The sequence below is a fragment of the Streptomyces sp. GbtcB7 genome, assembly GCF_019091445.1.
GTDB lineage: Bacteria > Actinomycetota > Actinomycetes > Streptomycetales > Streptomycetaceae > Streptomyces > Streptomyces mirabilis.
Genome location: NZ_JAGXJM010000054.1, coordinates 1 through 57671, shown reverse-complemented (window position 1 = coordinate 57671; position 57671 = coordinate 1). Strand labels below are relative to the sequence as shown.

The window sequence follows — 57671 nt, the reverse complement described above, 5'->3', positions numbered from 1 at the left end:
TTCTGGAACGACCCCGAGGGGAAGCGCTATCACGAGGCGTACTTCGATGTGTTCCCCGGTGTCTGGCGCCACGGTGACTGGATCCTGATCACCGACCGGGGAACCGCCGTCATCCAGGGCCGGTCCGACTCGACCATCAACCGCCACGGCGTCCGTATGGGCAGTGCCGAGATCCACGCGGCCGTCGAAGCGCTCGACGAGGTCGCGGAATGCTTGGTCATCGGCGCGGAACTGCCCGACGGGCGCTACTACATGCCGCTGTTCGTCGTCGTCGCCGGTGGTGCGTCACTCGACGATGAGTTGCGAGAAGCCATCACCGAGCGCATCAGATCGGACTGCTCGCCACGCCATGTGCCCGACGAGATCATCCAGATACCGGCCGTGCCGCACACGCTCACCGGAAAGCGTCTGGAAGTCCCGGTCAAGCGGCTCATCCAAGGCGTTCCGATGGAGCGCGCAGTCAATCGAGGAGTGGTCGATCGGCCGGAGGTCCTTGACTTCTTCGCCGAGTTCGGTCGCAGCCTCAGGGGCTCTCCGTCAAGTCATGAAGAAACACGCAACGCCGGAGCTGCGTCATGACTGCACAACCGACATCGGCCCACGTCGTCCTGAAGACCGGCAAACTTGCCAAAGACACCGTTGCTCGACAGTCGTCGGCGTGCGCTATATGACATGTACCTTCGCCGGTCCGGCCGACCGGATTCCGGCACCATCGGCAACGCTGGAGAGCGCCTGGGCCGGCGCGCACCCGGGAAATGATATGACACCCAGTGTCATGGATTGAAGGTACTGAGTACCCTGATTGCTCGTGGTCTTAATCCCTGTCGAGTGTCGTCTCGATCTCGCGCACCAGACGCCACATCGGTACTCTGCGCTTCGCGATCACCACCATCACGTCGTCCAGTTCCTGCGGTGGGGCGTCCGTCGGCACGCGGCCCTGGCCCCAGGAGGTCGTGACGAACTCAAGGGCCTCGTCGACGGAGGTGATCACATCGCCCTGCCCGCCGGACCTGAGCCAGGAGCGCAGCGCATGATTGTGGGCCGCCACCACGGCTGCCGCGATGACATCGGCCCGCAACGTGCCGTCGGGGCGATCGGTGAAGCGCTCACGGAGATGTCCGGCGAGCACACGCTCGTACCGCCAGACCACGGAGAGTTCGTGGGTGCGAAGGCCCGGGACCTGCTTCGTCAGGCGGTATCGGTGCACAGAGAAGGTGGGGCTGTCGGCATACATGCGCAGGACCAGGCGGGCGGCGTCACAGACCTGACCCACCGGATCGTCGTCGTGGCTACCGGTGCTGAGGAAGTCCGTCATCTCGGCCAGGCACCGCTCGTGGTCGGGGAAAAGCACGTCTTCCTTGGACGGGAAGTAACGGAAGAAGCTGCGTCTGCCGACGCCGGCCAGCGTGACGATGTCGTCAACGGTGGTCTGCTCGAAGCCGCGCTCCAGGAAGAGCTGCAAGGCCGCAGTGATCAGGGCTTCCCGCATGGGAAGCGCGGCCGTCCCTGGTGCCGCCCCCTGTCCGTGACTGCGTTCCTCGCTCATGGGGCGAACATAGCACCGCCCTTTGCGACGGGGCCCTGGAGCGAGTTGGTTGGGAATTTGTTTTCAGAGCTTTGAAATGGTGGCACTGAGTGTGCATAATTGAGGGTACTGAGTGCCATCAATAAGTTGATTGGCTTCCGTGGATGGACTGGAGTGCGCCGTGAGCAAGGACTTTGACCTTTACCGGCCTTCGGAGGAGCACGACTTTCTCCGCGAAACGGTGCGTTCGCTGGCCGAGGCGAAGATCGCTCCGTTCGCCGCCGAGGTGGACGAGACGAGCCGCTTCCCGCAGGAGGCGCTCGATGCCCTCGTCTCTTCCGACCTGCATGCGGTTCATGTGCCTGAGCAGTACGGGGGTGCAGGCGCGGACGCTCTCGCAACCGTGATCGTCATTGAGGAAGTCGCGCGGGTCTGTGCCTCCTCGTCGCTGCTTCCGGCGGTGAACAAGCTGGGGTCACTCCCTGTGCAGCTGTCCGGTTCCGAGGAGCTGAAGAAGAAGTACCTCGGGTCGTTGGCCCGAGCGCAGGGAATGTTCTCATACTGCCTGAGTGAGCCGGATGCCGGTTCGGACGCCGTCGGCATGAAGACCAAAGCCGTCCGCGACGGTGACTTCTGGGTCCTCGACGGCGTGAAGCGCTGGATCACCAACGCAGGCTTCTCGGAGTACTACACCGTCCTCGCGGTGACCGATCCGACCAAGCGCTCCAAGGGCATCTCCGCGTTCGTGGTCGAGAAGTCGGACGAGGGCGTCTCCTTCGGAGCTCCGGAGAAGAAGCTGGGAGTCAAGGGTTCGCCGACTCGCGAGGTCTACTTCGACCATGTCCGTGTCCCCGCTGATCGCATGATCGGCGGAGAGGGTACGGGCTTCGCCACGGCGATGAAGACCCTGGACCACACCCGCATCACGATCGCGGCCCAGGCCCTCGGCATCGCACAGGGTGCGCTGGACTACGCCAAGGGCTATGTCCGGGAGCGCAAGCAGTTCAGCAAGCCGATCGGCGACTTCCAGGGTGTGCAGTTCATGCTCGCTGACATGGCCATGAAGCTGGAAGCAGCCCGGCAGCTCACGTACTCGGCGGCCGCCAAGTCCGAGCGTGTCTCCGCCGGAGGAGAAGGGGAGAACCTGACCTTCTTCGGTGCCGCGGCCAAGTGTTTCGCTTCCGATGCCGCGATGGAGATCACCACGGACGCCGTTCAGCTGCTCGGTGGCTACGGATACACCCGCGACTACCCGGTCGAGCGCATGATGCGCGATGCCAAAATCACGCAAATATATGAAGGCACGAACCAAGTGCAGCGGATCGTCATGGCCAGGAACCTGCCGTAAGCGGCTGACGGGCGATGCGCGATCGCCGGGCTGACTGTTGGGCCTTCGGGTGGCCGATGAAGGCGCCTATGGGGCGGGCACCCCGTCGACCCGTTGTCCGAGATCCGATCGCCGGCATCCGGATCGAGGCCGCATGCGGGTGACGGAAGCGCTGCCACATCGCGTTCTCGAAACCGTTTCGTTCGAAGGGGAGGTCAGGGATGGCAGCCGCGACCAGGCGTATGGCCTCGGCCGCTCCGGTGGAGCCGGGTCGTGCGTCAGGAGTGCGTCGCCGGCTCACGCCCGAGCGCAAGGCCGAGTTGTACGAAGCGGCGCTCGACCTGCTGCGTGAGGTCGGCTACGACGCCTTGACCATGGACGCCGTCGCCGAGCGTACCCATTGCAGCAAGGCCACCCTCTACCGCCTGTGGAAGGGCAAGGCAGAACTGGTCACCGAAGCCCTGCGCCACGACAAGGCCGTCAACCTCGCGGGCATCGACACCGGCTCCCTGCGTGGTGACTTGGACCAGATGGTGACTCGGATGGGCAACGGTTTGATGGAGAGGAACTCCGCGCTGATGCGGGGACTGATCCATGCCGTGCATGACGAGCCCGATCTTCTTCGGGCATTGCGGGAACTGCTCGTCGACCCCGAGCCGACCGGGCTCGACACGCTGCTGCGGCGGGCGGTGGCGCGGGGCGAATTCCCCGCGGACACCGCGGCGGTGAAGTACATCCCGCACATTCTGATCGGTGCTCTCGTTGCCCATCCGTTGATCGAGGACCAGCCGGTAGATCAGGCTTTCCTCCGCCGCTTCATCGATGCCGTAGTCCTCCCTGCCCTCGGCGTCTGACCCTGCGCACACCGTCGTACGGGCACCAATTCCGAACTGCACATCCAACCTCCGCGTTTTGGGCTGGGGTCGGCTGAGTTGGGCTGACGTTATCGGAGTCGATACTCGGTCCTCGTGTGTGCGGCAGAGCATGTGGCCCGCCCTCAGCCGGTCGGGCCCCGCACCACGTGGCTCAGGCGGTGCGTAGAGTGCCGAGTGTGGCGGGGTCCCGGAGGGCCTGAACTCACCTACAGCGCACACGAGTTCAACCGGCGCTTCCCAGCACCGCTTCTCCTAGAGAGGACGACGGCGCGGACGACGCGCGGCGGCCTCGGCACTCTCGACCCAGTGGAGGTACCAGCGCGCGAATCCGACCGGAGTCTGCGGCTCCCCGAGGGGCGTGAACTCGCCGTCCCCCGGGCGGTCGTCCGCCCACATACCGCCACGCTCCGGGCCTGTCAGAACGAGCCAGTGGCAGTAGCCGCAGCCCTCGTGACTGAGCTTCAACGCACCGCAGGTGACCCAGTCGAAGAGTTCGTTACCCGCTGTCATCCAGGCGCTGTACGCCGCGTAGTACGCCTCTTCGTCGTCGAAGCCGGACAGCAGTGGCTGCCTGTCCTCGTGCTCGGCCAGAACGCGCCGTCGTTCCTCCCCCTTCAGAAACGGAAGCCCCAGGTAGTCGTGGCGCATGCCGTGATCCACATTGCTCCACAGCCATCCCGTGTCCGTCCGGCGCAGGATGCTGAGCCCGTAGCCCGGCCCCGCACCGCCGGCACCGACTTCGAGAAGGAAGCCCCGGTATTCCGCCGGCAGCGAGACACCCCACTGGGCCTCCGCCTCGGCGACCTCCGGCTCCGACAGCGGGTCCGCGAACCGGAAGTGATGACCCGATCCTCCGGCCAGGTCCCAGGCCCCGAAGACCTGCTGTGCCTCGTCCACCCGGACCAGCGCCTCCACCCGCTCGCGGACCTCACTCCAGATCGTTGCCCCCATGAACGGAACTGTAGTAGCACATCACCCGTTGAAGGCGTTCCAATTGCGCTGCCGTTCCTCGGCGTCCTTGTTCTGTTGGCGTTCGTCGGTGCCTTCGTCGACCGCGGCGGAGAAACCGGACGTGTGTGCGGCGAAGTGGTTGTATGCCTCCGGACCGAAGACGGCGTAGGCAGCCGCCGCCTCACCCGGAGCGTACGGGTCGGTCCGCTTCGCCGGGTCCAGATGCGCGTGACGCGCCCGCGCCTGACGGACCGCCTGATCGCCCCGCTCCGTCAGCACGGGCAACCGCAGCGCCTCGGGCCTCCCGTCGTCCGCCATGGTGAGTGCCCAGGCGACCACGGCCATCGCGATCGCCGTCCACATCGCCACCTGTGCGTACCGCCAGTGCAGGAAGAGGAACAGCATCAGCGCGGCGAGCGGCAAGGTCAGTGCGGCAACCGTCCAGGACCACACGGGGCGAGGCGCCTTGAAGTCGATGAACACCTCTCTGCCCCGTAAGTACCCCTCTGCGTGAAGGTTTTGAGCGATCGGGTGCGTGACGCTGTGCGGGGCCACGGAAGCGGGGTTCCGGTAGGACGCGAGGGACCAGAGCTTCCGCTCGGTGTCCGACGCGTCGCGCGCGGGTTTTCTCCGGTGGCCGGCCGAGCACTGCAGGGTCGGCTTCCCGTCGTACGTCGTGCCGGGCTCCAGGACTCCGCGTGCCACCATGTCGATGATCACTGTCCAGAACGCGCGTTGGGTTCCGCCGTCCCCCTGTACGAGGACGGCGACGGCGGCGATCCCCAGCCGGAGGTCGTCGTCCGGTACGGCGCCGGCGGGATCCGGTTTCGCGGCCTCATGGCGGGCCAGCGCCTCCGCGACGGCCTTCGCCTGGACCCTGTCGTCGAGCGCCGCAGCTCCCACCACGAGGGCCGCGTAGCCCAGGACGTAACCGGCCCACGCAAACCAAGCGATCATCCCGGCAGTCTCAAGGACATGACCCTTCAGCAGCAAGAGTCAAGTGCCCCGGGCCGTTGCGGCTCGGGCGGAAGGCGACGCGGTCAAGGGCGGTCGGCCAGCCCGGTGCCCGACTGCTGCTCTACACCGACGGCATCGTGGAGGCCCGTGACAGGAAAGGCGAGGAATTCGGCCGCGAACCGTTTCGACGGGGTCTGTCCAGCCAACTCCTGACCACGTGACGACGGGCCGCCTCCGGTGCACCGGGGCGTTCTACCGGGCACAGGGGCAGAAGTCGGCGGTCGCGTACATGGCCTGCTTCGCTGCGGCCTCGGGCGTGGCGTACGGAGCGAACAAGTACCGCAAGTACGCCGAGGACAAGAAGATGGATCGCAGGATCTCCGAGTTGGAGACCGAGGGAGCCTCGGCCGAGATCGAGCAGGGGCGGGATGAAAATCCGACCGTGTAGGCGGAAAGGGAGTTCCTGAACCCCCAACAGAAGCCAAGGCCCTGACGACACGCTGAGTTATTTGTTACTTCGTGGCAGCTTCGGGAGAAGAGGGCCGTACATCGCACCCACTCGCGCCTGACAACTGAACAACGAGACGGGGCCGAAGCCATAAGAGGTGGCTTCGGCCTCATGGTGTCGACTCTACCGACATGCTCACCTGGCGATTTCAAGCACCGGCCTCGCACGCGCCCCGAACGGTGTCACGGATGTCGAGGACCATCACGCCGTCGACTTTCTCGGTGTCGCCCTTGCCGAAGCGGACCCACCAGGACCCGGGTGACTTCAGCGGTGGCGGGCGGCCCGTGCCCTTTCTCGCGGTCGGCGGCGACGGTCTCGGCGGCCCGCCGTGACCAGTCGGCGAGGATCTCGCCCAGGAGCCAGGCCATGTTGTCCAGGGTGTCCTTGTCCACCCTGCGGGCCGCGCGCCTGGTGAGCTGGTGGAGCCATCCCTCGGCCCAGTGCGCCTGGTCCAGGAGCCGCAGCACCCCGCCGTTGGCCGCCGCACGCCCGACCGCCTCCTTCGTCGGCAGCAGCCGGGCGGCCACCTCGGTGACCTGGGCCAGAACCTCGTCCGTGCGGCCTTCCCTGCCCATCTGCTCCTCGGCCGCGATAGCGCCCTGGAGGTGCTTGGCCGCCCGCCGGGCTGCCCTGGTGACGGTGGCGTGCGGCCGCTTGTCCGCGATAGCCCGGACCTCGGCGACCTGCCGGGCCAGCATGCTCACCCCCGGCAAGAGCACCCGGTTCCGGCACAGCCAGCCCACCGTGTGATCGAATAACGCCTTCGGCCCCTCCAAGTGCGCCGTCCACGCCTGCCCATGCAGGAACGCCCGGAACTTCCGGCCCATCTCATGGTCCTCGTACGCGTGGTAGTCGTACGCGTCACGTATCTCCCACGCGTGGTCGTACACCGTCTGCCGCCGCTCCGTGTACCGCTTCACGCACACCGCGTCCTTGATGCCCAGCTGTTCGGCCAGATGCTCGACCACCGACCACGGCACATCCAAGGGGTCCTCGCCCAGAAAAAGCCCCACATACCGCACCGTGCACATCTGGAGTGCGAACCCGAGCTGGTGATGCTTCGTACGCCGCAGCACGATCAGGTCCCGGTCCATGTCGTCCAGGAAGAAGAACCGCTCCAGCTCGGGCCTCGTCGGCTCCTCGGCGAACTTCCCGTACGTCTCGGCCTGCTCATCGGTCAGAAATTCGACTGGCATGCAGGGGACGTAACCACCCGCCACCAACCATCGCGGATCTTTCACCGAAGACCCGTCGCAAGCGGGCGGCCTGTGCTAAACGATCAGCCCTCGCCGTTCATGATCAATCTCACCGATACTGGCTGTTCCAGTGGTCCCCATGGCCGGGTATCGGGTGACGGGTTTCGGCGGCCTGCAGTTGGGCGACCCTTCCGGACTGTGACCCGGGGCACCTCACACCTGACTCGTGCCCCCGGGAAGTACGCCGAGCTGCTTCATGATCGACGCGAAATTCCAGTAGTCCGTGTTCCGGGTAATTTTTCCGTCGGTGACCTCGGTGATGGACACCCCCCGGAGGGAGATTCGCTGCCCGGTCGCGGGCATCCCGTTGTGGCCCATCTGCTCGTAGTTTCCGTCCATCTTCCACTCCCATGCGATGGCGCCTTCGGCTCCGAACACGCTCGTGACGGTGAATTCGACATTCGGATATGAGTGAAAGAATGCCTCCAGAAACCTTCGCAAATCATCATGCCCGCGATTTGTGACACCGAGCGCGGCGTCCTCGTAGGCGCAATCCTCGACGAAGTGATCGAGGATCTTGGTCACATCGTGGGAGTTCCAGTCGGTGATGTAGCTGTTGATGGTTGCCTTGGCTTGCGTGTTCATCCCGGCCTTCCTCTGGTGTCTTCCGGACGCCGCTGGCCTGCCGCTAACCCACGAGCAGGAGTTTCGTACGGTGTCGCTGAGCCAGCTCGGCGTATGCTCCGGGGTTGCCGTCGACCCACTCCTCCAGCTGAGTGCCGGCGATCGGACGCTTGGCGACCACGGGCGCCCCTGCGAGGAACATGCCCGGTGCGAACTCTCTGCCCGCCGGAACCAGCGAGTGCGCCGCGACAAGGCAACGCGCGCCGATCCGTGCCCCGTCGAGGACCGTGCAGCCGTTTCCCACCAGCGCTTTTTCTCCGATCACCGCACCGTGCACCACGCACTGGTGGGCGATCGTGGCCCCGACACCGACCTCGGTGACCAGATGAGGCGGGCCGTGCAGTACCGACCCGTCCTGAACATTGGCACCCTCGCGGACGGTGATACGTGAATAGTCCGCCCGGATAACCGCGTTGTACCAAACCGAAGCACCGGCCTCGACCACGACATCGCCGACAAGTGTGGCGGTGGGCGCGACGAAGGCGTCGGGATGAATGTACGGAGCTTTTCCTTCGAGCGAGAACAGTGGCATGCGCGGAATTGTATGCGCCGACCATCGTTGCGAATAATCTCTGTTCCGAAGGCTGGAACTCATGCCTCGCCATTGGCTCGTGGCCGACCTGAAGACGCGGCAAGGGGGCATGAGCCTTCCGGTGGCCGCTGACCGAGCCCCATGTATGGTCCGTGAGCCATTTCCAACCTGGGGCGTCCCGTCCGGTTGTAGGCGTAAGTCGTCACTTTCCGCCGTCGTCTTTGCGGACCACCTGTCCGAGCTGGTCGCGCTCGAAGGAGACGGTCCCGCCGAGCGCGTCGACGCGGGCGGCGAGCTGCCCGGCGGCGTCGTAGCCGGTAGGTGAGGGTGCGGCCGTCGAAGTCGGTCTCGCAGACGACGTTGTCGGCGGCACCGTACTCGTAGACCCAGTTCATCCCGTGCGGATCGGTGACGCGCCGCAGGCGCAGCTCGGTGTCGTGCTCGAACTCGTAGTGGGCCCCGTTGGGTCCTGTGCGGGCGAGCGGCAGGTCGAAGTGGGTGTATTCGAAGCGGGAGTCCCCGCCGGCCGTGTCGGTGCAGGTGAGGCAGTTGCCCTCGCTGTCGTAGGTCCACGACTCGGTGGCGCCGTAGGGGCCCGTGCGGCGGGCGAGCTGCCCGTCGGCGTGCCACTGAAGGCGGGTGACGCCGCCCACCGGGTCGGTGATGCGGACCGGTTTGCTGAGGGCGTCGTGCTCCTTGCGGGTGGTGGCACCGGCCGGGCCGGTCACCTCTACGGGCAGCCCCGCCGCATCGCAGGTTCAGATACGCGATGACGGCGGCGGAGCCGGTCACGACAGCCCGGTCCGCCGCTCTCGGTGCGCCGTCCGCCCGGCTGTATGGGTGTCTCTCGTGCCTGGCGAGACTGACATGCGACGACTTCTGATCGACATGCGGCCGGAGATGAATCCGGGGCGCTACGTGTTCACCACCGTGGCCGGTGACATCCCGCCCGGGGTGACCCAGGTCGTCACGATGGCCGAACGCGAGGGCCTCACCCTGGTGCTGCGCCCCGGCGGGCGGCCGGTGATCGCCGACACCGTCGAGCGCCCACCGGTGGATCCCGGGGGTCGCGCGGTTCTCGACGAGATCTGCGCCTCATACCATGTGAGCGCCTACGCCACCGCCGACGAGTACAGCGGACTGCCCGCCGCGAACGGGTTCGTCGACATCGACCTCCGTGACATCAGCGACAAGGTGGTCCGGACCGGGGTGATCATGGCCGATGTCGTCGAGGCCCGGCGCGACGAACTGGCCCGGATCGACGGGCCGGAACCGATCGACCAGTACATCGACCTCATGCGTCGCGCGACGGCCAGCCCGGGTATCAGGTACCTGGTGATCGCCGCGACGCTGGACCCGCGTTTGGCTTCTGATCCCGTCCGGCGCGCGCCCGCTGCCCGGCCCCCCTCTGTCACAAGGGGTACTGGACACTCGGGCTGCCGACCGCGCCATCCCGGACCTGGGGGCGGCGGCCACTCGCGGATGCCCCACGGGCCCGGGAGCCCGCTCCCGGGCCCGTGTGTCCGCTCCGCGGCGCTGGCGTGTGTCTCGTCCGGGCGGACCACCGACCGCCGTCAGTGCCCCGGCCCGGGAAGGGCGCTCGTCACCGGTAGCCGGACGCGTCGGCGGGCTTGCCCGCCTCCTCCACCTCGACCAGATAGCGCCAGCAGTCGGGGCGCGAGCCGTCGAGGTCGGTGAAGCCGTACTCCTGCGCGAGCTGCCCGCTGGACACCGACTGGCCATTCCAGCGCGTGACATCCACGTCGCCCGCCAGCGCCGCGACAGCGCGTCCCACATACGAAGGGCTCTCCGAGATGCAGAAGTGCGGCACCTCGGTCAGCGCGTCGCGCCAGGTCTCCTCCGTGACGCCGAGCGATTCGAGCATCATCTCCGAACGCATCCAGCCCGGCGTGAGCGTCACCGCTGTCCCGCCATACGACTTGAGCTCGTGCGCGAGCACGAACCCCATGCGCAACACACTGTTCTTGACCAGGTCGTAGAAGTACGAGTTGCGGTAGCGGCTGCCGTTGTACGCGGAGGTCCCGTCGGTCATCTCCACGACGAGCCCGCCGGGCTGACGCACCAGCAGCGGCAGCAGGAAGTGGCTGGAGATCGCGTGGGTGTCCACACCGAGCCGCATCAGCCGCAGCCCTGCGTCGAGATCGTGCTCCCACACCTTCTTGTCGAACTCGAACAGCCGCTCACCGCCCCAGACATCGTTGACCAGCACGTCGAGTCGCCCCTGCTCGGCGTCGACGCGCTCGGCCAGCGCCCGGACCTGCTCGGGCACCAGGTGGTCGGTCGGCACCGCGATCCCGGTCCCGCCCGCCCCGGTGACCAGCTCCGCGGTCTCCTCGATCGTCTCGGACCGGTCGTACTCCGAGCGGCGCTCCCGAGTCGTACGGCCCGTGACATAGACCGTCGCACCCGCCGCGCCCAACTGGACGGCGATGGCTCGTCCGGCTGCCCGCGTCGCACCCGCGACCAGCGCGGTCTTCCCATGGAGGTCCGGAGCCGGTGTGTCGGGCATGAGTCCCATGGAGTTTCCTTATCTGTCTGCGCGTTCCTGGACCGCGTCCGTCATCGACGCGGGCTGGTCGCACCATGATCGTCCCCTAACCCGACAACCTCTGTCGTCTTTCCCGCCGTTCTCCGTGAGCGGGGGCGGAAGAGACGGGCCACGCGCCGATGACGGGGAGAACGAAGTGGCCATTGATACCCACCCGACGCGACAGCCGGGCCCACATCCTGACAACGAGCCGAAACAGCCCCCGTGGGCCCCGCCGGACGGAGGTGACAGGTCTAGCGGTTCGGCGAACGCGCGGTTGACCGTGGTGGTGCGCCGCAGCACCGACAAGATGCCTTCGACCCGGTTGAGATCCGGTGCGCAGGGCGGGAGTTGGTAGACGGTGAGCCAGTCCCGTTCGGCGGTGTAGCGGCGCATCCCGGCCGTCAGGCGGGTGTTCAAGATGCCCTTATGTTGCGTCAAGCGGCATCGGACGAGAGACCAAGGACTGGCGTCCGCTGGATCTGACCGTATAACTCGCGAGCGACGAGCGTTTGAGGCAACGGATGATCTCGCGCTTCGACATGCCCTGTTTGGTGCGTCGTTCGAGGTAGAGACGTGTGCGCACATCATGGCGCAGGCGAGTAACCACCCCTGGCCGCCGGTGGCCGTAGCCGTCAGATCCTGCTCTGGGACCCGCGTTCCGGCCGGCTGCTTGCGGAGCTGCCCGACCAGCCCGAGGTCCACCGGCTCGGTCTGGCCAGGGACGGCTCATGGATCGCGATCGGCGACGTGAACGGCCTCCGGGTCCTGGAACTGCCCAGCAGTCGCGAGCGCTTCACGCTGAAGCAGACAGGTACACGTTTCACCACCACCGAGGACTGGCTGGCCGTGCCTGTCGCCGGACGCGTGCAGATTCGGTCGACTCGCACCGGTGAACTCCTGGACACCCTCGAGGCCCACACGGACCTCGTTCTCGACTGCCGCATGTCACCCGACCGACAACACTTGATGACCATGGACCGCGGCGGCACACCCATCGTGTGGGACGCGGCCGCCATCGTCTCTTGACACTGTGCCTGTCGCACTCCTTGCCGCTATCCCACTTCCAGGACCGCCTTGCCGACGATCTTCCCCTCCTCCAGGTCGAGGAGTGCCCGGCGCCCCTCGGATAGGGGATACCGAGCGGCCACCAGGGGGCGTACCGCACCCGATTCGACCAGGCCGGCGATGACGGCAGAGGCTTCGCCCAGTGCGCCGGGCAGACGCTGCATGTGTTCGCCCCACGCGACACCGACCACGCTGACATTGCGCAGCACGAGGCGGTTCACCTTCACCCGTGGGATATCGCCGCCGGCGAATCCGAGGACGAGGAGGTTCCCGCCCGGAGCGAGGATCCGGACGGCGTTGTCGAACGCGGTCCCACCCACGGGATCGACCACGGCGTCCACGCCCGCGCCCCCGGTGAGTTCCCTGACGCGGGCCGCCCACCCGTCGGCCAGGGCCACCACCTCGTCGGCGCCGAGCCCGCGCAGGAAATCCGCGGTCCCCGTGCGGCGCGCCACGGCGATCACGCGGGCACCGAGTGCCTTGCCGACCTGCACGGCGGCCGAACCGATGCCACCCGCCGCACCGAGCACCAGCAGGGTCTGGCCCGCTTCCAGCCGGATCCTGTTCCGCAGGGCGAACAGCACCGTGTAGTGGTTGACGACCAGTGCGGCGCCCTCCGCGAAGTCCAGATCACCGGGCAGCGGAGCGACCATGGCCGGCTCGATCGCGACCCGCTCCGCGAAACAGCCGCCCTCCATACGCACCGCCACCACCTTCTGTCCTCGGTGAAAGCCGCTGCCGTCCGGTGCCGACGCAACCACCCCGGCGAGCTCCGCACCCGGCGTGAACGGCGGCTTTGGCCGCAGCTGGTAACGGCCGTAGGTCATGAGCAGGTCCGGGTAGCACACACCCGCGGCGTGTACGTCGATCAGAACCCGTCCGCCACCGGTCGGTTCCGGCACCTCGACGAGATCCATCCCTTTCGGACCGATCAGCTCGGAGACCACGAGTGCCTTCATCACGTCCTGTCCTCCTCCGTGTCCGGACGAGCATGTTCGCGTGCCGGTCACCGGTGCGTCATGTCGAGGTTCCGGCCAACGGCACTCGATCGTCACCACCCCTCTCCCGGTTTCAGGACCGTGGGTCCGACCTGTCTGGATCACCGATGCTCTCGTGCGGCGGTGCGCACGGCGCAGGCTCGTGCAGCGTCACGGGTTCGGCGGGACCGGCATGGTCCTGGACGCGGAACCCCGGCCAACGCACGCCAAGCCACCGCCGATCAGGGAAGTACGCGCCGGGACGGCGGCGTCGGCGAGTCGTCCCGGCTGCTCTCGCAGGCGGAGACCGAATCACTGGACTCGTCGTCCTTCGGCCGGGGTCCGCGTGTTCGCCCTCGGCCTGGCTGGCGGAGCGTGACGCCGGACGGGGTGAGCGGTCTGCTCTCAGGCCGTGAGGCCGTGAGGCCGTCGGGTCATCAGGTCAGCGCGCCGGGGCCGCCGGAATGTCGAAGCCATCGGCGCCCCCGGACCTCATCGTCCGGGGCTGTCGCGCGGTTCCATCCGCCGGAACCGGAGCTGGCTGTCGGCACCCGGTGGCGACATGGTGCTGAGCACCGCTGACAGGAAGGTGGGACATGCTCCGTGACGCCACCATGATCGAGGCGGGGAGTCGCGTCTCCACCACGTACCGCAGCGCGTTGCCGACCGATTCCGGCGTTCCGGTGGTCGAACCGGAACCGCCGGGCGGCAACCCGCTGCCGGATACCGGTCCGGCGTACGCGGGCCGTCCGTATCCGGACAAGCCCCCTTCCCCTGGCGATCCGGCGATCGGCTTGTTCGCGAGAGAACAGGTGTACCGCCCGGAACCGGAACCGAGGAGACGATGATGTCCCGTGCTCACCGCGACTACGTCGAGGCTCTTCTCGCCGAGCGGGCCATGCCCCCCGCGGAGGTGTGGAAGGCCGCTGAGGCACGCCTCGACAGGCCGATCCACGAAGGTCTGAACAGCGCGCAGGAGGCCGCCGACCGATGGGCCCGGGACCGCGCCCGGCTCGCGATGATCGTCCGTCATCCGGACGGCACGAGCGACCGGTGGACGTTCGCCGAACTCAGCCGCGCCTCCAGCAGGCTGGCCACGGCGTGGCGGGCCGCCGGGCTGCGCCGAGGGGATCGCGTCGCAGCGTACGTCTCCCAGCAGATCGAGGCGTACATCACGGCACTGGCGGCCTGGCGGGCCGGCATGGTGTACATGCCCCTGTTCGCCGGGTTCGGGCCGGACGCGCTCGCGCAGCGCATCAACGGCGGCGAGCCGGCGGCGGTCGTGGTGGACCACACCCTGCGGGCCCGGCTGGAGCGGGCCCTCGGGACGGTGCGCGGCGATCTCCGGATCTACACCGTGGCCGGTCCGGCCGGCCGGGGTCTGGTCTGCGGCGACCACAGCCTGTGGGCGGAGATCGAGGGCCATGCCGCCGGAACCGCGGTGGAGAACACCGCGGCCTCGGACCCGGCGACCCTGATCTACACCAGCGGCACCACCGGAGCACCGAAGGGCTGCGTACAGCCGCACTCCCTGCTGGTGTCGATCCAGCCCTTCATCCGGCACACGTTCGCGCTGCGGCCGGGCGACATGCTGTTCAGCGGTGCGAATCCGGGCTGGGCCTACGGTCTCTACACGACCGGGTTCGGACCCATGTCGCTCGGTCACCCGCGGGTCGTGCTGAGCGGCGACTTCGATCCCCACGCCTGGCTGAAGGTCTTCGAGGAGGAGCAGGTCACCTATGTCGCCGCGGCGCCCAGCGCCTATCGCAGGCTCCTGCAAGCCGCGCGGAGGTCCGGTCTCTCGGCATCGGTGCGTGGCGCCACGAGCGCGGGGGAGCCGCTGGACGCGCCGCTGGCGGAGGCGTGGCGCGACCTGACGGGAGCCGGCATCCAGGACGGATACGGCCAGAGCGAGGCCGGAATGGTCCTGGCGAATCTGGCGTATGACGAGAAGCCCGCCGTGCCCGGGGCGCTGTCCTCGATCGTGCCGGGCTGTGAGGTCGTGCTGGTCGACGACGACGGGGTCCCGCAGGCCGAGCAGGGAATCATCGCGCTGCACCGCCCCAAGTACCTGGCCGCCACCGGTTACTGGAACCGCGACGACCTGTGGGCGGCACGCTGGCGCGGCGAGTACTTCCTGACCGGAGACGTCGGGCGGCGCGACGAAGACGGCAGGTTCCGGTTCGTGGGCCGGGCCGACGACTTGATCGTGACGTCCGGCTACAACGTGGGCCCGAGCGAGGTCGAGGAACTCGTCCTCGCGCATCCGGGTGTCCTGGAGGCCGCCGTCGTGGGGGTGCCGGACCCCGAGCGGGGCACCGTCGTGCGTGCGGTGATCGTCGCCAACGGTCAGGTGCCGCAGGACAAGGTGGCGGCGGAGGTGCGCCGCACCGTCCAGGACAAGCTCGGACGGCACGCGTATCCGCGGATCATCGACTTCGTGGACGCGCTGCCCCGCACCGAAACGGGCAAGATCCAGCGCAACCTGCTCAGGTCGGAGTACGAGCGCTCCTGAGCGCGCACACTCTGATCAGCGACGACGACCGGTGTGACCCGCTGTATCGGGTCACCCCGGTCGTCGTACGTCAGGTGTCCGTCAGAGCAGTGACGGGCTTTCCAGATCCTTGCCCAGCATGAAGAACTCACGCCGGAGTCCGGGGTCAGAGGCCACCTTGCGGTAGTGCTCGACCTCCGCGTCGAACCGGGCTCCGCTCCCGGCACGGAAGACGAGCCGCATGCTCTCCGACGACAGGGGAGAGGCGCGGTCGACGAAGACCCGCCGGCGTTCCTTCGCGTACCGGTCTAGCACACCGGGGTCCGCCTCACCGTGGGCCACCGCAGCCAGCGCCTCGGTGAGTACGAAAGTGTCGAACAGGCCGCAGGCCAGGCCGAAGGCGCTGCTGGGGTTCGTCACATGGGCCGCGTCGCCGGCGAGCACCACGCGTCCCACCCGGAAGCGGTCGGCCGTGCGCTCGTGCACTCGGTAGGAGGACCAGCCCCGCAGCCCCGGATCGGCCCCCTCGGGCAGCACCGTCTTGAAGACGGCCGGCATCCGGTCCGGCACCGTCTCCTCCGGCAGGAGTCGGCTCTCGGCGTAGATGTAGCGCCACAGACCGCTCCGGTCCGCCTGGCCGAGCAGAGCGCCGTGGTCGGGGTCGATCTGGTACGACGCCCGGGTGAAGCCCAGCCCGGTGAAGTCGAACCGCACGTCGGCCGCCACGAACCGAACGGGCCAGGTCATCCCCGCGAAACCGATGCCGAGGGAGCGCCGGACACGGCTGTGCGCACCGTCGGCGCCCACCACCCAGCCGACCCGGAAGGTTCGTGTGCTCCCGGGTCCTTCGGCGGTCACCGTCACCCCGTGGTCGTCCTGCTCCAGACCGACCACCCGCGTGTTCCACACGACCTCCGCATGAGGCATCCCGCTCAGCCGCGCGAGAACGATGTCGGCGAGCAGATGCTGTGGCAGGTGAAGGCTGTACGTGTGCTCGGTCTCGTCCGAGAGGCTGCCGAGGTCGAAGAAGATCCGTTCACCGCTGCGCAGCACTCCGAAACACCACTGATGTTCCGTCAGGCCCGCGTGAAGCATGTCCGGGAGAATGCCCAGACGCTCGATCCCCGGCAGCGTCGACCAGTGGTACACCATGTCGTGCGGCGCCTCGGAGACCTGGGGCCGGGCCTCCAGCAACGTCACGCCCACACCGGACTGGGCCAGGCCGAGCGCCGTGAGCAGTCCGACCGGGCCGCCTCCGACGACCAGGACGCTCCCGTCCGGCATTACGTGCTCCTTCGGACCTTGTCGTGGGGCTTTGGGCCGGGCGGTCGCGACGCGGCCACCCCGTGGACATTGTGAGCCATGGACATTTTGGTCTTCCGTCGCGGCGACGGGAGACCGGATTGCGGCGGCGGACGGAACCCGGTCACGTGTGACCGAGGACCTCCTCGACGCCCGCGCCGGGCGGCCCGGACGTGCTGTCCAGGCATCGCCGACCGCAGGTCCTGGCACTGCGGAAGGCGTCGATCTTCGTGGCGGACAATGACCGCGGGACGCTCGGGTCTTGATCCCGCTCACCGCGTCTCGGCCGGCGGTCAGGTCCGCGGCGAAGCGACACTCACCCGTGGTATCGGGCAGGTACCTCGCCACGACCCCGATTCTCGGACTCACGTCCGTACTCCTCATCATCTGGATCGGCACATACCGAAGTCTGGGTACCGCCGCGGGCGGACGGGAGTCGCAGTTCCGGTCACTGGTACTCGTCGTTGTGGCCTCCGTCGCCCGGCTCCAACACTGTCCGGGTGTCCACACTGATTGTTGGTGCCTCCGTCGCAGGCGTGCGAACCGCTCAGGCCCTCCGGCGCGAGGGCTACGACGGCGCGATCACCGTGGTGGGGGAGGAATCGCACCACCCCTACGACAAGCCACCGCTGTCCAAGGAGATGCTCGCGCCCGGCGCCGCTGCCGCTCCGGTCCCGCTGCTGTCCGGGGACGAACTCAAGGCGCTCGATGTCGGCCTCCGGCTGGGAACGCGGGCTGTCGCCCTCGATCCGTCCCGGCGCACGGTGCTCACGGACGCCGGTGACGAGGTGGCGTACGCCCAGCTGGTGATCGCGACCGGGGTCAAGCCCGTGACCCTGCCCGGGGCCGATTCGCTCGTGGGCGTCCACACGGTCCGCACGGCCGACGACGCCCTGGCGCTGCGCGCGGAGCTGGAGCGGGCGTCACGCGCGGTGGTGATCGGCGCCGGGTTCATCGGTGCCGAGTTCGCCTCGGCGGCGCGGGCGCGTGGTGTCGAGGTGTCCGTCGTCGAGGCTCAGGACACGCCGATGGCACACATTCTGGGGCGCGAAGTGGGGGGCGCCCTGGCGAGGCTGCACGAACTGAACGGCGTCGCTGTTCACAGTGGCGTGCGTTTCTCCGCCTTCGAGGGTCACGAGGGCCGCGTGACGGGGGTCGCGCTGTCCGACGGCCGTCTGCTGCCCGCCGATCTGGTGGTCGTGGGCATCGGGGCGCGCCCCGCCACGCAGTGGCTGGAGTCCTCAGGGCTTCCCGTGCGGGACGGGGTCGAATGCGATGCGAATCTGAGAGTACTGGGCCGGCCGGGTATCTACGCGGCCGGGGACGTGGCGCGATGGCAGCACGCCCTCTACCGGACGGGCGTCCGCATAGAGCACTGGACGAATGCGAATGAGCACGCCGCGATCGTCGCAGCCGGAATTCTGGGGAAGCCCGCCCCGCCTGTTCAGGTTCCTTATGTGTGGTCCGACCAGTACGGGCGGCGGATCCAGATCGCCGGGAGGCCGGCGATGGGTGAGGTGAAGGCGGTCCGAGGCGGAATCGACCAGGCGTCCCTTGCCGCGGTGTACGCCGATCGTGACGGAATGGTCGTGGGAGCGGTCGTCGTCGATGATCCGCGCACGCTGATGAAGTGCCGCAAGGCGATCGCCAAACGGCTCGGCGTCACTGAACTCGATATCGGTCTCGCGGCGACTTCCTAGGCTGCCGAATCTTTCGACGAGTACAGGAGTTTGCAGGATGGCGCTCACAGAAGAAGGACTTGTCGACGTACCGGGTATGGCGAGCCAGTGGGTCCGGCTGGCCGGCGGTGCGAAGGCCCACTACATGACGTCGGGCGCTGCCGGTCCCGCGGTCGTACTGCTGCACGGTGGGCTGCCCGGGTCGTCGGGCACTGTGGGCTGGCGTTTCCTGGCGCCTTTCCTGGGTGAGAACGGCTTCCGGGTGTACTGCCCGGACATGCCCGGCTTCGGCCTGTCCGACACGGCCGAGGAGCACCGGCCGGCCGGGGTGCACAGCCACGTCGACTTCATCCACGAGTTCGTCACGGCGCTGGGCCTGGACAAGTTCCATATCGCGGGCAATTCGATGGGGTGCATGAACACCACCAACTATGTGGTCGCCCACCCTGAACGGGTGCTCAGCTTCGGGCTGATCGCGGGTGACATTGGGGACATCGTCCCGGCGGGGAAGAAGCCCCCGGCCAAGGTGGAGCTCACGCAGTACGACGGTACGCGGGACGGCATGCGCCGGATGATGAACGCGATCATCTACCGCGGCCAGGCCGTGACTGACGATGTCATCGAGATGCGGTACCAGGCCGCTCAGCGCCACCTGGAAGCGCACAAGGCGTTCTTCCCGAGCATTCTTCAGTACGCCCGGGTGATTCCCTGGAAGGACCCGAACATCGCCGCCCGGCTGTCCACCAAGGGCAGGCTGGACAAGCTCATCATTCCCGGCATCTACCTCTACGGCATGGATGACGTGCTCACCCCGGTCGAGTGGGGATACGAGCAGGAGAAGGCGCTGCCGAACGTCCAGTTCTTCTACCCGGAGGAATGCGGTCACCTGGGCCAGACGGACCGACCGGACATCTTCAACCCGGTGTTCCTGGAGTTCTTCCGGGACGGGATCGTGTCCCGGCGGACGGCCGACGCCGCCGGAGTTTCCAAGCGTCGGCCGGAGAATCCTGACCTCGTCAGTCAGGACTAGCAGCCGCACGGGGGAACACCAACGGGGCCGGAAATCAGGAGACGCGAACATGCTCGGAGACATCACCGTAGTCGAACTCGGTCAACGTGTTTCGACCGCCTACTGCGGCAAGTTGCTGGTCGACGCAGGGGCGACCGTCGTGAAGATCGAGGAACAGGGCGGGGATCCGCTGCGCGGCAGCGAACCGGCGTACGCCGCGTATCTGCTCGCGGGAAAGCGGTCGGTGACGGCCGACTCACTCGCTTCGGCCGCGGCGCTCGGCGACCGTGTCGACGTCGTCATCCGCGACAGCGACGAGGCGGACGCCGGGCGGCAGGTGGCCGCATGGCGGGACCGCAATCCCGACCTGGTCGTCGTCACACTGTCGGACTACGGTCTGGACGGTCCCGCCGCGTCCACGCCAGCGACGGAGTTCACGCTCCAGGCCGAGGCCGGGATCACGGTGCTGCGTCCCACCGGGGACCGGCCGCCCGTCGCCACCAGTGTGCAACTGGCCGAACTCACCAGCGGAGTCAGCGCGGCCATGGGAACGGTGATGGCCCTGTTGGGCTGCCGGGCCGGTGCGCCGGGAATCGACGTCGACGTGTCCAGGTTCGAGGCGCTGGTCTCGCTGCTCCAGTACCCCTGGCTCTTCGCCCAGTCGGAGAACCACTATCCCTACCTGATTCCGCAGAACGCCGTTCCGGGAATCGAGCGGGCCAAGGACGGCTGGGTCTGCGTGGTCAGCGTCACCGAACCGCAGTGGAACGGCTTCAAGGAGATGGCCGGCGTTCCCGGACTCGCCGACGAGCGCTTCAACGCGTTCAGCGACCGGGTGAAGCTCGGCAAGGAGGTCACCGCGCTGGTTCGGAGCTTCACCGAGCGGCACACGATCGACGAACTCGTCGAGCTGGGCGCCGCGCACCGGGTGCCGATCGTGCCCGTGGGAACGCCGCGGACCCTGGCCGAACTGGTCCCGTACGCCAGCCGGAACACCTATGTGCGCAACGAGGCCGGAGCCGACTCGACCGGGGGCTTCCTCCAGCCGCGCCCACCGTTCCGTGTCGACAACGAGGGCGACTGGGTTCCGAAGCCGCCCCCGCGGGTCGGCGAGGACAACGGCGCCGCGTGGGGGCCCCGCCCCGTACGGCAGAATTCCACAGCTGACGGGACGGACCCGCGACGGCCCCTCGAGGGGCTGCGGGTGGTTGAGTTCGGGACGTTCCAGGCGGGGCCACTGGTGGGTTCGGCGCTGGCGTCGCTCGGCGCCGACGTGATCAAGGTGGAGGCCGTCAGCCGCCCCGACCTGATCCGGTTCACCGGGTGCCCGCCCACTGTCGACCGGTTCTGGGAACGTTCGGGGCAGTTTCTCGGTCCGAACACCGGCAAACGCGCGGTCACCGTGGACCTGGCCGACCCCCGCGGCGTGGAGATCGCCAGGAAACTGATCGCCGGCAGCGATGTCATGATCGAGAACTTCGTACCGCGCGTGCTGGACAGCCGGGGGCTCGGACAGGAGGGAGTCCGCGCACTGCGGCCCGACATCGTCATGGTGCGGATGCCTGCCTGGGGCCTGACCGGCCCGTGGCGTGACCGTCCGGGATTCACGTACACCGCCGACGCTGCCGCGGGACTGAGCGAGATGTCGGGTTACCCGGACGGGGAGCCCCTGCTCACCGGAACCATCGTTGACCCGCTCGCGGCGCTGGTCACGACCTTCGTCACCGTCGCCGCGATCCTGCGCCGCCGGCGCACCGGGGAGGGCGCCTTCATCGAGGTGCCGCTCTGCGACGTCGCCCCGCAGCTCACCGCCAGGCCGGTGATCGAGGCCTCCCGCACCGGACGCGTCGGCACCCGGACCGGCAACCGCAGCCCGTACCTGGCGCCCCAGGGAATGTACCGGTGCGCCGACGGGGCATGGGCGGCTGTCTCGGTGGCGACGGACAGGCAGTGGAAGGCGCTGGCCACCCTGCCCGCCGTCAAGGCCTGGGCCGCTGACGAACGGTTTGCCGACCATTCCGGTCGCCGCGGGCACGAGGACGAACTGGACCAACGGCTGGGCGAGTTCTGCGCGACGACGGCCTCGGCCGAACTGGTGGCGACGCTCAGGGACCTCGGCGTACCGGCAGCTGTGCTGAGGGTTGGCGACGACTTCGCCGAGCACCCGCAACTCCTCGCCCGGCACCGGGTGTACGAGCTGGACCACCCGGTGACCGGATCGGCGAAGCACATCGGGCCGGCGATGACGTTCTCGCACGCCCCGGTGGCCTCCGCGCCCAGGAACACGCCGCTATTCGGGCAGGACAACCACGACGTGCTCCGCGAACTGGGCTACAGCGAGCCGGAAATCCAGTCCCTGACCGAGGACGGGGTGCTGGGGGACGCCCCGTTCGGGCTTCCCTTCGACCGCAGGAGCTGAGCGTGTCAGCGATCACCGCGTCGCTGGAAAGGACCCCGCGAAGGCGCAACCGCAACCGGTGAGGTGCGCCGACGCCGAGGACGACTGCGTGTCCGTTCACCTCGACCACCGAGGCCACAGAATCCGGTCGGCCTTGGAAATTCCACCTCGGTGAAATTCGTTGACGCGTGGTCGGCCACAGTGGAATGGAGGTTCTGTGGAAGTGGAAGTGGGAGTTCTCAGGATCGAGCCGGAGCTGTCAGAGATCGAATCCTCTCGCGGCGCCGCCCTGCGCGTGGCCGAGATCAAACTGGGCGGGGTGCCCCGTGGCGCGGTCGTCGTGCTCTGCGAGGCGGGCGGGCTGGAACATGATGCCCCCGAGGTGCTGAACCGCCTGGCCGAGCACGGCTACGAATCGCTCGCCGCCGACCTGTCGTCCGCCGGGCCCGCCGTCACCGCACGCGACGACGAGCTGCTGCGTGATGTCGCCATCCTGTTGGGCCGGCTGGCCGGGCGGGGATGGTCGCCCGAGCAGATCGGTCTGGTCGGATACGGGTTGGGCGGGCGTGTCGCCCTGCTCGTGGCGGCGGAGTTCGAACTCGGCGCCGCGGTCAGTGTCGCACCGGCAGGCCTGCGGACCCCGGCCGGCCCGCTGGGTACGCCGTGGCTTGGTCTGTTCGGCGACCTCGACGAGAACCTGCCGGCCCAGGCCGTACGGCGACTGGGCGAAAAGTTGGATTCCGGCTCGCCGGTGCACACCGAGGTGGTCGGCTATCCAGGGGTCGGCGAGGGATTCCACCGTGCCTCACCGGAGGTGCTCGCGCATGCCGCGGAATTCGAATCCTGGCAGCGAACCGTCGAATGGCTGAACCTCCGAGTAGCGCCCAGGCCGTCCCCGTCGACCGAGACCTGGCGGGTGTGAAAAGAGGTTCCGATCGCCGGAACCGGGAGATGACGGGGGCTGCGCCAGCAGGCAACGTAACCGGGAACGCGCGTGTGCGTCAGGCCACTTCGGCTCCCGGTTCGGAGAAAAGGGATGAGTACTGGTGTCTGAGTACATTGACGATGACCGGGAAATGCCGCGTTTCCGGGTCAACCGGAATGCAATGACCGACGGTGATGTGTTCGCGAAGGAACGCGAGCTGATCTTCAACCACAGCTGGCTCTACGTCGGACACGAGACGGAGCTGCGCAAGCCGAACGACTTCAAGACCCGTACCGTGGCGGGCCGTCCGCTGATCTTCGCCAGGGACGCCAAGGGCAAGCTGCAGGTGTGGGTCAACTCGTGCCCGCACCGCGGCGCGATGATCTGCCGTGAGACGGCCGGCAACGCCCGGTTCATGACCTGCTTTTACCACGGGTGGAGCTTCAGCAACTCCGGGAATCTCGTTTCGGTTCCGGGTGACGACGCGTACGGCCCGGACTTCGAGCGGCCGGCCCTCGCCGCCCCTGCGAAGGTGGACTCCTACCGGGGCTTCGTGTTCGTCAGCTTCGACCCGGACATCGTCGACCTGCCGGACTATCTGGCGGGTGCGACCGACTTCCTCGACCTGGTGTGCGACCAGTCCGAGGTCGGCATGCAGGTGCTGGAGGGCACGCACGAGTACTCGGTGGAGGCGAACTGGAAGCTGCTGGTCGAGAACAGTGTCGACGGCTACCACGCCGTCTCCACCCATCAGCGGTACTTCGAGATGATGTTCGCGGCCCACGGCGGGTTCGCCCCGACCGCGCTCGGCCAGTCGCGAGGCATCGACCTCGGCAACGGTCACGCCGTTATGGCCGGCGACCCGAGCACGGGCGGGCTCTTCGGCCGACCGCTGTCCGAGGCCGCCACGGCGGAGAAGGCCGCGCGCTTCGAGCGGTTCCAGGAGAAGTACGGCGCCGCCTGGGTCGACCGGATGCGAGGCGCCCGGAATATGGTGATCTTCCCGAACCTGGTCGTCATCGACCTGGTGATGGGCGTCGTGGTACGCAGGATCGAGCCCCTCGCGCCGGACTACATGGAAGTCACCGCCTGGCACCTGGCCCCGCCGGAGGAGGGCGAGGAACTGCACAAGCAGCGCCTGGACAACTTCCTCACCTTCTGGGGGCCGGGCGGTCTCGCCTCCCCGGACGACGTGGAAGCGCTGGAGACCTGTCAGCGGGCCTACGCCTCCCAGCGGGAGCTGCCCTGGTCGGACGTCTCCCGGGGCATGAACAAGTCCGCCCCGCTGGGCTCGGACGAGTATCAGATGCGTTTGTGGTGGCGCCGCTGGAACGAACTCATCACCGGGGAGAAGCTGCCGCCCGAGGAGCATGCACCGCTCGACGGCGTGTACACCGGCCGCAGGCTGTCGCCCGATCACACCGCCGCGAAGTAGACGCGTCAGGCGAAGCAGAGGAGAGACCATGCTGGATCTGGAGCCCACCGACGAACATCTCGCGGTGGCCGAACTCGCCCGCAGCCTCGGGCTCGAACTGCTGTCCCCCGCGGCACGCGAGGCCGAGACGGAGCGGGCGGTTCCGTCGGGCGTGTGGCACACCCTGTTCGAGAGCGGTCTGACGGTTCCGGTGCCGGAGGAGTTCGGGGGCGGCGGGATACCGGACACCGTCACCCAGATGATCGCCGTCGAGAACCTCGCGTACGGGGACGCCGGGATCACACTGGCCGCGATGTGGAGCGGGTCGGCGGCGCTGCTGCTCGCCCGGCACGGCACCAAGGAACAGACCGCGCTCCTCCCGGAGCTGGCGGGCAACCCGGACTCGCGCGGAGCCGTCGCGCTCTACGAGGGCCACGGTCGCGCCCCCGCCGAGTTCACCACCTCCGTCACCCGGACCGCGGACGGCCGACTGCGCGTCAACGGCCGCAAGGTCGCGGTGGCCTTCGCCGACCGGGCCGACCCGCTGATCGTCGTGGGCGTCGAGGCGGAGAGCGGCAGACTGCGGGCCGTGCTCGTTCCCACGTCCGACCCGGGCGTGGTGGTCACGGCCGGCAACCGTGGACTGGCCCTCGACGCCGCGCCGACCGCGACCGTGACCTTCGACGTGACCGTCCCCGCGCAGAACCTGGTCGGCGACGCCGAGGACGATGCGGTCGCCCTGGGGAACACCGTCGGCCGGATCCGGCTCGCCGTGGCCGCCGCGCAGGTGGGAACGGCGCAGCGCGCGGTCGAGTACGCCTCGAAGTACGCCACCGAGCGGGTGGCCTTCGGCCGGCCGATCGCGGGCTTCCAGGGCGTTTCCTTCCCTCTCGCGGAGGCGCAGATACGGATCGAGGCGGTACGGCTGGAGATCGCGGAAGCGGCCACGCTGCTCGACGGTGACGACTACGGCGACCACGCGGACGCGGTGACCCGCGTCGTCAACTACGCGGGCGAGGTGGCCGCGGAGGCGACCAGGACCGCCGTCCAGACGCTCGGCGGCCACGGTTTCATCGTGGAGCACCCGGTGGAGCTGTGGTACCGCTCGGCCGCAGCGCTGTCCGCCCTCGATTTCGACCCGCTGTGCTCGTCGTTCGAGCCGGCGCTGTGAGCTGAGGAATCCATGAGTCTTGATTTCGCGCTGAGCAAGCCGCTGGCCGACTACGGCCGGGCCGTCCGTGACTGGTCCGCCACCGAGTGCCGCCCCTACGCCCGCGAGGCCGACGAGCTGCACGCCGCCCCCGCCAACTGGGCGGAGATCCTGGACACCTCACCGGTGCCGCTGGGCCGGGTCGACAAGCCGGAGGCGGGGCCCATTCCCGATTTCGACGAGGGCTACTGGGTCACCAAACTGGTGTTCACCGAGAGCATCGGCTACGGCGACATCTGGGTCTCGCCCACCCTCGGCGCCGGGATCGGCCATCTGGTCGTCGAGTCGATGGGTACCCCCGAGCAGATCGAGAAGTGGTATGAGCCGGTGGTCTCCGCCGGGTTGCCCACGGGGTTCGCCCTCACCGAACCGGGGTTCGGGACGGACACCTCGCTGGTGGCCACCACCGCGACCCGGGACGGCGACCGCTGGGTCCTCAACGGCAACAAGATCTTCTGTAGTTTCGGCGCGACCGCGGAATACGTCGTGGTGTTCGCCACGATCGACAAGTCGCTCGGCGCCAAGGGCATCAACGCGTTCGTCGTGCCGAAGGACACCCCGGGCTTTGTGGTGACCAGGCCCAATGAGCACAAGCTCGGGATCCGCAGCTGGGGTACGTCGGCGCTGGCGTTCGACGACTGCGCCGTCCCCCTGGAGAACAGGCTCGGTTGGACGGCCGACGGTTCCGTCCCGGCAAAGCGCAGCGGACAGAGCGGCGCACTGGGCGCGCTGGCGTACAACAGGCCCAACATGGCCGCGCTCGCCACGGGGCTGGCGCAGGCGTCGCTCGATGTGGCCGGCGAGATCCTCGCCGGGCAGAAGGCGGGATTTACGCCGCAGCGCTGGGCGGCCATCGAGGCCGAGCTGCAGAACATGAACCACGTGCTGGAGCGCGGCCGCAGGCTCAACTTCAAGGCCCAGTACCTCGTCGACGGCGGCAAGCCCGATCGTGCCCTGGCGGCGATGGGCAAGGGGTACGCCCCACAGAGCTGCGAACGCGTGATCCGGCGGTGCATGCAGCTGCTCGGTCCGGAGGGCGGCAGCCAGGACCTGCTCCTGGAGAAGTGGTACCGCGATGTGAAGATCATGGACATTTTCGAGGGTTCGGGACAGGCCCAGCGCATCGTGGTCGGCCGCACCCTGATGGGCCGCGTGGCCGGCTAGGGCCGGTCGGAGCCAACCGGACAGGAGCAATCACAATGATCGACGTCCAGACATCGCCGCCGGCCCGGCCGGCGGTCCCGGATTCCCTCGTACGGTCCGTCGAGCGGTTCCTCTACGAGGAGGCCGAACTCCTCGACCAGTGGCGGCTGCACGAGTGGCTGGAGCTCTTCACCCCCGAGGGCCACTACCTGGTGCCCTCCACGGACCTGCCGGACGGCGACCCCGCCAAGGATCTCTTCCTGGTCCAGGACGACCGCTTCCTGCTGGAGCAGCGGGTGAACTCGCTCCTCACCCGTGCCGCGCACGCGGAGTACCCGCACTCCCGGACCCGCCGACTGGTCGGGAACGTCAGGGTGTCGGAGCGGGCGGACGCGACTCTCGACCTCCGGGCCAACTTTGTGGTGTACAGGGTCCGTTCCGGGGCCCTGGACACCTACATCGGTCAGTACCGCCATGTCCTCGAACGGCAGCAGGGCGGGGGATTCCGCTTCGTCGAGCGCAAGGCGGTGCTCGATCTCGACGCACTGCGTCCGCACGGGAAGGTCAGCATCAACCTGTGAACCGGCTTGAGGGAAAGAGCGCGATCGTCACCGGGGCGAGCCCCAACATCGGTGGGGCCATCGCGAGGTGCTTCGACGCCGAGGGCGCGAGACCTTTCTGCACCGATGTCTTGGGAGACACGGCGCAGGCATGTGTGGAGAAGATCCGGGCCGACGGCGGCGACGCCTTCGCGGTCACCGGGGACGTGACCGATCCCGAGCACGCCCGGTCCGTGGTGGAGCAGGCCGTCGCCCGGTGGGGACAGGTGGACGTCCTGGTGAACAACGCCGTCTGGTTCAACCAGAAGGGTCTGCTCACGATGCCGGTCGAGGAGTACCGACGGCAGCTCGACGTCATCCTCGGCGGTGCGTTCCTGTTCACCCGCGCCGTCGCGGAGAGCATGATCCGTACGGGCACGGCGGGCAGCGTGATCAACGTCCTGTCCACTGCCGCCTGGCAGGGACAGCCCGGCAACATCGGCTACTCGACGGGTAAGAGCGGGCTGATCAACTTCACCCGCTCGACCGCGATGGAACTCGCCGAACACGGGATCAGGGTCAACGGGTTCACCCCCACGGCCACCCAGCCCGAGGACCCGGAGCTGGCACGCCGGATGTCCGAGGCGCTCGGCCGGCCCAGCAAGTACCCGATGGACTTCACCGCGCAGTTCCCGCTGGGCCGGCTGCCCACTCCCAGTGACTACGTTCCCGCGCTCGTCTACCTCGCCGCGGACGAGTCCCGGATGGTCACCGGCACCAACATCACGGTCGACGGTGGCGCGACCGCCAAGTACTGGCCCTGGACCCCTCACTAGTCATGGGCGTGGCGCTGGAGAGGATGCGAGACGACGATGGAACGTCACCTTGCCTGCACGGTGTACGAGATGGAGAAGGGAACTTCCCGTACGCTAGACGGTGACGTTCCCATCGCGCTGTTCCGCAGCGACGAGGGCGAGTTCTACGCGACGGCGGATTCGTGCACCCACGAGAAGTGGTCCCTCGGCGAGGACAGTGACGTTGAGGGCGGCGAGATCGTCTGCCCCCTGCACATGGCCCGCTTCGACCTCAGGACCGGTAGGCCCCTGTGTTTCCCCGCCACGATCGCCCTGCGGACGTACCCGGTCGAGATCGAGGACGGAAAGGTCTATGTGATCCGCTGAGCGGACGGCCGGCCGGAGCGACAGCGAGTGGAGCGTGAGCGGGGTTCGCTGTGGTCGGCTGCCGACGAGTCGCAGCCGCACCCTGCGGCGCTTGTGCCGGGCGCAGGGAACGAGATTTCTCCCGGATGGAACCTGTCACTTCTCTTGAAACCGACGGTTCATCCTGATGAAATGAGCGAAACGCGGCAAGGCAGCCAATGGAGCGGCCATGAGCAATGTTGTGGATCCGGCGCCGTCCATCCTGTCGAAGGCATTTGATCTGTTGCGCGCCTTCAATACGCGAGAGCGCGTCATGAGCTTCAGCGAGCTTGTCAGGGCTTCGGGGCTGCCCAAGTCCACGGTGCACCGGCTCCTCGCCCGCCTGGTGGAACTGGATGTCATCGAGCACCACCGATCCGGTTACAAGATCGGCATTCAGCTGTTCAAATTGGGTGCGATCACACCTGCGGCCAGTATGCGTGATGTCGCCATGCCTTTTCTGGCGGGTCTGCATCGGCAGTTCGGTCTCACGGTCCACCTGGCCGTTCTTCGTCAATTCAACATAGTTTACCTGGAGAGATTGTCCCGCCGTAATGCTCCGTCTTCGCTCTCCGGAGTGGGTTCCATACTTCCAGCGAACTGTACGGCTATTGGCAAGGCCCTCCTCGCGTACGAGGACTTGGATGATCTGGAGGTGTTCCTGCCGAATCCCATGCCCATGATGACACCGGAGTCCACAACGGATGTCGGCACGCTCCTGGCCCAGCTGCGGGAGATCCAGGGGGGTGTCCTGGCGCGCGAGCGAAATGAGGCCCAGCGTGGCCTGGCCTGTATGGCGAGCCCGATCGTTGTCCAGGGCTTCGCGGTGGGAGCCGTGTCTGTCAGCTACCGTGCCGATGCGCGTCTCGACCCGGAGGTCGAGACGGCACTGCGCGATACGACGGCCCGGATCTCCAGGGAAGTCCGGGCCGGTCTGGCCGAAGGACGCGAGGCCTGGCTTCCCTATGAAGCATGACCGTCTGCGGCAGACGGCCCGGACGGATGGGGGAAGGCGGACCGGGAGGGCGCGCTCGAAGGGTCCGCTCAACCGTGGCTGGACGGCGAGGGACGGCTCATGGGGCTACCTGGTGACCGCGCTGATCAGCTATTTTCCGGTCGCCCGGGACTCATGGTTCTCCGACACGGCGCGTTCCCGGTGAAGGCGACCGGTTGAGTCCCGTCCTCTTCGGCGTGATGCTTGGGGGTAGTGGCGTGGTCTCGGGTCTGAGGAGGCGCCAGGGCAGTGACTGCTGGGATGCCCAGACAAGCGCAGAGGAACAGGATGAGATCCCCAACGGGCCGGGCCGATGTCTCCGCCTCGGCGATCGGCACGCCGATGGCGTGTGTCGACGCTGACGGTGCCATAGCGGCATGGGGGCCCGCAGCCCAGCGCTTGTCGGGGCACCCGCCTGAAGCGATGGTGGGGCGAGCCGCAAGGGACCTGCTCGCGGCGGACCTCCCGACGTTGGTCCGGCGCAGGGTCGCGAAACGAGAGCCATGGAGTGCCCGCCTGGCGTTGCGGCACAGCGACGGCCGGACGGTGGACGTCTCCGTCCGGGCGTTCCCGATGCGGGGCCCGCAGGGCGACATCGTGTGGGTGATGACGGCTGCCGATCCTGAAGGCGCGGCTCGACGCGACGACCTGGCCGAACTCGAGGCATGGGCGTTCGACCAGCTGCCCATCAGCCTCGGTGTCTACGACCATGAGAATCGCTTGGTCCGGGCCAACGACGAGGGTCTGCGAGCGATGGGCACGAGACAAGACGAAGTGCTTGGGCTCCGTCTGGGGGAGGTAGTGCCCGGACCACCGTACGACCAGGTCGAGAAGCGAATGGCTGAGGTGCTCCGGACAGGTGCCACGCTGACGGAGGACGTGTTCGCCCGGACGCCGGGAGAGACTCGTGCGCACGCCTGGTCCATCCTCCTCTACCCGCTCAACGACCCCGTCGGGAAGGTACGGGGTGTGTGTCTGGCCGCTCGCGACGTCACCGAGCAATTCCGGTCCAGGCAGAGACTGGCGCTCGTGAACGAGGCGGGCGCCCGTATAGGCACCACGCTCGATGTGGTCAGGACCGCTCAGGAGCTGGCGGACGTGGCCGTCGGCCGTTTCGCCGACTTCGTGAGCATCGATGTGCTCGAATCGGTCTTCCGAGGCCAGGAGTCGGATTTGAGTCCGGCCGGCGCACCCACCGTCTTCTGCCGTGCGGCCCAGCAGTCCGTGTTCGAGAACTGTCCGGAGTCCGTGGTCGAGCTTGGGCAGACCGACCGCTACCAGGAGGACTCACCGATGGCCGTCGCTCTGGCGACCAGGATGCCGTCGTGCCATGCGCTGGATGACCGCGGCAGCCAGAAGTGGCTGGCGCATGACCCCGCACGTGCCCTCAGTGTCCGTCGGCACGGAATCCATTCGCTCCTGGCGGTCCCGCTGCTCGCGCGTGGGACCACTTTGGGACTCGCCCTGTTTCTCCGGCACCGTATGCCCGACCACTTCGACGCGGATGATCTGCTGCTCGCCGAGGAGATGACGGCGCGAGCGGCCGTGTGCATCGACAACGCGCGTCGCTATACCCATCAGCGCAACACATCCCTGGCACTGCAGCGCAGCATGCTGCCGCAAGGCATGCCGGAGCAAGCGGCGGTGGACGTCGCTTCGCGATACCTGCCGGCTGGTTCCCAGGCCGGTGTGGGGGGCGACTGGTTCGATGTGATCCCGCTGTCCGGGGCTCGGGTGGCACTTGTCGTGGGTGATGTGGTCGGCCATGGCATCCAGGCCTCCGCCACCATGGGACGGTTGCGTACGGCGGTCCGGACACTCGCGGACGTGGACCTGCCGCCCGATGAGTTGCTCACTCACCTTGACGACATGGTCCTGCGCCTCGACCGCGAGGAAGGTTCACGAGTCCTTGGCGAGTCGGGACGGGAAGCAGGGGACATCGGCGCCACCTGTCTGTACGCGGTGTACGACCCCGTCTCCCGCCGCTGCACGATGGCCAGGGCCGGGCACCCCGGTCCCGCACTCGTCCGCCCCGATGGGACGGTCGACTTCCCCGATCTGCCCACGGGTCCTCCACTTGGCCTGGGCGGCCTCCCTTTCGAGTCCGCCGAACTCGAATTGGCCGAGGGCACCCTGATCGCGCTGTACACCGACGGCCTGATCGGGGCCGCGGGCCAGGACATCGATCTCGGTGTCGACCGTTTGCGTGGCGCCCTGGCCCGGCCTGAAGTCACTCTGGAGCGCGTGTGTGACAACGTGCTGGACTCGTTGCTGTCCGGTTCCCCCACCGACGACGTCGCCCTCCTGGTCGCCCGTACCCATGAACTTGACGCCTCCCACGTCGCCACATGGGACCTGGCTGCGGACCCCGCCGAGGTCTCGGTGGCACGACGGCTGGCGACCGAGCAGCTGGCTGAGTGGGGGCTGGACGAGGCATCCTTCGTCACCGAACTCGTGGTGAGCGAGCTTGTCACCAACGCCATCCGATACGCCCAGCCGCCCGTGCAACTGCGCCTGATCCACGAGAAGAACCTCATCTGCGAGGTCGCGGACGCCAGCAGCACCGCGCCCCACCTCCGGCGAGCGCGCACCTTCGACGAAGGCGGACGTGGTCTTCTCCTCGTTGCCCAGCTCACGCAGCGGTGGGGCACTCGCCACACTCCCACCGGGAAGGTCATCTGGGCTGAGCAGACTCTTTCCCCGTAGTGAGACGGGCCCGTCCCTGGTGGAGCGTGCTGTCGCCCGGGGCCGATGAGTTTCCGTGAGCCGGCAGCGCCGGTTGGCGCCCACGGGGTCGCCGCAGCCGACGCGTGTCCTCGGCCCCTGTCTTGTCCTTGCTTTACGGCTCTACGGCTTCACGCCGAGCCTGCCGCCGACGCTGACGCCGAGGTGGCCGACCGGGGTGGCAGTGAGTCCTGTTCCGGGCCCGGGGGGTAGGTGTACGGGCCCAGAAGCAGGCATGCCGCGCTCGCGAGGACGAGCGCGGCGCCGAACGCCCAGAATGCCGGGTTGTACGAGCCGAGGGAGTCGAACGAAGCGGCGAAGAGAAGCGGGCCCATCGCGCTGCCGATCGCGAAGATTCCGTACATGTAGCCGTACAGCTGGCCGAAGCTCTTCAGGCCGAAGTACCGCGATGTCATGTAGCTGATCAGGTCGACCTCCGCTCCGATTGCCAGACCGAGGGCGATCATGCCGAGGACCGGTGGTGCCGAGGAACTGAGCAGGGCGTATCCGACACACGGCAGAAGCAGTACCACCGCGGCGACATGGGGGCCGAAGAACCGGTCCAGCAGATATCCGGACAGCGGCCGTCCGACAACGGAGACCAAGCCGGCGGGGACGAGCATCGCGGCGGCCTCGGCGTCTGACATCCCCCGGTCGGTGAGGATCGGCACGAAGTGCGCCATGCTGCCGTTGATGGCCGCCGCCGCGATCAGCGTGACGGGAGCGAGGATCCAGAAGTGCCGCGAGCGCAGAGCCTGGCCGCGGTCGAGACCGGACAGACGCGGTGCCGTCTCCTGGCCGGGATCCGAGTGCTGACCGGCTTCGACGGAGCCGCCAAGGTTCTGGCGTTCCTCGGGGCTCGGTTCGCGGATCACCAGAAGGAGGGGCGGGAGCGCGACGACCAGCAGGAGCACCCCGAGTCCGACGTACGCGCCGCGCCACCCGAGGCTGCCGATGAGAGCCTGCGCGTACAGCGGCACCAGCGCGGTCCCGAGACCGACACCGATCAGGGCGACCCCGATTCCGATTCCGCGCCGGGTGTCGAGCCAGCCCGAGATCACCCTGACGTAGGGAAGCGGGCCCTGTCCCGCACCGGTGAGGCCCACAAGCGCGAAGAGCGCCATGAACACGGGTACCGAGGGGGGCGTAACAGCCAGCAGCGCCAGGCTGGCAGCGAAACAGCAGACCGTCGGGACCATCACGCGCCGCACTCCCCAGCGGTCGAGGAGTCTTCCAACGAAGGGCAGCGTCAGCGCGATGACAAGCCCAGCGAGGCCTACCGCACCGCTGATGGTGCTGCGGTTCCAGCCGAATTCGTCCCCTATGGGCTTGACGAAGAGTCCGGACGTCGACAGCAGCAGTGGGCCGGTGCTTGCGAGCAGAGCGACCGTGCTGCCGCCGACTACGAGCCACGCTCGATGTGTGGTGCTGGACGCCACAAGACTCTCCTCATTTCTTGACGCGGGGAGGAATCGCATGTCCGGAGGCGCGTGCCACAGCCGGAGCACTACTGGGCGGTCGTGGAACGTGGCGAGTCCGCGCGGCCTCGCATCAGGCCAAAAGCGGCCATCCGGTTCGTTGAGCGTCGTCACCGGGTGTGTAGGCACCGAGCATCGCACTGCGATTTCGGCCCGTCCATAGATTTTCGATAATCTCCCGAAGTTCGATTTTTATGGTTAACTCGAGCATGACCAGCAGCGCGAAGACCCGCGCCGGTGCGGCTCACCGCCGCCCGCGCGCCGACATCCTCACGGGTCGGCTGCCCCGTCTGGCCGAACAGGGGCTCGTGGTGTCCCGGCCCTGGGCTGGGCGTCGCGTCATGTCGCCCTGGGCCGAGGATCTGCGCCATCTGACCGACACCCGTGTGGTGATGGAGACGTCCGTACTGCGCGGGTCCGTGAAGCATGGCGACCTGGCCTGGGAGTCCGGGACCATCGCCGCTCACCACACCCTGCGTCGGCTGCCCCCGATGGCCGGTGACGGGCAATTGAGCGAAGCGTGGCCGGCGGCGCGCAGCGCGTTTCACGGCGCGTTGCCACGCGGCTGCCCAAACCAGGCGCTGAGGAACATCGCGGAGAGTCTGCGCGACTCCGCGGAGGTCTGCCGCTGCTGGTCGGCCGGGCAGGTGCACGACCGCGACGTGGCCGGCGAACACGCCCGGATCCTGGACGCCGTCCTGTCCCACGACGTCGAGGCCGCCACGTCGGCCTCGACCGAGCACATCGAGCGCACCACTCCGGTACTTCCGCGGGTCCGGGGACGCGCCGAAAACGGACTCGCCCCCGACGGCAGCCGGGAGCCGTCGACCGCTGTCGATGAGGTCCCGGCACGCACACCCATTACCGACGAGGTGAACCCCATGAACCAGCCCATCAACGTCACCCGACAGGGAGCACGCCGACCCGTGAACATGGTCGGCTGGCTGCTCCAAGTCGTCCTTGCCGCCACTTTCCTCTTCAGCGCCATCAGTAAATTCATGGGCGTCGAGGAGATGCGCAAGACCTTTGAGGAGATCGGAGTCGGCCAGTGGCTTCTCTATGCGACCGGGCTGGTGGAGGCCGCGGGCGGAATCGCCCTCCTCGTCCCGTCCCTCGCCGCCCTCGCAGCCCTCGTTCTCCTGTGCGTCATGGCGGGAGCGGTTCTCACGGAAGCCCTTCTGGTGGATGACGGAAACGCGGTCCCCGCGCTGGCCACCCTGCTGCTGTGCGCCGCGGTGGTTTGGCTGCGCCGCGCACCCGCACTGTCGCGCCTCAACCAATTGCGTGCGCGTGCTTCTTCGTGAACCGAGTGACGATCCGGATGTGAGCCGGGATGACGAGGCCGAGCTGGTGGCGCCGGCCGATTGCGACGTCGGTGCGCCTGGTCGGCCGGACCGCGCCGACGGGCCAGGTTCCGCGAGTCCTTCCTCGGTGGTGTCCTCGGACTCGGCGAAAGGGCCGCGGCGCGGGCGTTCCTCGCTTGAGCGAACGTCAGCGAAAATTTCGACAATCTATTGACCTGTCGGTGTTCTGGTCGGAGGCTATGGACAGCTCTTACAGCCGAAGGGAAGATCCCGCGGCCCGTTGGCCTGGTCGTACGGCTGCGGCGATGTCGGGTGTGCCCCGTCGGAGAGTTGGCATGAACCGCGCACCGGGCGTCCGGTCTGGCGCTGCCGTCCAGTGCGCCCCGGCCCCGTTACCCAAGAGGAGCTGTCATGGCGGACATCGAGGTCCCCGTACTGATCGTGGGAGCCGGGCCGGCGGGCCTGGCCACATCCAAGCTGCTGTCGGGCCACGGAGTGCGACACCTGCTGGTGGAGAAGTACCCCGGGACCGCGCACACCCCCCGGGCGCACATCGTCAACCAGCGGACCGTGGAGATCTTTCGCCACATGGGCATCGAGGACCGGCTGCTCGCCGTGGCCACTCCCCATGAACTGATGAGCAACAACGTATGGAGCACCAGCCTGGCCGGCCTTGAGGTGGCCCGGTTGCAGGCGTGGGGAACCGGCCCTGATCGAGCCGGAGACTACCGCAAGGCCAGTCCCAGCCCGATGGTCAACTGCCCGCAGACGGTTCTCGAACCGGTCCTGCTCGACGCCGCCCGGGAACACCCTCAGGCCGACATCCGCTTCTCTCATGAGTTCCTGACGTTCAGCCAGGATGACGACGGGATCACCGCCACGGTTGTCGACCACGGCACGGGTTCGGAACTCGCCGTACGATCCCAGTACTTGATCGGCGCCGACGGAGGGCGCAGCCGGGTTGTCGAGCAGGCGGGACTGCCGATCGAGGGGGAGACCGGCCTCGGTGCCGTGGTCAACGTCTGGTTCGAGGCGGACCTGTCCCGCTACCTCGCGCACCGGCCCGGGGTCCTCTACTGGAACGTGTCGCCGGGGACGGACTTCATGACCGGAGCGGGGATGCTGGTCTGTCACCGGCCCTGGACCGAGTTCGTCATGTCCGTGATCTACAACCCGGCCACCGAGTCGTATCCCCATACAGAGGAGTTCGCCGTCGACCGGATACGCCGGATCGTCGGTGACGACACCCTGAAGCCCGACGTCAAGAACATCTCCGGCTGGACGATCAACCACCAGGTCGCCTCCCGCTACAGCGAGGGGCGGGTGTTCTGCATGGGTGACGCGGTCCACCGTCATCCGCCGACCAACGGTCTCGGTCTCAACACCTCCATCGCCGATGCCTTCAACCTGGCGTGGAAGCTCGCCGCCGTACTGCGGGACCAGGCGGAGCCCGCGTTGCTGGACACCTATTCCGCCGAACGTCAGCCGGTCGGCCGACAAGTCGTCGACCGGGCGCTGGCCAGCGGCGCGGACATGGCGGGCATCCCCGCGGCCTTGGGTTTCGCGCCGGGGCAGTCCGAGGAGGACGGCTGGGCCGCTCTCGGCGGCCTCTACGAGCCGGGGGCGGAGGGAGACCGGCGCAGGGCCGCACTGCGCGAGGCCGTCGAGCTGACCCATCATCAGTTCAACGCCCATGGTGTGGAGCTGGACTACCGCTACCGCGACGGGGCGGTCGTTCCCGATGGCTCGCCCGAGCCGTCACCGGATCGGGATGCCGAGCTCTACCACCACCCCACGACCTGGCCGGGCGCGCACCTTCCGCATGCCTGGCTCGACCGGGACGGCCACCGGATCTCCACGCTGGATCTCGTCGAGGGAACCAGCTTCAGCCTGCTCACCGGCATCGGTGGGGAAAGCTGGGCCGACGCCGCGCGTGCGGCGTCGGCGGCCACTGGTATCGGGATCGACGTACATCCCATCGGTACTCGGGACGGCCTGCTCGACGTCGACGGTACCTGGGAGCGGCTGCGCGAGGTTCAGGTATCCGGTGCGGTCCTCGTCCGCCCCGACCGGCATGTCGCCTGGCGCAGCGCGAGTGCGGTCGCTGACGCCGCGGAGCAGTTGACTGCCGTCATGCGGCGTTTGACGCTTCCGGTGGCCGCGGAGCCGCAGATGGCTCGGTGAGAAATGTCGCTAAACACTCAATTTTTCGATAATCTGCTACGCTTGCGGAGTGGCATTCAATGAAGTGGCGGGTACTCGTACGCAAGAGGTGTACGAGGAAATCCGCGCCGACCTGCTCAACGGCCTGTTCAAGCCGGGTGAGCGGCTCAAGCTGGCCGGTCTCGGGCAGCGGTTCGGAGTGAGCGCGTCAGTGATCCGCGAGGCGCTCACGCGTCTGGCGGCGCAGGGTCTGATCGTGGCGAGCCCGCAGCGAGGGTTCAGTGTGGTGGCCCTCGTCGTGGCGGATGTGGCGGATCTGACGCAGGTACGCGTACAGATCGAGTCGCTGGCACTGCGTCAGTCGATCGCTCTCGGCGATGTCGCGTGGGAGACCTCCGTGGTCGCCGCGCATCACACGCTGGAGCGGACCCCGGTCGTCAGAGCCGACGGGATGCCCAATGAGGCGTGGTCCGTTGCCCACCGCGCCTTTCACCAGGCACTGCTGGCGGGGTGTCGCAGCCCGCGGCTCGAGGCGATCGCCGACTCGCTGCGCGACAGCTCGGAGCTGTATCGTCGGTGGTACTGGTCCTTGATCGAGGAACACGAGCGCGACGTCATGGCCGAGCACGGTCAGCTGAAGGACCTCGCGCTGACGCGCGACAGCGATGCAGCCGTGGCGGCCCTGACCGAGCACATCGAGAGAGCGCCCAGGGCGCTGATCGCCTATGCGAAGGAGCATGCTGAGGACGGTCCGGTCCGCGGCCGGCGTGCTGCGGCCGTTTGAGCGTACGGGCTGATCTGGCCCAAGGGTTTTCCGGCGAATTCCAGCCGGGTGACCGGCGGTTCGGGCTGGAACATCGGTCGCCGACGGTCGACCGCCTTCGCGGCCTGCCTGCGTGTCCTTCCGCTGACACCCCGTCAACCCGCCCTGACCGGCTGATCAGCACCTCCCACCCGCCGGGGGAACCTCAAGTGCGCAGTTGGGTTACGTGACCGCAGCAGTGGCCGCGGTTGGCGGATGCGGGCGCGATGTCCGGCGGCGAGCGTGGACGCATCGAGACCGTGGCTTCGTGAGGAGGCGAACCATGTTCGGGGTATCGGGTCGGGAAAAGGGGCTTGGCGACACAGCGGTCGTGGATTCCCCGAGTTCCGCGACATGTCGCCAGTACCTGCGGTCGCATCCGAACCTGGTTGATGCCTTGGCGGCGGCCGGGGTGTTCGCGGCCGGGGCCGCCGCAGCGTTCGTCGCCCCGGGCGGGAGACCGGTCGACAGCATGGACCTGATCGCCTCAGCGGTCGCCTTCGGCCTGATGCTGCCGCGTCGACGGTGGCCACTGCTCATGCTGGCCGCCGCATCGGGCGGCGCACTGCTGTTCACTCTCACGACCGGCCGGCTGCGCATGGTCCTGGTCGTCGTTTCCTTGGTTTCCACCTACCGAGTGGCCAGCTCCACCTCCAGGGCCCTCGCCTGGATCACGGGTGCTGCGGCGGCGCTGACGTTGTTCGCCGCCGCGACGCTGTCCTCCCACGACCGGCCCATGCCGCCGGATCTGATGATGTTCTCCCTGAGCGGGCTGGCCGTCGCTGCCGGGGACCTGGTCCGTACCCAACGTGCCTACCGCACCGCCGTCGAGGAACGAGCCCGCCGCGCCGAGCACGGGCGCGAGGAGGAGGCCCGCCGCCGGGTGGCGGAGGAGAGGCTGCGTATCGCCCGTGAACTGCACGACGTGGTCGCCCACCATATGACGGTGATCAACGTCCAGGCCAAGGTCGCCATCCACCTGCTCCACAACCACCCCGACCGGGCCGGGCAGGCACTCGGTCATGTCAAGCACGCGAGCGGCACAGTACTGGGCGAACTGGACTCCTTGCTGCGGGTCCTGCGTCAGGTCGATGCCTCGTCGGCGCTCACCGAACCCGCGCCCGGCCTGGACCGGCTCACCGCGCTGCTGGAGACCTTCACCACCGCCGGGCTCAAGGTCAGTCACCAGGTCACTGGGGTGCGTCGGCCCGTGCCCGCCCCGGTGGACCTGACCGCCTACCGGATCATCGAGGAATCCCTTACCAACGCGCACAAGTACGGCACGGTTGCCGGAGCGACGCTGCGGCTGGACTACTTCACAGCGGCGCTCCGCATCGAGATCCGAAACCATTTCGGCAACGACCCGTCAGGTCCGGCCACACGCAGCGGCCACGGGATCCTTGGTATGCACGAGCGCGCCACCGGGGTCGGCGGAAGCCTGATCGCCGAGGCCGCACCGGACGGGACCTTCCGTGTCGAGACGGTTCTCCCAGCCCCTGTCGTGCCCGTCCCGTCCCACACGACGTCGTCGCCCTACCCTCCTGGAGAGGCGGCGGCGAGTGACCAGCAGCTCCCGTCAGGGGCCGCAGAAGAAAGGGCCCACCAGTGACCATCCGAGTCCTGCTCGCCGATGACCAGGCCCTGGTCCGCACGGGATTTTCCCTCCTGATCGACTCCGCCGACGACCTGGAAGTCGTCGGAGAGGCGGCCAACGGGATCGAGGCGGTGGCGATGGCGCGCACTGCCCGCGCGGATGTCGTGGTCATGGACATCCGCATGCCCGAGATGGATGGCCTCGCGGCGACTCGGCAGATCACTGCCGACGAGGACCTGATGGGTGTGCGCGTGCTCATCCTCACCACGTTCGAACTGGACGAATACGTCTTTCAGGCCCTGCGCTCCGGTGCCAGTGGGTTCCTTGGCAAGAACGTGGAACCCGCCGACCTCCACAAGGCCATCCGCCTCGTGGCCAACGGAGAAGCGCTGCTGTCGCCCAGAGCGACCCGGGGACTGATCACCCGGTTCCTGGCCCTGCCCGACCCCGGCGTTCGCTCCGGCTCGGAGAAGCTCAAGGTGCTGACCGGCCGGGAACGCGAGGTCGTCGCCCTGGTAGCCGCCGGCCTGTCCAATCACGAGATCGCCGAGCGTCTTCTCGTCTCGCCTCTGACCGCCAAGACCCATGTCAACCGTGCCATGACCAAGCTCGCCGCCCGTGACCGCGCTCAACTGGTCATCATCGCTTACCAGACCGGACTCACCCGTACCATCGGCAGCCCGTCACCGTAGACGCAGGCGGCCCGGGCTCGGCACGCCGGTTCAACGCGGCAACTGCCAACCGCGGAGCCGACGAAGATCTGAGCTCGGCGGGCGTCCCGATATTTCGCCGGAGCCCGCCTGCTCAGGTGGTTCTGTCGACAGGCCGCGCCTGTGCCGGACGAGCGGATCCGTCTGAGTGGAACTGATGGTCCGAGGCAGCGCAGGGCCCCCTCCGCAGCGAGCGAGCGGACCGCTCCACAGCCACCACCTGGGCCGGCCACCCGGTCCGGCAGCCGATTCGGTGGACTCCGAGAGGAGGCGCTCATACCTCCAGACGCGGGTAGTCCGGCCCGGCGACGAGCCGGTTGCGAAGCTCACCGATCCCCTCGATCGAGCTGACGAGCGTGGTGCCCGGAGCCAGGAACAGCTTGGGGGTCCGGGCGTTGCCCACCCCCGCAGGGGTGCCAGTGAAGATCAGGTCGCCGGGCAGCAGGGGACACACCGCGGAGATACGGGCGATCAGTTCGGACACCGAGAAGATCATGTCCCCTGTACGGCCCTTCTGCAGGACTTCGTTCTCCACCGAGCAGGTCAGTTCCAGGTCGTCAGGGTTGGCCAGCTCATCCGTGGTCACGATCGCGGGGCCGATGGGACCGAACCCGGGGAAGGACTTGCCGAGGGAGAACTGGGGTGCCGGGCCCGCGAGTTGAATCGTGCGCTCGGACAGGTCCTGGCCGACCATGAGCCCGGCGACGTGGGACCAGGCGTCGTTCTGCGAGACTCGCTCAGCCCGACGCCCGATGACGGCCACCAACTCGGTCTCCCAGTCCACGCCCGTGCTGGGCAGTGCCACCGTGTCGTACGGGCCAGTGAGGCAGGTGGCGAACTTCGTGAACACCGCAGGCCCGGAAGGCACGGTGGTGAGGCCGACCTCGGCCGCGTGCGAGCCGTAGTTCATGCCGACCGCGAAGATCTGTGCCGGGCGGAGCACCGGAGCCCCCAGGTCGTCAGCCGTGTACGGCTCGGCGTCGCCCGTTCCCTGGGCGCCGGCCCACTCGATCAGCTCGTCCCAGCGGTCGAACGCCAGATCCGGGTCGGACGGGAACCGCCCGTCGCTGACCCGCGCGACATCGATCGCCCGGTCCCCGGTCAGGACGGCCAGTCGGCCACGCACTCGTCCGACACGCATGTTCAGAACCCCTTCAGATGGTGACGGTGCCAGGCCGGCACCGGAACGTACTGGTGGCGGGGTGCGGCACTGTGGTGCTTCCGCGTGCCACACCCCGCCTGCGATGGTCAGCCCGGACTGTGCGAGCCGGTCATGAGCGCGGCCAGGTCCTCGGGCTGGATGAACGACGGAGGCGGCGGCGGGCCCCAGTTGTACAGACCCCGGGAGCCCTCGACCACCGCCGGGTCCCACAACGCGTCCTCGACGATGCAGTCCAGGTCGCTGTAGTACTCGGAGAAGTTGCCGGCCGGGTCCTTGAGGTACCAGAAGAAGTTCGAGCCGATGTGGTGCCGGCCCAGGCCCCACACATGCCGCTCCGGATGCTGCTCCAGCATCGCCGTGGCACCGCGGCCCACCTCGTCGACGTCGTCGACCTCCCAGGCGGTGTGATGCAGGAAATTCAGCGGTGACTGCTGGACCAGCACATTGTGGTGGTCGGTCGAGCAGCGCATGAAGCTCGCCAGTCCCGGCACCCGATCGCTGATCTTGAAGCCCAGGCCCTCGGTGAAGAATCGCTGGGTGGCCTCCTGGTCCACGGAGCCGATCACCAGATGCCCCAGCTTGCGGGGCTGGATCCGGTTCTCCCGTTCCACTCCCGGGGCGCGGCCGTTCGCCCGGTCCGGCCTGCCCGGCCCATTGGTGGGAACCTGCGGGGCGGGCTCCTGGGCGATCTCCGGCGCGATCTCGACGACCACTTCCAGCTCGGAGTTCGGATCCTGCGCGCGGAGCGAGGCGCCGTCCCGCACCACCGGAACGTCCAGCCGGGCCAGGCTCGACGCGACCCGGCCGAGGTCGTCGGGGTCGTGCGCGCCGACGGAGATCTGCAGCAAGCGCCGGCGCGGGGCCCGCACGAGCCGCAGCTGCTCCCCGCCCTCTCGCGTCGAGAACCGGACTTCGCCGTCGGGCGACGAAGTCGAACTCGGCGTCAGGCCGAACTCGGTGTAGTAGGCCGCCGTTTCCTCCAGGTTCGGCACGCCAACGGTGATCGAGGTCAATCGATGCAGGGTCACGAAACTCTCCTTGGGCAACGCCGGAGGCGCGGGACCCCCGGTTCGCCGACGAGGTCTGCCGACGACCGGCGGGATGTGACGACGCACCCGCGCCCACCAGCACTGTGTTCGATCAGAGTGGCATGGTTTCATCGACGAATCAATGAATTATCGAAATTATTGCACTCTGTCGATGTGGGTGAATGGCTGGGTGCGTGGCCGTTTGCGCCACGCACCCAGCGCGTGCGGCAGTCGTTTACACCGACTTGATGCCGAACAATTTGGCCGAGTTGCCGTAGGCGATCTTCCGGCGGTCGTTCTCACTGATCGGCGCCGTCTCGATCCAACGGGCACCGTCCGGGGACATCTCGAACGGGTAGTCGACGGCGAAGAGGATGCGGTCGGCGCCCACGGTCAGAATCGAGTTGATCAGCGCCTGGTCGTTGAAGGCACCGCTGGTGGTGAACCAGAAGTTCTCCGACAGGTAGTCCTGCAGGCGCTTCTCGGGCCTGGCGCTGCCCGGGTTGTACTCGAAGGCCCGCTGGATGCGCCAGGAGAAGAAGCCGATCGTCTCGCCCATGTGGCCGAGAATCAGCTGTGCCTTGGGATGACGGTCGAAGACGCCCCCGTACGCGATCCGGAGCGCGTGGGTGGCGGTCTCCGACGCGAACCCCCAGGTGGCGCCCGCGAGTTCTTCGCGGCCCTGGTAGAGCTTCTGCCGCACGACGTCAACAGAGGGCCTCGGGTGCAGGTAAAGGGGCACATTGAGCTCGGCGAGGGCCTCCCAGAAGGCGTCGAAGCGATCCTCGTCAAGGTAGTGCGACGCCTCGTCGTCACCGATGTCGACGAATCCGCTCACCATGACGCCCCGCAGGTCCAGGTCCTGCACCGCGCGCCGGAGTTCGGCGATGGCCGCGTCGGTGTCCTGCAGGGGAACGGTGGCCAGGCCCTGGAACCGCCCGGCCCCTTCACGGACCTGCTCCGCGATGTAGTCGTTCACCCGCTGGGCCGCCTTCACCGATTCGGCGGCGTCCCGGATGCCCTCGCTGCCCGGCGTGGTGAGCGACAGGACCTGGACCTCGATGCCCGCCTCGTCCATCTCCTCGATGCGGGTCGATTGCACGTCGCGCATCCGGCGCATCACCGTCTCCGCGAACTCCAGGCTCACCGCACCGGCCCGGGCCATGAACGAGTAGTCCGTACTCGTGTTGGCCGGATCGGAGAGATGCTCCTCGATCGAGATCTTCGGCAGCGCCGGGGCGGCGATCGGACGTCCTACGGGCAGCTTGTCGACAGCCATGTTTGTGTATCTCCTCTCAGCCGGCCTGAGCCGGGGCGACCTGGACGTAGGTCTTGACTTCCTGGAATTCGGCGATGCCGCGGGTGCCCCGTAGCCGGCCCATGCCGCTCTGCTTGAAGCCGCCTTCCTCGAAGGCGTCGTTGAGCACCATCCAGCAGTTGGTCCACACGGTGCCGGCCTTGATTTCGCGGCCGACGCGGCGGGCGCGGTCGGTGTCGCGGGTGAAGACGGCGGCGGCCAGGCCGAACTCGGTGGCGTTGGCACGGCGGAGCGCGTCGGCCTCGTCGTCGAAGACCTCGAAGCAGAGCACGGGGGCGAAGACCTCCTGCTGGACGAGGGGCACGTCGAGGTCGTCGGTCTCCAGCATCGCGGGGCGGAAGAACGCGCCCGCCGCGAGGGGACCTTCGGTGACGGGGCCGCCGCGCACGATCACCTTTGCGTAGGCGCTGGCCTCCTCGACGAACGCGTCGACACGTTCCACGGCCGCCTTGTCGATCAGCGGGCCCATCTGGGTCGAGGGATCGTCACCGGGGCCGACCGCGACCTGGGAGAGCATCTGCCGCAGGCGCTCACGTATCTCGTCGGCGACACCGCGCTGCACCAGCACCCGGGAACCCGCCATGCAGAACTGGCCGGTGAACATGGTGATGGCGGCAACCAGCAGCGGCACGGTGGAGTCCAGGTCGGCGACGTCGAACACCACCATCGGACTCTTGCCGCCGAGTTCGAGGCCCATCCGCTTGAGCGTGGCCGCTCCGGTGGCGGCGATCTGGCGGCCGACCTTGGTGCTGCCGGTATAGCTGATCAAGTCGACATCGGGGGACTCGACGAGGAAGGGGGCGCCGGTGTTCCCGGACTCGGTGAAGATGTTGACGACACCCTTGGGCAGGGACGGGGTCTCGGCGACGATCTCCGCGATCAGCTTGTTGGTGAGGGCGGTCTGTCCCGGCAGCTTCACGGCCACGGTGCAGCCCGCGGCCAGCGCCGGGGCGAGCGAGCGGATGAGCAGCGCCAGCGGGGAGTTCCAGGGAACGATGATTCCCGCGACCCCGATGGGTTCCAGCAGGGTGTTGAAGTAGACGCCCGGTGCCGCTTCGGCGGCGGCTCCGACATCCGTGACGGCCTGGGCCGCGTTGTGCCGCAGGGTGGCGGAAAGGCTGCCCGCCTCCGCGCCCGCCTCGAAGGCGGTCTTGCCGTTCTCCTTGGTGAGCATCTGCGCGAGCTCTCCCGCGCGGGCTTCGAACCGGTCGGCCAGTTCCAGCAGTGCGCGGGCGCGCAGCGCGCGGTCACGGGGCCAGGAGGTGGTGTCGAAGGCGCGCCGCGCCGCCGCGACCGCGGCCTGGGCCTCGGCCGCTCCGCCGTCGGCGTACTGCCCGAGGGCTTCCCCGGTGGCTGGGTTGTAGGACGTACTCATGACGTCCGAGCCAGTCCAATCGCCGTCGATCAAGTGCATATCGGCTCTCCTTGCATCGGATGCGTACGACGCTAGGAAGTCGTCGGCTCCGCTCGCGTCGGTAGATTCCACATACCTCGGCACGGCGGTAGGCTGCTGCAATGTCGCTCATCGGGCGCTCTCCCGAGCTCTTACTGATCAACTCGGTACTGGCAGCCGTACAGACGGGTGAGAGCAGGGCACTCGTACTGAGAGGTGTGCCGGGCGTCGGCAAGACCGCCCTGCTGGGGTACGCCGCACAGACCGCGGCCGACATGCGGATCGCCCGGGCCACGGGAGTGGAGTCCGAGATGACCCTCGCCTACGCCGGGGTCCACCAGCTAGTCGCGCCGTACCTCGAGCAGCTCGGGAGCTTGCCCGATCCGCAACGGGACGCGCTGGAGGCGGTCCTGGGGCTGGGCGCGTCACGGTCGACCGGACGACTCCTGGTCGGTCTGGCCGTATTCACGCTGCTGTCCAACACCGCATCGGCGACCCCGCTGCTGTGCGTCGTCGACGACGCACAATGGCTCGACCGGGAGTCGGCGGAAGTCCTCGCTTTCGTCGCCCGCAGGGGGCAGGCCGACGCCATCGGACTGTTGTTCGCGGTCCGTGAGCCGACCGACCGCCCGCTGCCGTTCGACGGACTCGCCGAGCACGTGGTCAACGGGCTGGATCCGGACGCCGCCCGCGAACTTCTGGAGTCCGCGGCCGCCGGCACCACGGAGAAGCGGGTACAGGAGCGCCTCATCGCCGACACCGGGGGCAACCCGCTCGCCCTGCTGGAGCTTGCGGCGCACCTGGCCCCGGACCAGCTCACCGGCCGGGCGACACTGCCTGAGGCGTTGCCCATCGGGGAGCGGCTGGAACAGGCATTCCTCAAACGGGTCCGGACTCTGCCGTCCGGTACCCAGACGTTCTTGCTGCTCGCCGCCGCCGACCCCACCGGCGACCCCGGCCTCGTCCTGCGGGCGGCCGCGAGCCTGGGCATCGGCCCTGAGACCGCGGCTCCCGCGGAGGCGCTCGGCCTGGTGAGCCTCACGGACGGCCTGAGCTTCCGGCATCCACTGCTGCGCTCGGCGGTGTACGGCGCCGCCCGCTCGGAGCAACGCCGCCAGGCACGGTACGCCTTGGCGGAGGCGACCGATCCCGCAGCGGATCCGGACCGCCGGGCCTGGCATCGCGCCGCCGCCGTGACCGGTCCCGACAACGCGGTGGCCGACGAGTTGGAAGCCTCGGCGGACCGGGCACGCCGCCGCGGTGGCCTCTCCACGGCAAGCGCGTATCTGAACCGTGCGGCCCGTCTCACCTCCGACCCGCACCGCCGGGCTGCCCGCTACCTGGCCGCCGCCGAGGCCCAGATCACCGCTGGCGGCGTCGACGCGGGTGCCCAACTCCTCGAACAGGCCGAGGACCGGACCTGTGTGGACGGCCACAACCGGGCACAGGCCCTGCTGCTGCGCGGCGTCGTCGAGATGGCCCGCGGTGAGGCGGCGCGGGCTGCTCCGGTACTGGCGGAGTCGGCCCGGGTGTTCGAACCGCTGGATGTCCCGCGTGCGGCATGGGCACAGCTGCTGTCCTTCCAGGCCGTGATGTACACAGGCCGTTACGGGCCGCAGGGCGATCTGATGGCGGCGGCGCGCAGGGCCCGGTCGTCCGCACGGTCACCGAGGCCGACGGCCACGGAACTGTTCCTCGACGCATTCGCCACCGGCTTCATCGACGGCCCCGACGCGGCCGTCCCGGTGCTCCGCCGGGCCATCCACGCGCTGGGACCCGAAGAGGCCGGGCCCGTCATGGAGATGGCCACATACGCGGCTGTCCAGCTGTGGGAGGACGACACACTGGACGTGGTCTCAAGGCGCCATCTGCACATCACCCGGATGCTCGGCGGCCTGACGATGCTGCCGCTCGCGCTGAACGCCGTGGCGGTGTCCGAGATCGTGGGCGGCCGGATCGCGCTTGCGGAGGCCCTGCACGAAGAGCTGCACGACATCCGCCGGATCATCGACGACCCGGGAATCATCGGTGAGGTGGCGCCGGGCGAACCCATGGTCGCCGCGCTGCGGGGTGACGAGGAGCGTACCCGCTCGCTCGCAGGTGCCATCGCGCGGCACGCGGCGACGCACCGGCTCGGTCCGCTGGCCGATGTCGCCGCGCACGGGCTCGGCGTACTGGAACTCGGACTCGGCCACTATCCCGCAGCGATGGAGCACCTTCGGTTCGCCATGGACGGGCCCCCTTCCTTCGTCGCCACGAGCGCACTGCCCGATCTTGTCGAGTCCGCCATGCGCAGCGATGAGCGGGAGACGGCCGCCAAGGCGGCGGACCTGCTCTCGCTGACGACGCTGTCCAGCGGGACCCCGTACGCCCTCGGAATCGAGGCACGCTCCCGAGCCCTGTTCGCCACCGGTGCGGAGGCCGAACAGCTCCATCGAACCGCGATCGACCACCTGCGGAGGACCCGCGCCGCGGTGCATCTCGCCCGTGCCCACCACCTCTACGGCGAGTGGCTGCGCCGCGCCCGGCAGCGCCGTGAGGCGCGGGAACAGTTGCGTACGGCCCACGAGTTGTTTGTCTCCATGGGCGCTGCGGCCTTCGCCGAGCGGGCCCGCGCCGAACTCGAAGCGACGGGAGCGCACGCCCGTCGGCGGTCGTCCGACGTCGATCTGAACACCCTCACTCCGCAGGAGGCGCACATCGCCCGGCTGGCCGCCGAGGGCGCCCCCAACGCGGAGATCGCGGCCCAGCTGTACGTAAGCCGTCGTACCGTCGAATCGCACCTCACGAAGATCTACGCGAAGCTCGGCGTCCATTCGCGCACCCAGCTCGCCGGCATCGTCCTCCGGGGCGGCTGAGCAGCACAGCCGAGGTCCACGAGGACATGCACGATGTGGAATTCACCGATGCGACGAATTCCTCGCGGTTTCTAACGTCGGTCGAAACCGGCAGGGGCACCCCGCGGGGCGCCCCGGGCTCGGACCGACGAGAGGAAGGGCCGCCATGCGGATTCGCGCAGCCGTCGTCGAGGAGAAGGACAAGCCGTTCATTCTGGAAGAGCTCGAACTCGACGAGCCCCGTCCGGACGAGGTCCTGGTCAGGATCGTGGCGACCGGGGTCTGCCAGACCGACGCACATGTGCAGCACCAGAACCTGCCGACACCCCTGCCGGTGGTACCGGGACACGAGGGCGCGGGCGTTGTGGAAGCGGTGGGGAGTACGGTCACGTCGCTGGTCCCCGGCGACCACGTGGTCCTGTCGTACCAGTCCTGCGGCCGGTGCGGCACCTGTCTCAGCGGGCACCCCGCGTACTGCGACCTCGCGGGCGAGGTGAACTTCGCCGGACGGCGCGCGGACGGCACGACCGGTGTGCACCGCCCGGACGGGGTGCCGGGCGGCGGAGAGGTGGGCGGGCGCTTCTTCGGCCAGTCCTCCTTCGCGACCCACGCGCTGGTCACCGAACGCAACGCGGTCAAGGTCCCGGACGACGTGCCGCTGGAGCTGCTCGGCCCGCTCGGCTGCGGTCTGCAGACCGGAGCCGCGTCCATCCTGACCACCTTCGAGGTGGAGGCGGGCTCGTCCGTCGCGGTCTTCGGCTCCGGTGCCGTCGGCCTGTCCGCCGTCATGGCGGCCCGTGTCGCGGGCGCGGCCACGATCATCGCCGTCGACATCAACGCCGAGCGCCTCGAACTGGCCGCGGAACTCGGAGCCACCCATGTCGTCAACGGCCGGGAGGCCGACGTGTCCGAGGAGATCCGGCGGATCACCGGCCGCGGTGTGGACTACGTCCTGGAGAACACGGGCCACCCGGACATGCTCGGACACGCCACCGCCTCCCTGGCCCCGATGGGCACCGTCGGACTGCTCAACTCGCCTCCCGGCTCGAACGCGCCCATCGACGGCTCACGGCTGACCCTGGGCAGTACGGTACGGGGCATCATCCAGGGCGACGCCGTCCCCCACACCTTCATCCCCAAGCTCATCGCGATGTACCGGGAAGGCACGTTCCCGTTCGACCGGCTGATCCGCTTCTACGACTTCGAGGACATCAACGAGGCATTCGCCGACGCCCAGAAGGGTCTCGCGATCAAGCCGGTCCTGCGCGTCTCCCAGCCCTGACCGGGCTTGAAGCGAGCCACCGAGGAGGGGGCAATCAGCCCGAAGCGCCATGCGACTCGCTGAAGGCGTGGTGGACTTCGGCGGACTGCCGGTTCGATTCCGAAGCCGTGGGCGCGGAGCGGGGGCGGACACCACGGCCCCCGTTCTCGGGCGTGGTTCCGGTGGTTCCGCTGTCAGGGCTGGTTCGGGGTGGACGTAGGTTCTGACCCATTCGATCAGCGTCCCGTCGGCGCGGTGCAGAGTGAGGACGGTCATGGGCACAGGCGTATCCAGATCCAGGCCCAGATGACGGGAGACTTTGGGGGGGCGGATTCGTGGCGCGGATCCGCCTTCGGACGGTGGCGACGCCGAGGCCTTCCGATGTGACGATCGACATCATCGGCCTGGTCTGCAGCGCCTCCAGCTTGTGCAGTGTCCCGGTCTCAGGGCGCTGCACATTGTGCATGACGACGTGAGGCTGGTCCTTGTACACCCGCGGTCGAGCGCACTCCCACAGTTCGCTCCCCGGAGGCAACTCGAAGAAACGGGCGGCTTCGGCGGGTACGACCGCCATGCCTGCGCGGAGCAGCCGGTAGCCGTACTCGGTGTCCTGCTCCTCCGGGTGGAACAGGGGCAGCCCGCCCTCCGTGCCGTCCGGGGACGGCACATGGGACGCCTTGGTCCGGCGGCCCCGCCCGCGGTCCACCAGCCGCTCGTCGTGGAGGCGTTCCAGAGCACCACAGGAGGTGATGGCGCTGACACCGAATCGCTCGGCGAGTTCCCGCTCGCCCGGGAAGTCGTTGCGGCCGACCCAGAGCCCGTCCAGGATGTCGGCGCGTAGCTGCCGGTATATCTGCAGCTGCATGGGGACGTCCGGGCTCAGTACGTCGTTGTCGTCGGGTTCGTTGGAATCAGCCATCCCGTTGCCCCGCTTCCCCATTCAAGTTGGCGTGAATGCGAGGAGAAGCAGCGGTTCTCCACTCGTTCATGGGGTCTTGAATGTCCTCCGTGCCGTCGCGGCCTGGAGCAGCGGGGTGCTGTCCATGTACACGCGCACATCGGAGACCTCCGCCCCACGCCACCGGAAGATGGTGACGACGGGCAGGGGTGACAGCGCGCCGACGTCAAGGGAGTAGGTGACCGTCGCCTCTACGACCACTACCCCCGGCTCGGGTTCCCATAGAGCCTGGATGTCGTGTCGCATCGCGAGGACTCCCGCCGCACGCAGCCGCTCGAGTGCGGCACGAGCCTCATCGAGGCCCGAAGCCTCGCCTTGTCCGGTGACGATACGGACGTCTTCGCTGAGGCCCTCAGCGAAGACCTCCGCGTCGAGTACGTCCGATCCCTTCGTGTAGTGCCGAAGCACCCACTTCTTGCGCTCCACGTCCACGAGGTACTCCTTCGTCGGCTCAATCACGCGCTGAGTAGGCGGAACACCAGGTAGGCGGCGGCGAGCAGACTGAACAGGACAGCCGGTGCGAGCGCTTTGGACGGATCCTTCGCCCGGGAGTGCACGACCAGGGCGCCGGCCATGAGCAGGACCAGTCCCGCGGCCACCGCCACGCCCAGCGGCGTCAGCCAGAGCCCGGTGACCAGGCCCACGGCGACAAGTACCTCGAGCAGGCCGACGAGCCGGTGAAGACCGGGCGACACACCAAGGTGATCGGCTTGCTGCAGTGACTTGGCGCCGCCCTTGAGCTTCGACGAGACAGCTCCCGGGATGCCGGGCGGCGCCGGGTAGCGGCCCGGGATCTGGGCGAGGTCCGCGTTGTCGTTCCCCACGGCCCGTAGCCGCAGGGGTACTTCGCTGTAGTCGGACTCCGTTGCGGGGTGTCGGCGTACGACGACGTCCCGGTCGACGTCCGCCTTTGTCGGCATGCCTGACAACGTCTCTCCTCAGAGCAGTTCGATGAGCTTTTCGGTGAACTCCTTTGTGCTGGCAGTACCGCCGAGATCCGGGGTCCGTACCCTGGACTTGGCCAGGACGGCGGCAATGGCTCCGGTGATCTCGGCGGCGGCCTGAGGGTGGCCGAGGTGCTCGACCATCAGCGCGGCGGACCAGATGGCCCCGAGCGGGTTGGCGATGCCCTGGCCGGCGATGTCAGGGGCGGAGCCGTGCACTGGCTCGAACATCGAGGGGAACTCGCGCTCGGGGTTGAGGTTCGCCGACGGAGCGATACCGATGCTGCCCGCGACCGCGGCAGCCAGGTCGCTGAGGATGTCGCCGAAGAGGTTGGAGGCAACGACCACGTCGAACCGCTCGGGGTGGAGCACGAACTTCGCGGCCAGCGCGTCGATGTGCTCCTGGTCCCAGGTGACGCCGGGGTGGGCGGTGGCCCGCTCGGCCACCAGCTGGTCCCAGAACGGCATGGTGTGGATGATGCCATTGGACTTCGTTGCCGAGGTCACATATCCGCGCCGCCGCTCGGCGAGGCCGAAGGCGTAGTCGAGGATGCGGGTGACTCCGGCACGGGTGAAGACCGACTCTTGGACGGCCATCTCCGCAGGCAGGCCACGGTTCATCCGCCCGCCGAGCTCGCTGTACTCGCCCTCGGAGTTCTCCCGTACGACGACGAAGTCGACCTCGCCGGGTACGGCGCCGCGCAGCGGGCTCTCCACGCCCTCGAACACGCGAATCGGGCGGAGGTTGACGTACTGCCGGAACTTGCGGCGAATGGGAATGAGCAACCCCCACAGGGACACATGGTCCGGAACGCCGGGGTAGCCGACCGCGCCGAGCAGGATGGCATCGTGGTCGTGCAGCTGGTCCAGCCCGTCGTCCGGCATCATCGCGCCCTCGCGGAGGTGGCGTTCGCAGGACCAGTCGAACTCCTCGTAGTGGAAGCCGATGCCATGCCGATGGCCCACGGCGTCCAGGACCTGGCGGGCAGCCGGGATGACCTCAGTTCCGATGCCGTCACCCGGGATGAGCGCGATGCGGTGCTGTTGGGGAGTCATGGGCGGATCCACCAATCGAGTCGGGCTGCCGAACCGCATCCAGAGATTACCCTATTCATATATGTTTATAAAATGGCAGTGGTTGTGGCCTGCCCTTAGCCTGTGCGGCGTGGAGGGGCGACGTAGGCAGTCCGAGCGGAGCGCCAAATCGCGGAAACGCCTCATCGATGAGGCCGGGCGCGGTCGGCATGGCTGCGATCCTGGCCGCGCAGGTCGCCGGATGCACCACGGTCATCGCCGTCGACAGGGACGAGTCCCGCCTCGCGCCGGCGTCCGAACTCGGCGCGACCCACACCGTCCTGGCGGGGCAGGAACCGCTGCCTCCGCAGATCCACGCCGTCGTGCGGGGCGGGGTGAACTACGGAATCGAGGCGACTGGTGTGCCCGCGGTCGCCCATGCCGCTTCGAGTGACCTGCGGCACCGGGCTCGGCTCCGCATCCTTGCCCGATGCCCCTCCAACGGCGGCCCGCGCCGGTGCGTTTCGCCCCGGCGCGGAGTCTTGCGTACCGCCATTCCTGCATCCGCGGTCAGGACGCCCCGAGTGCGAGCCTCTCTACGACGCCGACGGGTTCGCCGGCCTCACCTGTTCCGCGGCAAGGTACGCACGCACGCCCGCGTCCATCAGACCAGGGCGACTCCAGTCCCGAGGGGCTTCGGCAAGAGCGTTCGAGCGCCGGCCTGCGCGGCCTGACCGATTCGGACCAGGCCCCCGGCGGATGGTCGCCTCGCCGGGGGCCTGGTGACACGCGCTCAGCGCATCGGGTCGGGCTCCCAGCGCGAGGAGTACGTCGTGAGCGGCATCGGCGGCTCACCCGCCGATCGCCAACAGTGAGGCCGCGCCAATCGGCACGGCGGTCGCGGCCAGCGCGAGGACGTGGATGAGGGCGAGGGAGTGCCGCACCTCGCGGGGATCACGCGGCTCGGGGACTTCGGCGAGGCGCTTCAGCGGGCCGGAGTCTTCCTCGCGTCCGGCCGACGACTGGTCCCGAAGCTGATCAGGAGCGGGCGGGGTCGGTGATGAAGTGGAGGCAGGCACGGTCTTCCAACGGGATCACGGGGGCGTCGAGAACTCCATGGGCCGGGCTGGTCCGTCGCGACGCCACCCCGGCATAGCGAGAAGCCCCCGGCTTCAGCTTCAGTCAGCCGGGGGAGGAGTCACGGGTTTCTCGTCAGTCGGTGAGGATGGCGGTGCGGCGTGACCACTCCGTACTGTTCACCTGCTGGAGCATGAACTCGGCCAGGTCTTCGCGGCTGATGCGGGTGCTCACCTTGCGGCGTGGGGTCTCCACCGCGGTGTACTTGCCGGTGCGAGGCCCGTTGGTGAGGATGGACGGGTAAACCAGTGTCCAGTCAAGGGAGCTGGAGCGCAGGACGGCGTCGGCTTCGGCTTTGTCGGCGAAGAGCTCCTTCATCAGTAGGTTGATGACAAGCTTCGGGACGATCCCGGTGTACCGGATGCTGTCACCCACGCCGAGGGCTGACAGCAGCACGACACGGTTCACGCCGGAGGTGCGCGCTGCGGGGAGCAGGGCGCGGATGACGCGGCCGGCGAGGTCTGACTTGAAGTCCTTGGCCGGCCCGAGGGCGGACAGCACGGCTTCGCTGCCGGTCATGGCGCGGATGAGGTCCTCGGTGCTGGTGGCGTCGCCGACTTCGACCTTCAGGCGCTCGTGCCGCCGCTCCGGTCGCAGGCGTGCCGGGTCGCGCACCAGGGCGGTGACGTGGTGCCCGGCGTCCAGCGCCTGGTCGAGGAGTGGCCGGCCGGAGGGGCCTGTGGCGCCCAGAATAGTGAGATGCATGGAGGTTTCCTATTGGTGGCCTATGGGCCCTGCGGGGCTGGGGCTGGGGCTGTCGCGTCTTCCGGGCGCCGCCACCGGCGTCCAGCCCCGTGGAGCCGGTGCATGGACTCTCGTGAAGCGAGGTGCCTCGGTGAAGTGACTTCGGTGGCGCGGGGCACGGTGGTCCGCTTAGGCGGCAGTGGGTGCCGACGTGGTGGTGCGCGTGGTCAACCAGGCGCGATAGCGGCGGAGCGTCTTGGCCCTGCGGCGCTGGTCCAGGACGAATGTCAGCAGCGGTGAGGGCTGGTTGGCGTCGAGGCCTGAGGCCAGTCGCCCCAGCTGATGGCGCACGAGGGCGTTGCTCGCTCCTGCGGCAAGGGCCTTGTCCTTCCAGGCGACCGGCTGCGCGGCGACGACGGGGTCCTCGCCGGTCTGCCAGCGGTGCGGCAGGTCGGGTCGCAGTGCCAATGCGGTGGCCATACCGACCACCGTCACACCGCTCGCCAGTACGCGTTCGGCGACCGCGCGGCGGGTGATGCCGCCGGTGAGCATGAGGGGCATGGGCGCAGAGCTGAGGAGTTCTTCGGCGAAGCTGAGGAAGTAGGCTTCCCTGGCCAGGGTGCGGGCATCGGCCGTGACTCCTTGCATGGCGGGACTTTCGAAGCTTCCGCCGGAGAGTTCGACCAGGTCGACTCGTAGTTCGCCCAGCATGGCCAGCACTTCTTTCGCGTCGGCGGTGTCGAAGCCCCCGCGCTGGAAGTCCGCCGAGTTGTGCTTGACCGCGACCGCGAAGCCGGGCGAGACGACCGCGCGGACAGCGTTGATCACCTCGGTCAGCAGCCGCGCGCGGTTCTCCAGGCTGCCGCCCCACCGGTCGGTGCGCCGGTTGGCGAGCGGGGACAGGAACTGGGACAGCAGGTAGCCGTGCGCCGCGTGGATCTCCGCTCCGTCGAATCCCGCCTCTTCGGCCCGGCGGGCGGTCTCGGCGAACCGCGCGATGGTGGCGGCGATGTCGTCCGCGGTCATCTCAACGGGCTTGGCGAACCGCTTGGAGTGCTTGCCGACATCCAGCGCGACGCCCGACGCGGACCAGGCCACGCCGGGCATGTCGGCCGTCACTTGGCGGCCGGGGTGGTTGAGCTGCATCCAGACCTGCGCACCGCCGGACTTGGCGGCGGCGGCCCAGCGCTGGAACGGTTCCAGTGGCGAGTGCGCGTCGAGCACAACCGCGCCGGGTCCGGTCAGGGCGCGGGCGTCGACCATCACGTTCCCGGTGATGACCAGGCCGGAGCCGCCTGTGCTCCAGCGGCGGTAGAGCTCGATGAGGCGCTTGCCCGGGAGTTGCCCCGCTTCGGCGAAGCCCTCCTCCATGGCGGCCTTGGCCACCCGGTTGGGCAGCGTTGATCCGTTGGCCAGCGGCAGCGGTTCGAACAGGGTGTTCATGCGGGTCCGTCCCGTGCGATCGGGGCGGCACCGCCACCCTCCGATGTGTACGCTGTGCACATTAGGGAAGGGAAGTGCGCAATGTCAACATTGGGCAGAGTCGACGGCTACCACCACGGCGACCTGCGCTCGGCGTGCCTCGACGCCGCGCTCGAACTGCTCGAAGAGGGCGGCGGCGACGAAGCCACGTTGTCGCTGCGGGCCGTCGCCCGCCGCGCCGGCGTGTCGTCCAACGCTCCCTATCGCCACTACCCGGACAAGGGGGCCCTGCTGGCCGCATTGGCCACCCGTGGCTTCCAGGAACTGAAAGCCCTCATGATCAGCGCCGAGGCCGCAGCGGCCCCCGGCGACGCATTCGAGGCGCTGGCGCAGGCTTACGTCCGCTACGCCATCGACCACCCGGGCCTGTTCCGGTTCATGTACGGCCATCCGTGCAGCACCCACCCCGACACCGCCGCCGCGGCCGCCGAGACCACCGCGGTGATCGCCGCCCGGTTGCCCGAAGTCGTTCCCGCGGAGCAGCGGGAGGCGTTCATGGTCGGCTGTTGGTCCCTCGTTCACGGTCTGGGATCGCTGCTCCTGGACGGCAAGCTCTCCCCGGGCGGGCCCGACCAGGTCACCGCACTCGTACATACGGTTGTCGCCACCATGCTCGGCCCGCACCGGGGAGCTGCCCGCGAGTGATGTGCCGCGCTGAACCGCAGCCGGGCGGGAGCGTGAAGGCTCACGACGGGCGTCGGCGTCCCGGTGGAGATCTCGAAGTCGAGACATCGCCGTGCCGGACCGAACCGGCGGCGTGACGGTCATCGCCGCACTCCCCATCCTCGGTACAGCGTCGGTCCCTGCGTTCCTTGCCCCGAGCCGATCGCCTGCCTGCCTCGAACAGGTCGACCGGCCCCGAATGCGAGCCGGTCCAGGTCAGCCCGCCATCGTGATGCCGCCCGAGACGCTCAGGATCTGCCCGGTGACGAACTCGGGCCCGGAGGCGAAGAAGAGCACTGCTTCGGCGACTTCGTCGCTGGTCGCCATCCTGCGCATCGGTGTGACGTCCACGATGGGGGCCACATCGAAACCGGACTCCGCGTGGAGCGGGGTGTCGGTCAGGCCGGGGCTGACACAGTTGACACTCATGGGGATCCCGGCCACTTCGAGGGCCAGCGACTTGGTGAACGCGATGACCCCACCCTTCGTCGCCGAGTACACGGCCTCCCCGGGCGACCCGACCCGGGCCGAGTCCGAGGCGACATTGACGATCCGGCCGCCTGCGGACATCTTCGGCAGGGCGATGTGACACATGTTGAACAGGCCGCGCAGATTGATCCCGATGAGCTTGTCCCAGAGAGCGGGATCGTTGTCCACGAACGGCTGCACGAAGTCCCAGCCGGCGTTATTCACCAGGACGTCGATCCGCGAAACGTCCGCGAGCGCCTCGGCGACCGAGCCGTAGTCCGAGATGTCGGCCTCCACTGCCCGGCCGTCCCGCAGTCCGCGGGCGCAGTCCTTCGCGCCGGACCCGTCGCGGTCGAGTACGACGACCCGGGCGCCGGCGGCGTCCAGTTGTCTGGCGGCCGCGAGGCCGATGCCTCTCGCCGCGCCTGTCACCACCGCGGTCTTTCCGTCGAGCTGTCCCATGGCTCTTCTTCCTGTCTTGTCTGTCCTGTGGTGCGGTCAGAGGTATATCGACTTGAGCTGCTGATAGGCGGCCAGTCCTTCGGGGCCGAGTTCGCGCCCGAGGCCGCTGGCCCGGACCCCGCCGAAGGGCGCCGCGGTGTCGGGCAGATAGCCGTTGACGCCGATGGTGCCGGTGTGGATACGCCGGGCGACCTGCGCACCGCGGTCGGGATCGGCCGTCCATACGGTGCCGCCGAGGCCGTAGTCGGAGTCGTTGGCGATGCGTACGGCCTCGTCGGTGTCGCCATAGGGGATCACCGACAGCACCGGCCCGAAGATCTCCTCCTGGGCGATGGTGTGGTTGTTGTCCACGTCGGCGAAGACCGTCGGCTCGACGAACCAGCCCCGGTCGAGACCTGCGGGCCGGCCACCGCCGGTCACCAGGCGGGCGCCCTCGCCACGGCCCTTGGCGATGTAGCCCTCCACCCGCTCCCGCTGCCGGGCGGTGGCGAGCGGCCCGATCTGGGAGGCCGGGTCGAGCGCGTTGCCGACCTTCAAGGAGCCGACGAATGCCGCGAACACCTCGACGACCTCGTCGTACCGGGTGCGGGGCGCGAGGATCCGGCTGCCGATGAAACAGGTCTGGCCGTTG

Annotated in this window: 50 protein-coding genes and 5 pseudogenes (1 of these 55 running past the window's edge); 30 read left to right on the top strand and 25 right to left on the bottom strand. The window is 68.4% G+C overall.

Annotated elements, in window-relative coordinates:
* On the top strand, nt 1-579 hold the final stretch of the coding sequence (locus KVT44_RS49630; RefSeq protein ID WP_217575081.1) for an acetoacetate--CoA ligase. 1440 nt of this gene lie to the left of the window's left edge; the window shows 579 of its 2019 coding nt (coding positions 1441-2019); its start codon lies beyond the left edge, outside the window; the stop codon is at nt 577-579.
* Between the two features lie 235 nt (nt 580-814).
* Here the strand turns inward: KVT44_RS49630 and KVT44_RS49625 are convergent, their stop codons facing one another.
* Complete coding sequence (locus KVT44_RS49625; RefSeq protein ID WP_254650953.1) at nt 815-1546, bottom strand: TetR family transcriptional regulator; 732 nt, start codon at nt 1544-1546, stop codon at nt 815-817.
* A 148-nt stretch (nt 1547-1694) separates the two neighbouring features.
* Here KVT44_RS49625 and KVT44_RS49620 point away from each other — a divergent pair, with 148 nt between their 5' ends.
* Nucleotides 1695-2873: an acyl-CoA dehydrogenase family protein gene (locus tag KVT44_RS49620; RefSeq protein ID WP_254650959.1), complete on the top strand. Its 1179-nt coding sequence runs from the start codon at nt 1695-1697 to the stop codon at nt 2871-2873.
* A 221-nt stretch (nt 2874-3094) separates the two neighbouring features.
* Nucleotides 3095-3706, top strand: a complete 612-nt coding sequence (locus KVT44_RS49615; RefSeq protein ID WP_217575086.1) for a TetR/AcrR family transcriptional regulator — start codon at nt 3095-3097, stop codon at nt 3704-3706.
* Nucleotides 3707-3979: 273 nt separating this feature from the next.
* Here the strand turns inward: KVT44_RS49615 and KVT44_RS49610 are convergent, their stop codons facing one another.
* Both KVT44_RS49610 and KVT44_RS49605 read right to left on the bottom strand, forming a co-directional pair.
* On the bottom strand, nt 3980-4678 hold the full coding sequence (locus KVT44_RS49610) for an SMI1/KNR4 family protein (protein WP_217575077.1): 699 nt from the start codon (nt 4676-4678) through the stop codon (nt 3980-3982).
* 21 nt (nt 4679-4699) lie between these two features.
* Nucleotides 4700-5635 (bottom strand): TIGR04222 domain-containing membrane protein, encoded by a 936-nt coding sequence (locus KVT44_RS49605; RefSeq protein ID WP_217575075.1) that lies wholly within the window; start codon nt 5633-5635, stop codon nt 4700-4702.
* A gap of 98 nt (nt 5636-5733) precedes the next feature.
* Here KVT44_RS49605 and KVT44_RS49600 point away from each other — a divergent pair.
* Nucleotides 5734-5856 (top strand): annotated as a pseudogene (locus tag KVT44_RS49600) (SpoIIE family protein phosphatase); the annotation flags it as partial.
* Nucleotides 5853-6083, top strand: a complete 231-nt coding sequence (locus KVT44_RS49595; protein WP_217575073.1) for a hypothetical protein — start codon at nt 5853-5855, stop codon at nt 6081-6083. The pseudogene KVT44_RS49600 and the gene KVT44_RS49595, both read left to right, overlap by 4 nt.
* A gap of 674 nt (nt 6084-6757) precedes the next feature.
* Here the strand turns inward: KVT44_RS49595 and KVT44_RS61255 are convergent.
* The 4 genes and pseudogenes from KVT44_RS61255 to KVT44_RS49575 all read right to left on the bottom strand — a co-directional run.
* Nucleotides 6758-7339: pseudogene (locus KVT44_RS61255) on the bottom strand (DUF4158 domain-containing protein); the annotation flags it as partial.
* Nucleotides 7340-7552: 213 nt separating this feature from the next.
* A complete protein-coding gene (locus KVT44_RS49585) occupies nt 7553-7984 on the bottom strand; it encodes an ester cyclase (RefSeq protein WP_217575071.1) in 432 nt (143 codons plus the stop codon).
* Nucleotides 7985-8027: 43 nt separating this feature from the next.
* Complete coding sequence (locus KVT44_RS49580; RefSeq protein ID WP_217575069.1) at nt 8028-8555, bottom strand: gamma carbonic anhydrase family protein; 528 nt, start codon at nt 8553-8555, stop codon at nt 8028-8030.
* A gap of 146 nt (nt 8556-8701) precedes the next feature.
* A pseudogene (locus KVT44_RS49575) lies at nt 8702-9310 on the bottom strand (type IV secretion protein Rhs); the annotation flags it as partial.
* A 94-nt stretch (nt 9311-9404) separates the two neighbouring features.
* On the opposite strand from KVT44_RS49575, the pseudogene KVT44_RS49570 reads away from it, so the two are divergent.
* Nucleotides 9405-9560, top strand: a pseudogene (locus tag KVT44_RS49570) (ACT domain-containing protein); the annotation flags it as partial.
* A 598-nt stretch (nt 9561-10158) separates the two neighbouring features.
* Here the strand turns inward: KVT44_RS49570 and KVT44_RS49565 are convergent.
* On the bottom strand, nt 10159-11094 hold the full coding sequence (locus KVT44_RS49565) for an SDR family oxidoreductase (protein ID WP_217575067.1): 936 nt from the start codon (nt 11092-11094) through the stop codon (nt 10159-10161).
* Between the two features lie 258 nt (nt 11095-11352).
* Nucleotides 11353-11523 (bottom strand): annotated as a pseudogene (locus tag KVT44_RS59235) (DDE endonuclease); the annotation flags it as partial.
* A gap of 330 nt (nt 11524-11853) precedes the next feature.
* On the opposite strand from KVT44_RS59235, the gene KVT44_RS49560 reads away from it, so the two are divergent.
* Nucleotides 11854-12132: a WD40 repeat domain-containing protein gene (locus tag KVT44_RS49560; protein WP_217575065.1), complete on the top strand. Its 279-nt coding sequence runs from the start codon at nt 11854-11856 to the stop codon at nt 12130-12132.
* A gap of 26 nt (nt 12133-12158) precedes the next feature.
* Here KVT44_RS49560 and KVT44_RS49555 read toward each other — a convergent pair whose 3' ends face one another.
* Entirely contained in the window at nt 12159-13130 is a 972-nt protein-coding gene (locus tag KVT44_RS49555) for an NADPH:quinone oxidoreductase family protein (protein ID WP_254650958.1), read from the bottom strand.
* A 614-nt stretch (nt 13131-13744) separates the two neighbouring features.
* Between KVT44_RS49555 and KVT44_RS49550 the strand changes: the two genes are divergently transcribed.
* Together KVT44_RS49550 and KVT44_RS49545 are read left to right on the top strand one after the other, a co-directional pair.
* On the top strand, nt 13745-13996 hold the full coding sequence (locus KVT44_RS49550) for a hypothetical protein (protein ID WP_217575061.1): 252 nt from the start codon (nt 13745-13747) through the stop codon (nt 13994-13996).
* The gene (locus tag KVT44_RS49545) at nt 13993-15663 is read left to right on the top strand and encodes an acyl-CoA synthetase (protein WP_217575059.1); all 1671 of its coding nucleotides are present in this window, start codon (nt 13993-13995) and stop codon (nt 15661-15663) included. The genes KVT44_RS49550 and KVT44_RS49545 overlap by 4 nt, the downstream gene beginning before the upstream one ends.
* Nucleotides 15664-15744: 81 nt before the next feature.
* Here the strand turns inward: KVT44_RS49545 and KVT44_RS49540 are convergent, their stop codons facing one another.
* Nucleotides 15745-16926: an NAD(P)/FAD-dependent oxidoreductase gene (locus KVT44_RS49540; protein ID WP_217575057.1), complete on the bottom strand. Its 1182-nt coding sequence runs from the start codon at nt 16924-16926 to the stop codon at nt 15745-15747.
* Nucleotides 16927-17444: 518 nt separating this feature from the next.
* On the opposite strand from KVT44_RS49540, the gene KVT44_RS49535 reads away from it, so the two are divergent.
* The 12 genes from KVT44_RS49535 (at nt 17445) to KVT44_RS49480 (ending at nt 32160) form a co-directional block, all read left to right on the top strand.
* The gene (locus KVT44_RS49535; protein WP_217575055.1) at nt 17445-18644 is read left to right on the top strand and encodes an FAD-dependent oxidoreductase; all 1200 of its coding nucleotides are present in this window, start codon (nt 17445-17447) and stop codon (nt 18642-18644) included.
* 37 nt (nt 18645-18681) lie between these two features.
* Complete coding sequence (locus tag KVT44_RS49530) at nt 18682-19653, top strand: alpha/beta fold hydrolase (protein ID WP_217575053.1); 972 nt, start codon at nt 18682-18684, stop codon at nt 19651-19653.
* 49 nt (nt 19654-19702) lie between these two features.
* On the top strand, nt 19703-22051 hold the full coding sequence (locus tag KVT44_RS49525; protein WP_217575051.1) for a CoA transferase: 2349 nt from the start codon (nt 19703-19705) through the stop codon (nt 22049-22051).
* 196 nt (nt 22052-22247) lie between these two features.
* Nucleotides 22248-22952: a dienelactone hydrolase family protein gene (locus tag KVT44_RS49520; RefSeq protein ID WP_217575049.1), complete on the top strand. Its 705-nt coding sequence runs from the start codon at nt 22248-22250 to the stop codon at nt 22950-22952.
* A 184-nt stretch (nt 22953-23136) separates the two neighbouring features.
* Nucleotides 23137-24390, top strand: coding sequence for an SRPBCC family protein (locus KVT44_RS49515; RefSeq protein WP_254650949.1), 1254 nt, complete (start codon nt 23137-23139; stop codon nt 24388-24390).
* 28 nt (nt 24391-24418) lie between these two features.
* On the top strand, nt 24419-25540 hold the full coding sequence (locus KVT44_RS49510; protein ID WP_217575047.1) for an acyl-CoA dehydrogenase family protein: 1122 nt from the start codon (nt 24419-24421) through the stop codon (nt 25538-25540).
* Between the two features lie 12 nt (nt 25541-25552).
* Nucleotides 25553-26743: an acyl-CoA dehydrogenase family protein gene (locus KVT44_RS49505; RefSeq protein ID WP_217575045.1), complete on the top strand. Its 1191-nt coding sequence runs from the start codon at nt 25553-25555 to the stop codon at nt 26741-26743.
* Between the two features lie 35 nt (nt 26744-26778).
* Nucleotides 26779-27303: an aromatic-ring-hydroxylating dioxygenase subunit beta gene (locus tag KVT44_RS49500; RefSeq protein ID WP_217575043.1), complete on the top strand. Its 525-nt coding sequence runs from the start codon at nt 26779-26781 to the stop codon at nt 27301-27303.
* On the top strand, nt 27300-28097 hold the full coding sequence (locus KVT44_RS49495) for an SDR family NAD(P)-dependent oxidoreductase (RefSeq protein ID WP_217575041.1): 798 nt from the start codon (nt 27300-27302) through the stop codon (nt 28095-28097). The genes KVT44_RS49500 and KVT44_RS49495 overlap by 4 nt, the downstream gene beginning before the upstream one ends.
* 36 nt (nt 28098-28133) lie before the next feature.
* A complete protein-coding gene (locus KVT44_RS49490) occupies nt 28134-28442 on the top strand; it encodes a non-heme iron oxygenase ferredoxin subunit (RefSeq protein WP_217575039.1) in 309 nt (102 codons plus the stop codon).
* A 208-nt stretch (nt 28443-28650) separates the two neighbouring features.
* Complete coding sequence (locus tag KVT44_RS49485) at nt 28651-29436, top strand: IclR family transcriptional regulator (protein ID WP_217575037.1); 786 nt, start codon at nt 28651-28653, stop codon at nt 29434-29436.
* A gap of 279 nt (nt 29437-29715) precedes the next feature.
* Nucleotides 29716-32160, top strand: a complete 2445-nt coding sequence (locus KVT44_RS49480; protein WP_308314344.1) for a SpoIIE family protein phosphatase — start codon at nt 29716-29718, stop codon at nt 32158-32160.
* Nucleotides 32161-32309: 149 nt separating this feature from the next.
* On the opposite strand, the gene KVT44_RS49475 is transcribed toward KVT44_RS49480, so the two are convergent.
* Nucleotides 32310-33617, bottom strand: a complete 1308-nt coding sequence (locus tag KVT44_RS49475) for an MFS transporter (protein WP_217575035.1) — start codon at nt 33615-33617, stop codon at nt 32310-32312.
* Between the two features lie 248 nt (nt 33618-33865).
* Here KVT44_RS49475 and KVT44_RS49470 point away from each other — a divergent pair, with 248 nt between their 5' ends.
* The 5 genes from KVT44_RS49470 to KVT44_RS49450 all read left to right on the top strand — a co-directional run bounded on the left by KVT44_RS49470 (nt 33866) and on the right by KVT44_RS49450 (nt 40211).
* The gene (locus tag KVT44_RS49470) at nt 33866-34960 is read left to right on the top strand and encodes a DoxX family protein (protein WP_217575033.1); all 1095 of its coding nucleotides are present in this window, start codon (nt 33866-33868) and stop codon (nt 34958-34960) included.
* A 411-nt stretch (nt 34961-35371) separates the two neighbouring features.
* Nucleotides 35372-37144, top strand: coding sequence for an FAD-dependent monooxygenase (locus KVT44_RS49465; RefSeq protein ID WP_217575031.1), 1773 nt, complete (start codon nt 35372-35374; stop codon nt 37142-37144).
* 49 nt (nt 37145-37193) lie between these two features.
* Complete coding sequence (locus KVT44_RS49460) at nt 37194-37907, top strand: GntR family transcriptional regulator (protein ID WP_308314343.1); 714 nt, start codon at nt 37194-37196, stop codon at nt 37905-37907.
* A gap of 349 nt (nt 37908-38256) precedes the next feature.
* Entirely contained in the window at nt 38257-39534 is a 1278-nt protein-coding gene (locus KVT44_RS59225) for a histidine kinase (protein ID WP_217575029.1), read from the top strand.
* Complete coding sequence (locus KVT44_RS49450; RefSeq protein ID WP_217575027.1) at nt 39531-40211, top strand: response regulator transcription factor; 681 nt, start codon at nt 39531-39533, stop codon at nt 40209-40211. Before KVT44_RS59225 ends, KVT44_RS49450 begins: the two co-directional genes overlap by 4 nt.
* Nucleotides 40212-40503: 292 nt before the next feature.
* Here KVT44_RS49450 and KVT44_RS49445 read toward each other — a convergent pair whose 3' ends face one another.
* The 4 genes from KVT44_RS49445 to KVT44_RS49430 form a co-directional block, all read right to left on the bottom strand.
* Nucleotides 40504-41370, bottom strand: a complete 867-nt coding sequence (locus KVT44_RS49445) for a fumarylacetoacetate hydrolase family protein (protein ID WP_217575026.1) — start codon at nt 41368-41370, stop codon at nt 40504-40506.
* A gap of 107 nt (nt 41371-41477) precedes the next feature.
* Nucleotides 41478-42419, bottom strand: coding sequence for a VOC family protein (locus KVT44_RS49440; protein ID WP_217575025.1), 942 nt, complete (start codon nt 42417-42419; stop codon nt 41478-41480).
* Nucleotides 42420-42654: 235 nt separating this feature from the next.
* On the bottom strand, nt 42655-43698 hold the full coding sequence (locus tag KVT44_RS49435; protein WP_217575024.1) for an amidohydrolase family protein: 1044 nt from the start codon (nt 43696-43698) through the stop codon (nt 42655-42657).
* 16 nt (nt 43699-43714) lie between these two features.
* Nucleotides 43715-45151, bottom strand: a complete 1437-nt coding sequence (locus tag KVT44_RS49430) for an aldehyde dehydrogenase family protein (protein ID WP_217575023.1) — start codon at nt 45149-45151, stop codon at nt 43715-43717.
* A gap of 101 nt (nt 45152-45252) precedes the next feature.
* On the opposite strand from KVT44_RS49430, the gene KVT44_RS49425 reads away from it, so the two are divergent.
* Both KVT44_RS49425 and KVT44_RS49420 read left to right on the top strand, forming a co-directional pair.
* Entirely contained in the window at nt 45253-47988 is a 2736-nt protein-coding gene (locus KVT44_RS49425; RefSeq protein WP_217575022.1) for an AAA family ATPase, read from the top strand.
* Nucleotides 47989-48133: 145 nt separating this feature from the next.
* Nucleotides 48134-49249 (top strand): NAD(P)-dependent alcohol dehydrogenase, encoded by a 1116-nt coding sequence (locus KVT44_RS49420; protein ID WP_217575021.1) that lies wholly within the window; start codon nt 48134-48136, stop codon nt 49247-49249.
* Nucleotides 49250-49283: 34 nt separating this feature from the next.
* Here KVT44_RS49420 and KVT44_RS49415 read toward each other — a convergent pair whose 3' ends face one another.
* From KVT44_RS49415 to KVT44_RS49400, 4 genes are all read right to left on the bottom strand, one after another.
* A complete protein-coding gene (locus KVT44_RS49415) occupies nt 49284-50147 on the bottom strand; it encodes a GntR family transcriptional regulator (protein ID WP_217575019.1) in 864 nt (287 codons plus the stop codon).
* Nucleotides 50148-50213: 66 nt separating this feature from the next.
* A complete protein-coding gene (locus tag KVT44_RS49410) occupies nt 50214-50645 on the bottom strand; it encodes a nuclear transport factor 2 family protein (protein ID WP_217575017.1) in 432 nt (143 codons plus the stop codon).
* Nucleotides 50642-51106 (bottom strand): DoxX family protein, encoded by a 465-nt coding sequence (locus KVT44_RS49405; RefSeq protein ID WP_217575015.1) that lies wholly within the window; start codon nt 51104-51106, stop codon nt 50642-50644. Before KVT44_RS49405 ends, KVT44_RS49410 begins: the two co-directional genes overlap by 4 nt.
* A gap of 18 nt (nt 51107-51124) precedes the next feature.
* Nucleotides 51125-52186: a tartrate dehydrogenase gene (locus tag KVT44_RS49400; RefSeq protein WP_217575013.1), complete on the bottom strand. Its 1062-nt coding sequence runs from the start codon at nt 52184-52186 to the stop codon at nt 51125-51127.
* A 167-nt stretch (nt 52187-52353) separates the two neighbouring features.
* Here KVT44_RS49400 and KVT44_RS49395 point away from each other — a divergent pair, with 167 nt between their 5' ends.
* Nucleotides 52354-52878 carry a zinc-binding dehydrogenase gene (locus KVT44_RS49395; protein WP_217575011.1) on the top strand — a complete coding sequence of 175 codons (525 nt, stop codon included), beginning with the start codon at nt 52354-52356 and terminating at the stop codon, nt 52876-52878.
* Nucleotides 52879-52995: 117 nt separating this feature from the next.
* Here the strand turns inward: KVT44_RS49395 and KVT44_RS49390 are convergent, their stop codons facing one another.
* The 3 genes from KVT44_RS49390 to KVT44_RS49380 all read right to left on the bottom strand — a co-directional run bounded on the left by KVT44_RS49390 (nt 52996) and on the right by KVT44_RS49380 (nt 55408).
* On the bottom strand, nt 52996-53223 hold the full coding sequence (locus tag KVT44_RS49390) for a transposase family protein (protein WP_217575009.1): 228 nt from the start codon (nt 53221-53223) through the stop codon (nt 52996-52998).
* 133 nt (nt 53224-53356) lie between these two features.
* On the bottom strand, nt 53357-53986 hold the full coding sequence (locus KVT44_RS49385) for an NAD(P)-dependent oxidoreductase (protein ID WP_217575007.1): 630 nt from the start codon (nt 53984-53986) through the stop codon (nt 53357-53359).
* 168 nt (nt 53987-54154) lie between these two features.
* Nucleotides 54155-55408: an NADH:flavin oxidoreductase/NADH oxidase family protein gene (locus tag KVT44_RS49380; RefSeq protein ID WP_217575005.1), complete on the bottom strand. Its 1254-nt coding sequence runs from the start codon at nt 55406-55408 to the stop codon at nt 54155-54157.
* 81 nt (nt 55409-55489) lie between these two features.
* Between KVT44_RS49380 and KVT44_RS49375 the strand changes: the two genes are divergently transcribed.
* A complete protein-coding gene (locus KVT44_RS49375; RefSeq protein ID WP_217575003.1) occupies nt 55490-56092 on the top strand; it encodes a TetR/AcrR family transcriptional regulator in 603 nt (200 codons plus the stop codon).
* Between the two features lie 234 nt (nt 56093-56326).
* Here KVT44_RS49375 and KVT44_RS49370 read toward each other — a convergent pair whose 3' ends face one another.
* Nucleotides 56327-57040 (bottom strand): SDR family NAD(P)-dependent oxidoreductase, encoded by a 714-nt coding sequence (locus KVT44_RS49370; RefSeq protein WP_217575001.1) that lies wholly within the window; start codon nt 57038-57040, stop codon nt 56327-56329.
* 36 nt (nt 57041-57076) lie between these two features.
* On the bottom strand, nt 57077-57671 hold a 595-nt coding region (locus KVT44_RS49365; protein WP_217574999.1), incomplete at its 5' end, for an aldehyde dehydrogenase family protein.

Coding starts and splice junctions, on each gene's coding strand:
- KVT44_RS49420 (WP_217575021.1), top strand. CDS start 48,134: ATGCGGATTCGCGCAGCCGTCGTCGAGGAGAAGGACAAGCCGTTCATT.
- KVT44_RS49465 (WP_217575031.1), top strand. CDS start 35,372: ATGGCGGACATCGAGGTCCCCGTACTGATCGTGGGAGCCGGGCCGGCG.
- KVT44_RS49540 (WP_217575057.1), bottom strand. CDS start 16,926: ATGCCGGACGGGAGCGTCCTGGTCGTCGGAGGCGGCCCGGTCGGACTG.
- KVT44_RS49510 (WP_217575047.1), top strand. CDS start 24,419: ATGCTGGATCTGGAGCCCACCGACGAACATCTCGCGGTGGCCGAACTC.
- KVT44_RS49430 (WP_217575023.1), bottom strand. CDS start 45,151: ATGCACTTGATCGACGGCGATTGGACTGGCTCGGACGTCATGAGTACG.
- KVT44_RS49395 (WP_217575011.1), top strand. CDS start 52,354: ATGAGGCCGGGCGCGGTCGGCATGGCTGCGATCCTGGCCGCGCAGGTC.
- KVT44_RS49470 (WP_217575033.1), top strand. CDS start 33,866: ATGACCAGCAGCGCGAAGACCCGCGCCGGTGCGGCTCACCGCCGCCCG.
- KVT44_RS49530 (WP_217575053.1), top strand. CDS start 18,682: ATGGCGCTCACAGAAGAAGGACTTGTCGACGTACCGGGTATGGCGAGC.
- KVT44_RS49585 (WP_217575071.1), bottom strand. CDS start 7,984: ATGAACACGCAAGCCAAGGCAACCATCAACAGCTACATCACCGACTGG.
- KVT44_RS49370 (WP_217575001.1), bottom strand. CDS start 57,040: ATGGGACAGCTCGACGGAAAGACCGCGGTGGTGACAGGCGCGGCGAGA.
- KVT44_RS49555 (WP_254650958.1), bottom strand. CDS start 13,130: ATGAAGGCACTCGTGGTCTCCGAGCTGATCGGTCCGAAAGGGATGGAT.
- KVT44_RS49480 (WP_308314344.1), top strand. CDS start 29,716: ATGCCCAGACAAGCGCAGAGGAACAGGATGAGATCCCCAACGGGCCGG.
- KVT44_RS49425 (WP_217575022.1), top strand. CDS start 45,253: ATGTCGCTCATCGGGCGCTCTCCCGAGCTCTTACTGATCAACTCGGTA.
- KVT44_RS49565 (WP_217575067.1), bottom strand. CDS start 11,094: ATGGGACTCATGCCCGACACACCGGCTCCGGACCTCCATGGGAAGACC.
- KVT44_RS49610 (WP_217575077.1), bottom strand. CDS start 4,678: ATGGGGGCAACGATCTGGAGTGAGGTCCGCGAGCGGGTGGAGGCGCTG.
- KVT44_RS49525 (WP_217575051.1), top strand. CDS start 19,703: ATGCTCGGAGACATCACCGTAGTCGAACTCGGTCAACGTGTTTCGACC.
- KVT44_RS49490 (WP_217575039.1), top strand. CDS start 28,134: ATGGAACGTCACCTTGCCTGCACGGTGTACGAGATGGAGAAGGGAACT.
- KVT44_RS49545 (WP_217575059.1), top strand. CDS start 13,993: ATGATGTCCCGTGCTCACCGCGACTACGTCGAGGCTCTTCTCGCCGAG.
- KVT44_RS49435 (WP_217575024.1), bottom strand. CDS start 43,698: ATGGCTGTCGACAAGCTGCCCGTAGGACGTCCGATCGCCGCCCCGGCG.
- KVT44_RS49400 (WP_217575013.1), bottom strand. CDS start 52,186: ATGACTCCCCAACAGCACCGCATCGCGCTCATCCCGGGTGACGGCATC.
- KVT44_RS49515 (WP_254650949.1), top strand. CDS start 23,137: ATGACCGACGGTGATGTGTTCGCGAAGGAACGCGAGCTGATCTTCAAC.
- KVT44_RS49485 (WP_217575037.1), top strand. CDS start 28,651: ATGAGCAATGTTGTGGATCCGGCGCCGTCCATCCTGTCGAAGGCATTT.
- KVT44_RS49505 (WP_217575045.1), top strand. CDS start 25,553: ATGAGTCTTGATTTCGCGCTGAGCAAGCCGCTGGCCGACTACGGCCGG.
- KVT44_RS49380 (WP_217575005.1), bottom strand. CDS start 55,408: ATGAACACCCTGTTCGAACCGCTGCCGCTGGCCAACGGATCAACGCTG.
- KVT44_RS49385 (WP_217575007.1), bottom strand. CDS start 53,986: ATGCATCTCACTATTCTGGGCGCCACAGGCCCCTCCGGCCGGCCACTC.
- KVT44_RS49580 (WP_217575069.1), bottom strand. CDS start 8,555: ATGCCACTGTTCTCGCTCGAAGGAAAAGCTCCGTACATTCATCCCGAC.
- KVT44_RS49625 (WP_254650953.1), bottom strand. CDS start 1,546: ATGAGCGAGGAACGCAGTCACGGACAGGGGGCGGCACCAGGGACGGCC.
- KVT44_RS49445 (WP_217575026.1), bottom strand. CDS start 41,370: ATGCGTGTCGGACGAGTGCGTGGCCGACTGGCCGTCCTGACCGGGGAC.
- KVT44_RS49375 (WP_217575003.1), top strand. CDS start 55,490: ATGTCAACATTGGGCAGAGTCGACGGCTACCACCACGGCGACCTGCGC.
- KVT44_RS49415 (WP_217575019.1), bottom strand. CDS start 50,147: ATGGCTGATTCCAACGAACCCGACGACAACGACGTACTGAGCCCGGAC.
- KVT44_RS49605 (WP_217575075.1), bottom strand. CDS start 5,635: ATGATCGCTTGGTTTGCGTGGGCCGGTTACGTCCTGGGCTACGCGGCC.
- KVT44_RS49550 (WP_217575061.1), top strand. CDS start 13,745: ATGCTCCGTGACGCCACCATGATCGAGGCGGGGAGTCGCGTCTCCACC.
- KVT44_RS49405 (WP_217575015.1), bottom strand. CDS start 51,106: ATGCCGACAAAGGCGGACGTCGACCGGGACGTCGTCGTACGCCGACAC.
- KVT44_RS49615 (WP_217575086.1), top strand. CDS start 3,095: ATGGCCTCGGCCGCTCCGGTGGAGCCGGGTCGTGCGTCAGGAGTGCGT.
- KVT44_RS49500 (WP_217575043.1), top strand. CDS start 26,779: ATGATCGACGTCCAGACATCGCCGCCGGCCCGGCCGGCGGTCCCGGAT.